Annotated in this window: 53 protein-coding genes, 1 tRNA gene and 1 riboswitch (2 of these 55 cut by a window edge); of the genes, 25 read left to right on the forward strand and 29 right to left on the reverse strand. The window is 59.8% G+C overall.

From position 1 onward, the window contains the following. The 3 genes in view from pstB to phoB are tightly spaced (at most 42 nt apart) and all read left to right on the forward strand, a layout consistent with a single transcriptional unit that may run on beyond the window. Positions 1-182 carry the end of a phosphate ABC transporter ATP-binding protein PstB gene (pstB, locus tag HGP14_RS02255; protein WP_168828218.1) on the forward strand. Its footprint begins 634 nt before the window's first position, so the window shows 182 of its 816 coding nt (coding positions 635-816); the start codon falls outside the window, past its left edge; its stop codon occupies positions 180-182. A 42-nt stretch (positions 183-224) separates the two neighbouring features. Beyond that, a complete protein-coding gene (gene phoU, locus HGP14_RS02260; RefSeq protein WP_168828219.1) occupies positions 225-938 on the forward strand; it encodes a phosphate signaling complex protein PhoU in 714 nt (237 codons plus the stop codon). 34 nt (positions 939-972) lie between these two features. Then, positions 973-1,656, forward strand: a complete 684-nt coding sequence (phoB, locus tag HGP14_RS02265) for a phosphate regulon transcriptional regulator PhoB (protein WP_022714998.1) — start codon at positions 973-975, stop codon at positions 1,654-1,656. Positions 1,657-1,723: 67 nt separating this feature from the next. Here the strand turns inward: phoB and HGP14_RS02270 are convergent, their stop codons facing one another. Beyond that, on the reverse strand, positions 1,724-2,257 hold the full coding sequence (locus HGP14_RS02270) for a GcrA family cell cycle regulator (protein ID WP_168828220.1): 534 nt from the start codon (positions 2,255-2,257) through the stop codon (positions 1,724-1,726). Positions 2,258-2,673: 416 nt separating this feature from the next. On the opposite strand from HGP14_RS02270, the gene HGP14_RS02275 reads away from it, so the two are divergent. From HGP14_RS02275 to HGP14_RS02285, 3 genes are all read left to right on the forward strand, one after another. Further along, the gene (locus HGP14_RS02275) at positions 2,674-3,873 is read left to right on the forward strand and encodes an aspartate aminotransferase family protein (RefSeq protein WP_168828221.1); all 1,200 of its coding nucleotides are present in this window, start codon (positions 2,674-2,676) and stop codon (positions 3,871-3,873) included. 41 nt (positions 3,874-3,914) lie between these two features. Continuing rightward, on the forward strand, positions 3,915-4,832 hold the full coding sequence (gene argF, locus HGP14_RS02280) for an ornithine carbamoyltransferase (RefSeq protein ID WP_168828222.1): 918 nt from the start codon (positions 3,915-3,917) through the stop codon (positions 4,830-4,832). Positions 4,833-4,926: 94 nt separating this feature from the next. Then, complete coding sequence (locus tag HGP14_RS02285) at positions 4,927-5,922, forward strand: Hsp33 family molecular chaperone (RefSeq protein WP_168828223.1); 996 nt, start codon at positions 4,927-4,929, stop codon at positions 5,920-5,922. Here HGP14_RS02285 and apaG read toward each other — a convergent pair whose 3' ends face one another. Together apaG and HGP14_RS02295 are read right to left on the reverse strand one after the other, a co-directional pair. Further along, complete coding sequence (gene apaG / locus HGP14_RS02290; protein WP_168828224.1) at positions 5,923-6,315, reverse strand: Co2+/Mg2+ efflux protein ApaG; 393 nt, start codon at positions 6,313-6,315, stop codon at positions 5,923-5,925. A 217-nt stretch (positions 6,316-6,532) separates the two neighbouring features. Then, positions 6,533-7,717 (reverse strand): O-succinylhomoserine sulfhydrylase, encoded by a 1,185-nt coding sequence (locus HGP14_RS02295; protein ID WP_168828225.1) that lies wholly within the window; start codon positions 7,715-7,717, stop codon positions 6,533-6,535. Between the two features lie 46 nt (positions 7,718-7,763). Next, positions 7,764-7,842: riboswitch (SAM riboswitch) on the reverse strand. A 73-nt stretch (positions 7,843-7,915) separates the two neighbouring features. Between HGP14_RS02295 and HGP14_RS02300 the strand changes: the two genes are divergently transcribed. Next, complete coding sequence (locus tag HGP14_RS02300; protein ID WP_168828226.1) at positions 7,916-9,010, forward strand: 2'-deoxycytidine 5'-triphosphate deaminase; 1,095 nt, start codon at positions 7,916-7,918, stop codon at positions 9,008-9,010. A gap of 31 nt (positions 9,011-9,041) precedes the next feature. On the opposite strand, the gene HGP14_RS02305 is transcribed toward HGP14_RS02300, so the two are convergent. Then, a complete protein-coding gene (locus HGP14_RS02305; protein WP_168828227.1) occupies positions 9,042-10,844 on the reverse strand; it encodes a GtrA family protein in 1,803 nt (600 codons plus the stop codon). Positions 10,845-10,896: 52 nt separating this feature from the next. Next, positions 10,897-11,892, reverse strand: coding sequence for a glycosyltransferase (locus tag HGP14_RS02310; RefSeq protein WP_246704340.1), 996 nt, complete (start codon positions 11,890-11,892; stop codon positions 10,897-10,899). 644 nt (positions 11,893-12,536) lie between these two features. On the opposite strand from HGP14_RS02310, the gene HGP14_RS02315 reads away from it, so the two are divergent. Beyond that, a tRNA-Gly gene (locus HGP14_RS02315) sits at positions 12,537-12,610 on the forward strand. Between the two features lie 9 nt (positions 12,611-12,619). Here the strand turns inward: HGP14_RS02315 and HGP14_RS02320 are convergent. The 3 genes from HGP14_RS02320 to HGP14_RS02330 all read right to left on the reverse strand — a co-directional run bounded on the left by HGP14_RS02320 (position 12,620) and on the right by HGP14_RS02330 (position 16,502). Next, complete coding sequence (locus HGP14_RS02320; RefSeq protein ID WP_168828228.1) at positions 12,620-13,714, reverse strand: site-specific integrase; 1,095 nt, start codon at positions 13,712-13,714, stop codon at positions 12,620-12,622. 186 nt (positions 13,715-13,900) lie between these two features. After that, on the reverse strand, positions 13,901-14,647 hold the full coding sequence (locus HGP14_RS02325; RefSeq protein WP_168828229.1) for a hypothetical protein: 747 nt from the start codon (positions 14,645-14,647) through the stop codon (positions 13,901-13,903). Between the two features lie 1,219 nt (positions 14,648-15,866). Further along, the gene (locus HGP14_RS02330) at positions 15,867-16,502 is read right to left on the reverse strand and encodes a recombinase family protein (protein ID WP_168828230.1); all 636 of its coding nucleotides are present in this window, start codon (positions 16,500-16,502) and stop codon (positions 15,867-15,869) included. Positions 16,503-16,886: 384 nt separating this feature from the next. On the opposite strand from HGP14_RS02330, the gene HGP14_RS02335 reads away from it, so the two are divergent. Together HGP14_RS02335 and HGP14_RS02340 are read left to right on the forward strand one after the other, a co-directional pair. Continuing rightward, on the forward strand, positions 16,887-17,621 hold the full coding sequence (locus tag HGP14_RS02335) for a hypothetical protein (RefSeq protein ID WP_168828231.1): 735 nt from the start codon (positions 16,887-16,889) through the stop codon (positions 17,619-17,621). Between the two features lie 227 nt (positions 17,622-17,848). Next, positions 17,849-20,647 carry a hypothetical protein gene (locus HGP14_RS02340; protein ID WP_168828232.1) on the forward strand — a complete coding sequence of 933 codons (2,799 nt, stop codon included), beginning with the start codon at positions 17,849-17,851 and terminating at the stop codon, positions 20,645-20,647. Between the two features lie 292 nt (positions 20,648-20,939). Here the strand turns inward: HGP14_RS02340 and HGP14_RS02345 are convergent, their stop codons facing one another. Both HGP14_RS02345 and HGP14_RS02350 read right to left on the reverse strand, forming a co-directional pair. Then, the gene (locus HGP14_RS02345) at positions 20,940-22,940 is read right to left on the reverse strand and encodes a methyl-accepting chemotaxis protein (protein ID WP_168828233.1); all 2,001 of its coding nucleotides are present in this window, start codon (positions 22,938-22,940) and stop codon (positions 20,940-20,942) included. Between the two features lie 203 nt (positions 22,941-23,143). Continuing rightward, complete coding sequence (locus HGP14_RS02350; RefSeq protein WP_168828234.1) at positions 23,144-25,054, reverse strand: glycosyltransferase family 2 protein; 1,911 nt, start codon at positions 25,052-25,054, stop codon at positions 23,144-23,146. 59 nt (positions 25,055-25,113) lie between these two features. Between HGP14_RS02350 and HGP14_RS02355 the strand changes: the two genes are divergently transcribed. Then, positions 25,114-25,986 carry a transporter substrate-binding domain-containing protein gene (locus HGP14_RS02355; RefSeq protein WP_168828235.1) on the forward strand — a complete coding sequence of 291 codons (873 nt, stop codon included), beginning with the start codon at positions 25,114-25,116 and terminating at the stop codon, positions 25,984-25,986. Here the strand turns inward: HGP14_RS02355 and HGP14_RS02360 are convergent. The 5 genes from HGP14_RS02360 to HGP14_RS02380 form a co-directional block, all read right to left on the reverse strand. After that, on the reverse strand, positions 25,983-26,396 hold the full coding sequence (locus tag HGP14_RS02360; protein WP_168828236.1) for a tellurite resistance TerB family protein: 414 nt from the start codon (positions 26,394-26,396) through the stop codon (positions 25,983-25,985). The genes HGP14_RS02355 and HGP14_RS02360 overlap by 4 nt on opposite strands. Positions 26,397-26,458: 62 nt before the next feature. Further along, entirely contained in the window at positions 26,459-27,199 is a 741-nt protein-coding gene (locus tag HGP14_RS02365; protein ID WP_168828237.1) for a thermonuclease family protein, read from the reverse strand. A gap of 11 nt (positions 27,200-27,210) precedes the next feature. Beyond that, the gene (locus HGP14_RS02370) at positions 27,211-27,873 is read right to left on the reverse strand and encodes a helix-turn-helix transcriptional regulator (protein WP_168828238.1); all 663 of its coding nucleotides are present in this window, start codon (positions 27,871-27,873) and stop codon (positions 27,211-27,213) included. Positions 27,874-27,977: 104 nt separating this feature from the next. Then, positions 27,978-28,625, reverse strand: coding sequence for a response regulator (locus tag HGP14_RS02375; protein WP_168828239.1), 648 nt, complete (start codon positions 28,623-28,625; stop codon positions 27,978-27,980). Positions 28,626-28,718: 93 nt separating this feature from the next. Then, a complete protein-coding gene (locus tag HGP14_RS02380) occupies positions 28,719-29,117 on the reverse strand; it encodes a hypothetical protein (protein WP_168828240.1) in 399 nt (132 codons plus the stop codon). Between the two features lie 118 nt (positions 29,118-29,235). On the opposite strand from HGP14_RS02380, the gene HGP14_RS02385 reads away from it, so the two are divergent. After that, on the forward strand, positions 29,236-29,589 hold the full coding sequence (locus HGP14_RS02385) for a DUF952 domain-containing protein (RefSeq protein WP_168828241.1): 354 nt from the start codon (positions 29,236-29,238) through the stop codon (positions 29,587-29,589). After that, entirely contained in the window at positions 29,586-30,674 is a 1,089-nt protein-coding gene (locus HGP14_RS02390) for a quinone-dependent dihydroorotate dehydrogenase (protein WP_168828242.1), read from the forward strand. The genes HGP14_RS02385 and HGP14_RS02390 overlap by 4 nt, the downstream gene beginning before the upstream one ends. On the opposite strand, the gene HGP14_RS02395 is transcribed toward HGP14_RS02390, so the two are convergent. From HGP14_RS02395 to HGP14_RS02405, 3 genes are read right to left on the reverse strand one after another with little or no spacing between them, the layout of a single operon-like run. Continuing rightward, positions 30,650-31,996 carry an MATE family efflux transporter gene (locus tag HGP14_RS02395; RefSeq protein ID WP_168828243.1) on the reverse strand — a complete coding sequence of 449 codons (1,347 nt, stop codon included), beginning with the start codon at positions 31,994-31,996 and terminating at the stop codon, positions 30,650-30,652. The two genes, HGP14_RS02390 and HGP14_RS02395, sit on opposite strands and share 25 nt — an antisense overlap. Before the next feature lie 30 nt (positions 31,997-32,026). Then, the gene (locus HGP14_RS02400; RefSeq protein WP_168828244.1) at positions 32,027-32,524 is read right to left on the reverse strand and encodes a CAP domain-containing protein; all 498 of its coding nucleotides are present in this window, start codon (positions 32,522-32,524) and stop codon (positions 32,027-32,029) included. Positions 32,525-32,526: 2 nt separating this feature from the next. Next, positions 32,527-32,793 (reverse strand): DUF6460 domain-containing protein, encoded by a 267-nt coding sequence (locus HGP14_RS02405; protein WP_168828245.1) that lies wholly within the window; start codon positions 32,791-32,793, stop codon positions 32,527-32,529. A gap of 142 nt (positions 32,794-32,935) precedes the next feature. Between HGP14_RS02405 and HGP14_RS02410 the strand changes: the two genes are divergently transcribed. Together HGP14_RS02410 and HGP14_RS02415 are read left to right on the forward strand one after the other, a co-directional pair. Continuing rightward, positions 32,936-33,862 (forward strand): class I SAM-dependent DNA methyltransferase, encoded by a 927-nt coding sequence (locus tag HGP14_RS02410; RefSeq protein WP_168828246.1) that lies wholly within the window; start codon positions 32,936-32,938, stop codon positions 33,860-33,862. A gap of 208 nt (positions 33,863-34,070) precedes the next feature. After that, positions 34,071-34,706, forward strand: coding sequence for a YitT family protein (locus HGP14_RS02415; RefSeq protein ID WP_168828247.1), 636 nt, complete (start codon positions 34,071-34,073; stop codon positions 34,704-34,706). Positions 34,707-35,058: 352 nt separating this feature from the next. Here the strand turns inward: HGP14_RS02415 and HGP14_RS02420 are convergent, their stop codons facing one another. Both HGP14_RS02420 and HGP14_RS02425 read right to left on the reverse strand, forming a co-directional pair. Continuing rightward, positions 35,059-35,520, reverse strand: coding sequence for a carboxymuconolactone decarboxylase family protein (locus HGP14_RS02420; RefSeq protein WP_168828248.1), 462 nt, complete (start codon positions 35,518-35,520; stop codon positions 35,059-35,061). Positions 35,521-35,544: 24 nt separating this feature from the next. After that, positions 35,545-36,048: an RrF2 family transcriptional regulator gene (locus tag HGP14_RS02425; protein ID WP_168828249.1), complete on the reverse strand. Its 504-nt coding sequence runs from the start codon at positions 36,046-36,048 to the stop codon at positions 35,545-35,547. A gap of 168 nt (positions 36,049-36,216) precedes the next feature. Here HGP14_RS02425 and HGP14_RS02430 point away from each other — a divergent pair, with 168 nt between their 5' ends. The 4 genes from HGP14_RS02430 (at position 36,217) to pdeM (ending at position 41,654) form a co-directional block, all read left to right on the forward strand. After that, positions 36,217-36,972, forward strand: a complete 756-nt coding sequence (locus tag HGP14_RS02430) for an ABC transporter substrate-binding protein (protein ID WP_168828250.1) — start codon at positions 36,217-36,219, stop codon at positions 36,970-36,972. A gap of 63 nt (positions 36,973-37,035) precedes the next feature. Next, positions 37,036-38,289, forward strand: coding sequence for an FAD-binding oxidoreductase (locus tag HGP14_RS02435; protein ID WP_168828746.1), 1,254 nt, complete (start codon positions 37,036-37,038; stop codon positions 38,287-38,289). 106 nt (positions 38,290-38,395) lie between these two features. Further along, entirely contained in the window at positions 38,396-40,906 is a 2,511-nt protein-coding gene (locus HGP14_RS02440; RefSeq protein WP_168828745.1) for a ligase-associated DNA damage response DEXH box helicase, read from the forward strand. Between the two features lie 22 nt (positions 40,907-40,928). Continuing rightward, on the forward strand, positions 40,929-41,654 hold the full coding sequence (pdeM, locus tag HGP14_RS02445) for a ligase-associated DNA damage response endonuclease PdeM (protein WP_168828251.1): 726 nt from the start codon (positions 40,929-40,931) through the stop codon (positions 41,652-41,654). Positions 41,655-41,690: 36 nt separating this feature from the next. Here the strand turns inward: pdeM and HGP14_RS02450 are convergent, their stop codons facing one another. Then, a complete protein-coding gene (locus HGP14_RS02450; RefSeq protein ID WP_168828252.1) occupies positions 41,691-41,924 on the reverse strand; it encodes a hypothetical protein in 234 nt (77 codons plus the stop codon). A gap of 396 nt (positions 41,925-42,320) precedes the next feature. On the opposite strand from HGP14_RS02450, the gene HGP14_RS02455 reads away from it, so the two are divergent. Both HGP14_RS02455 and HGP14_RS02460 read left to right on the forward strand, forming a co-directional pair. Beyond that, a complete protein-coding gene (locus tag HGP14_RS02455) occupies positions 42,321-42,566 on the forward strand; it encodes a DUF3302 domain-containing protein (RefSeq protein WP_168828253.1) in 246 nt (81 codons plus the stop codon). Further along, the gene (locus HGP14_RS02460; RefSeq protein WP_168828254.1) at positions 42,563-43,504 is read left to right on the forward strand and encodes an HlyD family secretion protein; all 942 of its coding nucleotides are present in this window, start codon (positions 42,563-42,565) and stop codon (positions 43,502-43,504) included. Before HGP14_RS02455 ends, HGP14_RS02460 begins: the two co-directional genes overlap by 4 nt. 35 nt (positions 43,505-43,539) lie before the next feature. Here the strand turns inward: HGP14_RS02460 and HGP14_RS02465 are convergent, their stop codons facing one another. Together HGP14_RS02465 and HGP14_RS02470 are read right to left on the reverse strand one after the other, a co-directional pair. Beyond that, positions 43,540-44,121, reverse strand: coding sequence for a transglycosylase SLT domain-containing protein (locus tag HGP14_RS02465; protein ID WP_168828255.1), 582 nt, complete (start codon positions 44,119-44,121; stop codon positions 43,540-43,542). Between the two features lie 56 nt (positions 44,122-44,177). Further along, positions 44,178-45,146: an alpha/beta fold hydrolase gene (locus HGP14_RS02470; protein ID WP_168828256.1), complete on the reverse strand. Its 969-nt coding sequence runs from the start codon at positions 45,144-45,146 to the stop codon at positions 44,178-44,180. 88 nt (positions 45,147-45,234) lie between these two features. On the opposite strand from HGP14_RS02470, the gene HGP14_RS02475 reads away from it, so the two are divergent. Further along, the gene (locus HGP14_RS02475; RefSeq protein WP_168828257.1) at positions 45,235-45,813 is read left to right on the forward strand and encodes a TetR/AcrR family transcriptional regulator; all 579 of its coding nucleotides are present in this window, start codon (positions 45,235-45,237) and stop codon (positions 45,811-45,813) included. A gap of 7 nt (positions 45,814-45,820) precedes the next feature. Here the strand turns inward: HGP14_RS02475 and HGP14_RS02480 are convergent, their stop codons facing one another. Further along, positions 45,821-46,384, reverse strand: a complete 564-nt coding sequence (locus tag HGP14_RS02480; RefSeq protein WP_168828258.1) for a dihydrofolate reductase family protein — start codon at positions 46,382-46,384, stop codon at positions 45,821-45,823. Between the two features lie 93 nt (positions 46,385-46,477). Here HGP14_RS02480 and HGP14_RS02485 point away from each other — a divergent pair, with 93 nt between their 5' ends. Then, positions 46,478-46,984, forward strand: coding sequence for a helix-turn-helix domain-containing protein (locus tag HGP14_RS02485; RefSeq protein ID WP_168828259.1), 507 nt, complete (start codon positions 46,478-46,480; stop codon positions 46,982-46,984). Here HGP14_RS02485 and HGP14_RS02490 read toward each other — a convergent pair whose 3' ends face one another. The 3 genes from HGP14_RS02490 to HGP14_RS02500 form a co-directional block, all read right to left on the reverse strand. After that, the gene (locus HGP14_RS02490; RefSeq protein ID WP_409527056.1) at positions 46,985-47,794 is read right to left on the reverse strand and encodes a TIGR02186 family protein; all 810 of its coding nucleotides are present in this window, start codon (positions 47,792-47,794) and stop codon (positions 46,985-46,987) included. After that, the gene (locus HGP14_RS02495) at positions 47,794-48,714 is read right to left on the reverse strand and encodes a sulfite exporter TauE/SafE family protein (protein WP_168828260.1); all 921 of its coding nucleotides are present in this window, start codon (positions 48,712-48,714) and stop codon (positions 47,794-47,796) included. Before HGP14_RS02495 ends, HGP14_RS02490 begins: the two co-directional genes overlap by 1 nt. A 319-nt stretch (positions 48,715-49,033) precedes the next feature. Then, positions 49,034-52,795, reverse strand: coding sequence for a peptidoglycan-binding protein (locus HGP14_RS02500; protein WP_168828261.1), 3,762 nt, complete (start codon positions 52,793-52,795; stop codon positions 49,034-49,036). Positions 52,796-53,277: 482 nt separating this feature from the next. Here HGP14_RS02500 and HGP14_RS02505 point away from each other — a divergent pair, with 482 nt between their 5' ends. Continuing rightward, positions 53,278-54,561: a cystathionine gamma-synthase family protein gene (locus HGP14_RS02505; RefSeq protein WP_168828262.1), complete on the forward strand. Its 1,284-nt coding sequence runs from the start codon at positions 53,278-53,280 to the stop codon at positions 54,559-54,561. Positions 54,562-54,573: 12 nt separating this feature from the next. Here HGP14_RS02505 and HGP14_RS02510 read toward each other — a convergent pair whose 3' ends face one another. After that, the gene (locus tag HGP14_RS02510) at positions 54,574-54,945 is read right to left on the reverse strand and encodes a hypothetical protein (RefSeq protein ID WP_168828263.1); all 372 of its coding nucleotides are present in this window, start codon (positions 54,943-54,945) and stop codon (positions 54,574-54,576) included. A 113-nt stretch (positions 54,946-55,058) separates the two neighbouring features. Continuing rightward, positions 55,059-56,471, reverse strand: a complete 1,413-nt coding sequence (locus tag HGP14_RS02515) for a PLP-dependent aminotransferase family protein (protein ID WP_246704341.1) — start codon at positions 56,469-56,471, stop codon at positions 55,059-55,061. Positions 56,472-56,576: 105 nt separating this feature from the next. Between HGP14_RS02515 and HGP14_RS02520 the strand changes: the two genes are divergently transcribed. Continuing rightward, on the forward strand, positions 56,577-56,623 hold the beginning of the coding sequence (locus HGP14_RS02520) for a DMT family transporter (protein WP_168828265.1). Its footprint extends 817 nt past the window's final position; the window shows 47 of its 864 coding nt (coding positions 1-47); it begins with the start codon at positions 56,577-56,579; its stop codon lies off the right edge, out of view.

Raw genomic sequence — 56,623 nt, forward strand, 5'->3', positions numbered from 1 at the left:
AGCTGCGCGAGAATTTCACGATCGTCATCGTGACGCACTCCATGCAGCAGGCTGCCCGTGTTTCGCAGCGAACCGCTATGTTTCACCTCGGCAATCTCGTCGAGGAGAATGATACCGACAAGATGTTCACCAATCCGGACGATCAGCGCACCCAGGACTACATCATGGGCCGCTTCGGCTGATCTTTGGCGTCAGAAATGTAGAGACAATCAAGGACGTTCCCCATGGCATCGACACATATTTTTTCTGCGTACGACGACGATCTCAAATTCCTGTCCCGCCGCATTTCGGAGATGGGCGGGCTTGCCGAACAGATGGTGTCGGACGCCGTCCGAGCGCTGGTGAATAGCGATACCGCCCTGGCGCAGAAGGTCATCTCGGACGACGTGATTCTCGACCATGCCGAGCGCGAGATCGGCGAAAAGGCGGTCGTCACGATTGCACGCCGGCAGCCGATGGCTTCCGATCTTCGCGAAATCATGGGTTCGATCCGCATCGCGGCTGATCTTGAGCGCGTTGGCGACCTCGGCAAGAACACTGCCAAGCGCGTCATCGCCGTTCAGAGCGCTGGCGTTCCGCGAAAGCTCGCGCGCGGTCTGGAGCACCTTTCCGAACTGGCGCTCGTCCAGCTCAAGGAAGTGCTTGACGTCTACACGAGCCGTGCGGCCGACAAGGCCAAGTCGATCCGCGAGCGCGATGAAGAAATCGATGCGATGTACACCTCGCTGTTTCGCGAGCTTTTGACATACATGATGGAGGATCCGCGCAACATCACCAGTTGCACGCATCTTCTCTTCTGCGCGAAGAACATCGAACGCATCGGTGACCACGCCACCAATATTGCCGAAACCATTTATTACATGGCGACCGGTGCCCAGCCGGAAGGCGAGCGTCCGAAGGACGATACCGCCAACACCGTCGGCGCGGTAACGGAATAACCTCCGAATCCGGCCCCCAGGAGACAGTAATCGAATGATCCCGAGAGTTGCAGTCGTTGAAGACGAAGAGGCACTCAGCGTGCTCCTTCGCTATAATCTTGAAGCCGAAGGTTTTGAAGTTGATACCATCCTGCGTGGCGACGAGGCCGAGATACGGCTTCAGGAACGTACGCCGGACATTCTGATCCTCGATTGGATGCTGCCGGGCGTGTCCGGCATAGAGCTCTGCCGCCGCTTGCGCATGCGGCCGGAGACCGAGCGTCTGCCGATCATCATGCTGACGGCCCGCGGCGAAGAGAGCGAGCGCGTGCGCGGTCTTTCGACCGGCGCCGACGACTATGTCGTCAAGCCGTTCTCGACACCGGAACTCGTTGCCCGCGTCAAGGCCATGCTGCGCCGCGCCAAGCCCGAGGTCCTCTCCACAGTCCTGAAATGCGGCGACATAGAGCTCGACCGCGAGACCCATCGTGTTCATCGCAAGAGCCGCGAAGTCCGGCTCGGCCCGACCGAATTCCGTCTATTGGAGTTCCTGATGTCGTCGCCCGGCCGCGTTTTCTCGCGCTCTCAGCTTCTGGACGGCGTCTGGGGCCACGACATCTACGTCGACGAGCGCACGGTCGATGTCCACGTCGGCCGCCTGCGCAAGGCACTGAACTTCTCCAACATGCAGGATGTCATCCGCACGGTCCGCGGCGCGGGATATTCAATGGAAGCCTGATTGCCGCTCCCATGAGGAAATAAAAAAACGGGCCGCGAGGCCCGTTATTTTTTGTCTCTTATCCGGCTTAGTTTGCGCGGGCGGCTGCCCGGCGGCGATCGTTGACCGGCTGATAAGCCAAGCGCTGATGGTAGCTGCAATAGGGAGAAGAGTCGTTGCTTTCGCAGCCGCAGAAATGGAAATCATCCTTCAGCGGATCGCCGACCGGCCACTTGCAGGTGCGTTCAGTAAGCTCGGTCAGGCCAAGACGGCGGGAAATCGGTACGACCACGTTCGCGGCCGGACGATATTCCATTTCCGCCATCAGATCGACTTCGATCTCTTCCTTGAGCATCGTCGCGCCCTGCTGGCGCGTGACCGTGCGGGTTGCAATCCGCGAGGCATAGTTCGGCGCGCGGGGAGCCGAGGTATTGCGCTTCGGCGCGCGCACGGTCGTCGCAGTGCCGCCGGCCTTGGCGCGGCCAGGAAGGCTAAGCCTGTGGACCTTGCCGATGACTGCGTTTCTGCTCACGCCGCCGAGCTGTGCGGCGATCTGGCTCGCGCTCAGCCCTTCGGACCAAAGCTTCTTGAGTTTTTCGACACGCTCGTCTGTCCAGTTCATGCCCTGTCTCCGATTAGCGTTGTGAAGGCAGAATCCCTCACCATTGCCTCGGATGTGTCCGAAGCAGGAAACGCTTGACTAATTTTGGTGACTAGTTCCGCCGCATGCAGTCTAGTAATTGAGTTTTAACCTAGTGTGAGGCTGACTCCGTGACAAGAGTCGCGGGAATCCGGATGAATCGAATTTCAAGTTTTCCCCAACTTGCTGGCCGAGCGAGTCATTTCTGCAACATTAGCTGTTAATAAAATAAGTTCCTTTGGCTTTATGTTGCAGCACGCGGTAAACTCGCAGTTTGTTGACATTGCAGTGCGAAAAGTAAATAGTGTCACTCGCCGCCGAAAGGCGGCATTTTTAATTTTTCGGACCCGGTTTTTAGCCGGAGTCCGGTTGCCCCAACCTCGACAGGAGACCGCGCCATGGCTGAAGCCGCGCCGCTATATGACACCTATTCTCGTGCCCCTCTGCGGTTCGAGCGAGGTGAGGGCGTCTGGCTGATAACCGAAAACGGCGAACGTTATCTGGATTTTGGGGCAGGCGTTGCCGTGACGTCGGTCGGCCACAGCAATCCGCACGTCGTTAAGGCTTTGAAGGCGCAGGCCGACAAGGTCTGGCATCTATCGAACATCTATGAAATTCCCGGCCAGGAGGCGCTTGCAAAGCGGCTGACGGACGTCACTTTCGCCGATAAGGTGTTCTTCACCAATTCAGGCGCAGAGGCGCTCGAATGCGCGATCAAGACGGCGCGCCGCTATCAGTATTCCAAGGGCCACCCCGAGCGCTTCCACATCATCACCTTTGAAGGTGCCTTCCATGGCCGCACGCTGGCGACGATCGCTGCTGGCGGCCAGGAGAAGTATCTGGAGGGTTTTGGCCCGAAGACGCCGGGCTTCGACCAGGTTCCCTTTGGCGATATCGAGGCGGTTCGAGCCGCCATCACGGATGCGACCGCGGGCATCCTGATCGAGCCGGTACAGGGCGAGGGCGGCATCCGCCCGGCGACCAACGAGTTCATGAGGGCGCTGCGCCAGATTTGCGACGAGAAGGGCCTGCTGTTGATCCTGGACGAGGTTCAGACCGGTGTCGGCCGCACGGGCAAGCTGTTTGCCTATGAATGGTCCGGCGTCACGCCGGACATCATGGCTGTCGCAAAGGGTATCGGCGGCGGCTTCCCGCTTGGCGCCTGCCTTGCCACGGCGGAGGCAGCCTCCGGCATGAAGGTCGGCACCCACGGTTCCACCTACGGCGGCAATCCGCTTGCGATGGCGGTCGGCAGCGCAGTGCTCGACGTCATTCTTGCCGAGGGCTTCCTTGAGCACGTGCGTGAGGTGGCGCTCGTCTTCCGCCAGGGCCTTGCCTCCCTTAAGGATCGTTATCCGGACGTCATCGAGGATGTGCGCGGCGAGGGCCTGTTGCTTGGGGTCAAGGCAGCGGTTCCATCATCCGAACTGCTGCAGGCTATTCGCGCCGCTCGTCTGCTAGGGGTTCCGGCGGGCGACAACGTTATCCGCCTGCTTCCGCCACTCGTCGTCACGGCGGAGGAGGCTCGCGACGGGCTTTCTCGCCTCGAGCGTGCTGCAGAAAGCATTCGCGCGCAGACGACCAAGAAGACGGCTTGAATGGACGGACGCTCCTTGCGGAGCAGACAGGTAAGAACGAAATGGCTTCCCCCAAACACTTTCTCGATCTCTCGGCGGTAACCGCATCCGATCTCAGGGTCATCATGAACGACGCGATCGCGCGTAAGCAGGCTTTCAAGGCCGGAACGGGCGACAGGCCGCTTGCAGGCAAGATGCTGGCGATGATCTTCGAAAAGCCTTCCACCCGCACCCGCGTATCCTTTGATGTCGGCATGCGCCAGCTTGGCGGCGAGACGCTTTTCCTCTCCGGCACCGAAATGCAGCTCGGCCGCGCCGAGACGATCGGCGATACGGCCAAAGTACTTTCGCGTTATGTCGACGCGATCATGATCCGCACGACGGAGCACAGCCGCATGCTGGAGCTCGCCGAACATGCGACGGTCCCCGTCATCAATGCGCTGACGGACGATACCCATCCCTGCCAGATCATGGCCGATGTCATGACATTCGAGGAGCATCGCGGCCCCATCAAGGGCAAGACGGTTGCTTGGACCGGCGACGGCAACAATGTCCTGCATTCCTTGGTCGAAGGTGCCGCCCGCTTCGGCTACCGGATGAACATGGCCGTGCCTCTTGGTTCCGAGCCAAAGGATCACTATCTGAACTGGGCCCGCAACGAGGGTGCCCAGATCGTGCTCGGTCATGACGCCGACCGCGCGGTCGAGGGAGCCGATTGCGTGGTGACCGATACCTGGGTTTCCATGAATCAGGAACATCGGGCCCGTGGTCACAACGTCTTCCAGCCCTATCAGGTCAATCAGGCTTTGATGGCGAAGGCCGGCAAGGATGCATTGTTCATGCATTGCCTGCCTGCCCATCGTGGCGAGGAAGTGACGAACGAGGTGATCGACGGTCCGCAATCCGTCGTCTTCGATGAAGCGGAAAACCGCCTTCATGCGCAGAAGTCGATTCTTGCATGGTGCCTGGGCGCGATCTGAACCATACTACGCGCTGTGCTTGGCCTCATGGCCTCGTGGCTGCGCGAGCGGAAAGGCTTTCTAGTCTGCCGCTCTGACGACTAGGAGTAAGACCATGTCCGATACTGCAAGCGCTCTCGGCGATTTCGACTTCGCCGGCGATGATCACGTTGTTCCGTTTCAGGTAGAGGGCCTCGACGTGCGCGGCCGCGCCGTCCAACTCGGCCCCATGCTGGATGCGATCCTTGAGCGCCACGAATATCCCGCACCCGTCGCCCGGCTTCTGGCCGAAGTCATCGCGCTGACGGTGCTCCTCGGCACGTCCCTTAAGTTCGAGGGCAAATTCACGGTGCAGACGAAGGGCGATGGCCCGGTCGATCTCCTCGTCGCCGACTTCTCGACGCCGGAGGATGTTCGCGCCTATGCACGCTTCGATCAGGCTTTGCTCGACAAGGCAGTCGCCGCAGGCGAGACCGAGCCGGAACAGTTGCTCGGTAAAGGCGTGCTCGCCTTCACGATCGATCAGGGCAAATTCACCCAGCCGTATCAGGGCATCGTGCCGCTCAACGGTACCTCGCTGGAGGATATCGCCGGCACCTATTTCCGCCAATCGGAACAGATCCCGACGCGTGTCCGTCTGGCTGCTGCCGAACTGTTCGATCGCGACGAAGCGGGCATGCCGCGCCATCGCTGGCGGGCAGGGGGGCTCGTGGCGCAGTTCCTGCCGGAAGCACCTGAGCGTATGCGTCACGCCGACCTCCACGGCGGCGACGGAGACGACGGCGCTCAGACTCACAGGGAAGACGACGCCTGGACTGAAGCCCGCTCGCTGGTCGATACTATCGACGCCGATGAACTGACCGACCCGCATGTCGGTACGGAACGGCTGCTCTATCGTCTCTTCCACGAGCGTGGCGTGCGCGTTTTCGGTGCCCGGGAAGTCTTCGACCGGTGCAGCTGTTCGCGCGACAAGATCAAGAATGTGCTGAAGGGTTTCTCGGCAGACGAGATCGATGCCAGCCAGGAAAACGGCGAGATTGCCGTCACCTGCGAATTCTGCTCCAAGACCTACCGTTTTGAGGTTGAAGAAGTCGCAACGGCTGCCGAGTGATCAGTTCAGTACCCTGAGCAGACCAGGAGAATCCAGCGAGAAGGCGGGTATTTCTACGTCGAAAAACTCGCCTGCGTCGGTTTCCATCTGGTAGTGCCCGAACATGAGGCCCGATGGCGTGTCCAGTGGACAGCCGGACGAGTATTCGTAGGTGTCGCCAGGTTCCAGCCGGGGTTGCTCACCGACGACGCCTGGCCCGGTCACCTCATCCACCACGCCGTTTTGATCGGTGATGTTCCAGTAACGGTTGATGAGTCTGACGGTCAGATCCGAATTGTTGCTGATTACGATCCGGTAACCCCACACATAGCGATTGTCGTCCGGGTCGGATTGCTCCTCCAGATAAAAGGGTTCGACGACGACTTCTATATCTCGTGTGTTGGCGCGATACATGCCTTACACCATAGCCAGGATATGTTACCGGTATCTTATACACGGGCTCGACCCGTCACGAAATGATTGGGATCATGCTCAAAGCACGATGATTGCATCTCTTTCGGGCACTAATCCTGTTGTTCAGAGTGCGCTCCCGCACCGGAGCGTGGCTTCGTGGATGTCCTAGGTAAGGCATCCGGCCGGACCGGCAAGGCCCGGCCGTCCCCACGGCAGGTCAGGATTTAACCTTGGAAAGAGCCTGAGCGAAATCTTCGATCAGGTCGTCCGTATCTTCGATGCCTGCCGACAGGCGCACGGTGCCGGCCGAAATGCCGAGCTCGGCGCGGGCCTCCTCCGAAAGGTTCTTGTGTGTGGTCGTCGCCGGGTGCGTGATCAGGCTGCGCGTATCGCCGAGATTGTTGGAGATCGTCACGACGCCGAGCGCATTCTGCAGGGCGAAAGCCGCCTCCTTGCCGCCCTTCAGCTCGAAGCACACCAGCGTCGAGCCGCCAGACATCTGCTTGGCGATGATATCGGCTTGCGGATGGTCCTTGCGGCCCGGATAGATGACGCGCGCCACCTGCTTCTGCTCCGCCAGGAAATCGGCGATCTTCGACGCATTCTTCGTCTGCTGTGCAACGCGCAGCGGCAGGGTCTCGATGCCCTTCAGCAGCGTCCAGGCGTTGAACGGCGACATTGCCGGGCCGGTGTGGCGGAAGTAGTCGTGCAGGTTCTCGTTGATCCACTCCTTATCGGAAAGGACGACGCCGCCGAGGCAACGGCCCTGACCGTCGATATGTTTGGTGGCCGAATAGACGACGATATGCGCGCCGAGCTCCAGCGGCTTCTGGAAGAGCGGCGTCGCGAAGACGTTGTCCACGACCACTTTCGCGCCGATCTGGTTTGCGAGCTTTGCAACGCCGGCGATATCGACGATTTCGAGCGTCGGGTTGGTCGGGCTTTCCAGGAAGAAGACCTTGGTCTTCTTGGTGATCGCCTTTTCCCAGTTCTCGAGATGGCGGCCATCCACCAGCGTGCATTCGATGCCGTATTTCGGCGCCAGCGTCTCAACGACCCAGCGGCAGGAGCCGAAGAGCGCACGGGCAGCTACGATATGATCGCCGGCCTTCAGCTGGCAGAGGATTGCGGCGGTGACGGCAGCCATGCCGGAGGCCGTGGCGCGGGCATCTTCCGCGCCTTCCAGCGCGCACATGCGCTTCTCGAACATGTCGTTAGTCGGGCTCCCGTAGCGGGCATAGATAAAGCCCTCGGTCTCGCCCTTGAAGCGCGCTTCTGCCGCCTCCGACGTGTCGTAGACGAAGCCCTGCGTCAGATAGATTGCCTCCGACATCTCGCCATATTGCGAGCGCAGCGTTCCGCCGTGAACGAGTTGGGTTGCCGGGCGCCAGGTCTTGCTCATGCCATCACCACTTTCAAACAACAAAAAAACCGGCCGCAAAAGCAGACCGGTTTCATACCCGGTCCTTTTAGCCACTTGTTTAACGTGGCTGCAAGCCGACCGGCCAAATCACCACGGGATAAAGCTGCAATACTGCCGTTAGCTTCTTGCGTCAATTCCCTGTATTTGGTTTTGTCGGCCACGAACTATGGATGGAGCATGATGGCTCGCGAAACTGGAATCTTGGCCGACCGCGCAATTGCCGCCCTGTTTGAGACCGGGCGCCTCACGAGTGAGCGCGAGCTCGATCTTGACCAGATTCAACCCGCCAGCTTGGATCTCCGGTTGGGCAGCAAAGCCTTCCGCGTCCGCGCAAGCTTCATGCCCGGTCCGTCCCACCTCGTTTCCGACAAGCTGGACCGGCTGAGCCTGCATGTCATCGACCTTTCCGAAGGTGCCGTTCTTGAAACCGGGTGCGTCTATATCGTGCCCCTCATGGAACGCCTTGACCTTCCGGCTGAAATGTCGGCCTCGGCGAACCCGAAGAGCTCGACCGGCCGCCTGGATATCTTCACCCGCGTCATTACCGACTACGCGCAGGAATTCGACAAGATCCCTGCCGGTTATTCGGGGCCGCTCTACCTGGAAATCAGCCCGCGTACGTTCCCTGTCGTCGTGCGCCGCGGCTCGCGCCTCTCGCAAATACGCTTCCGGGTTGGCCAGTCCGTTTTGGGAGAGCCGGAACTGCAGGCCCTGCACGATGCAGAAACGCTTGTTGCGAGCGCCAAACCCAACGTTTCCGGCGGCGGTATCGCGCTGTCGATTGACCTGGCAGGCGACAAGGACGGTCTGATCGGTTATCGCGGCAAGCATCACACGGCAGTCGTCGATGTCGACAAGAAAGGCGAGCACGATATCTTCGATTTCTGGGAGCCGCTCTATAGCCGGGGCCGCAATGAACTGATCCTCGATCCGGACGAATTTTACATCCTCGTCTCGCGCGAGGCCGTGCATGTTCCGCCCCACTATGCAGCCGAGATGACGCCCTTCGATCCGCTCGTTGGGGAATTCCGCGTGCATTATGCCGGCTTCTTCGATCCGGGCTTCGGCCATGCGCCGGCCGGCGGAAGGGGCAGCCGCGCGGTTCTCGAGGTGCGCAGCCACGAAGTGCCCTTCATCCTGGAAGACGGCCAGATCGTCGGCCGGCTGGTTTACGAGCACATGCTGGAAAAACCCGAAAGCCTCTATGGTTCCGGGCTGGGATCGAATTATCAGGCGCAGGGCCTGAAGCTCTCGAAGCACTTCCGCATCTGAGCGCTTGATAGCGCTGTTGGAAGGTTCACCTCTACCCGTTGCGGGTCTCGTCACTCCGGCTAAGCCCGTTTTCGTGACGATGAACAGGGATGCCGGGCTTCCCACGGGGCGAACGGCTCATGACCACGCCGAAGGCGAACAGCGCGAACCCCGAGCAATAAGTCCAGACGAAAATTCGGTCCATGAACCAGGCATGCTGGATGGTGTGCTGCCAGAAAACGATCAGCCACGCCAACAGCACGAGATTGGATCCGGCCAGGAGTGTCGCTTTCGTTCGAAAGGCTTCGCTCGACGAGAGCGACTGGATTTTCTGCCATCCCCAAATGCCGCCCACGACGGCCAGTAACAGGCCGAAGCCGGCCATGAAATAGTGAAGACCGCCGACCGGCGTGCTCAACCCGCCTATAACCTTTCTCAACCACTTCACTGGGTCTGGGTCTCCCGCTGTCCGGTGTCCAAGTGAGCTTGCAAAATCCGTGATCACGTCCGGGCCGAAAACCAGGGTCGCAAGCGTGAGCTTGATCACCAGACACAGCCCGGCCGCGATAACAAAAGCGGCCGCAGCCGTTGCCGCCGAAACAGCAATCTCCACGCGATTTGCCGAACTCCTCAGGACGAAGGGGGTAATCCCGACGATCATCGCAAGCCCGAGCGGCAGGCCACCTGTCAGGAACTCCGTCAGTATCGTAAAACAGCCGAAGAGCGCCGATGCCGTCACCAAGTGCACGCGGGAGAGCTGGCGATGCGACGCGACGCACAAGTACAATGCAAAGAGAACTGCGACAGCATCTGCAGGCGCGTGGCCCAAGGACTGCGAAAACGATTCAAACCCGAACCAGCGCGCGAACCCAAATCCGATCGAAACAAAGAGCAAACCGTCGAATACATCATCCCCCCGGGTCAGCCGGAACATTGCGAAAGCAGCCACGGCAATGATCAACAGCGATAGAATGCTCGAGAACACCCATCGGATCGTCGCGATCTCCGCCAGAGGCAGGATGTAGCGCATGAGCACGGTTTGCGCGTGCAAATAGCGATGATACGGTTGAACCCCGATCTCTGTCTGATTGGTTGGCGCGAATGTCTGCAACGCATCGCAGGGCTGCTGCCCGTCAGCGAACGGCGCACTCGGCGACACCGCCAGCTGCCAGCGGTTTTCGAGCCGCTGGTCGATTGCCATCAGCAGGATCAAGCAGTCGTTGTACTGATGCTCGCCGATGACCGTGTTGCCGCGATCTCTCCAACTCCCCGGCACAAGGTCTCCGGATTCGTAGGCCGCCAGAATATGCCGCCGCGCCGTCTCGACGTCGCGACCGATACTGAGGTAGGACACGAGGAAATAGGCCGAGAAAATGAGCAGCGGCAGCGTCAGAACGATGGCGCCCAAGCGGACGGCGTCCGGCCGCAAGATTGTCCAGCATGTATGGAGCAACTCGGAACCCGACCAGGCTCGAGTCTCACCCGGCGTGAACACGATTCTTCTTGCGCCGATGTAATTGACGAAAAGGGCTATGCCCGATGCAACGGCGAGCGCGACAAGGGGATGGCTCAGCGGCCAAGGTGACGAAAAAACCAATACACTATAGATCGCCATATTGACGAGGTAGCCGACGCCTTGGACGCCGACATAAGCCGGGATGGCAACCGCAAGCGAATGCCGCGAACCAGCAAAGACAAGCTGCCTGTTGAGAAAAAACGTAACCGCCAGTGCAATCGGAAAGGACACCAGGCGCGCACCAACCGGGCCCATCCCGGTGGTTGCGAGTAAGAGGTGTAGAACGCCGGCGTCAACAAGAAATCCGATGCCACCCACGACAGCGTATCCCGACAGCATCCGACACCTCCTGATTTGTTGCAGCTGGAGACGTTTGGCCCAGTCGCCTCGCTCAGTGCGACTGAAGATAGCAGAGCCGTTTCATCTCAAGTCGCGTACGCGACACCATTTCCAGGATCAGCCCGATGAGAAAGCTGAGGGTCCCGGAAAGAACCAGGCCAACGCAGAGCACCGCCGTTGGTAACCTCGGTACCGTACCGGTCTCGAGGAAGACCTCCCATATTGGGATGCTCAACCAGAGAGCGGCCAAGACGAGCAGAAAGCCCGACAGGCCGAAGAATTGAAGCGGGCGTTCATCCTTGATCAGGCGCGCGATGAGAAGCAGAATCTTGAAGCCGTCGCGATAAGTCCGCAACTTGCTTTGCGAACCTTCCGTGCGCGCATTGTAATTCGTCGCGATCTCGGCGCAGGGCACTCTCAGTTCAAGCGCGTGCACCGCAATCTCAGTCTCGATCTCGAAGCCCCTCGATGTGGCCGGAAAGGATTTCACGAAGCGACGAGACAGCACCTTATAGCCTGAAAGCATGTCCTTGAACTGACGTCCGAAAATATTGCGGACGATGGCCGTCAGCAGATAATTCCCGAACCGGTGCCCTGGGCGATAGGCCTGCTCGTCGGTCGAGAGCCGCGCCCCGTTTACGAAGTCGAGATTCTCCGAGATCAGCTTGTCAATCAGAACTGGCGCCGCTGAGGCATCATAGGTGCCATCACCGTCCACGAGAATGAATACGTCCGCGTCGACGTCTGCAAACATGCGCCTTACGACGTTACCCTTGCCCTGCTGCGGTTCCGCACGCACGATTGCACCTGCCTCTCGAGCTCGTAAGCATGTCTCGTCCGTCGAGTTGTTGTCGTAAACGTAGATCCGGGCGGTTGGGCAGGCTCTTTTGAAATCATTCACGACCTTGCTGACGGCCTTTGCCTCATTGTAGCAGGGAATAAGGATAGCGAAGTCCACGCCTGAGCGCGTCCGCGGCAGCGCGTCATGGCTTCGTCGTGCACCCCACTGGTTGGAAATATCTGGCTCGGTCGCGTCTGTTCGCATCATGGCGTGATTGCGCCCCCCAGCGCAGAAAGGATTCGTGTCTACGTCAATATAATGCACGAATTACGCCGATCAGCGTAGCTGATCACAATGTAGAAGTGCGAAAAACGTAACATGCTTACTTGAGACTGTCGACTCTAAAAACTCATGAGGTTTCTGGATATTCATCAAGTAAATCGGAAATATACTAGGGTTTTGAATGTTGAGTTCTGCAGATGTCAGATATAACCTGATATTATACTGATAAACTATATGCCTCTCGAATTGAAAGGCATTTTCAAGATTGGGAGGCCGGTAATATTCCTAAAGAGTGATTTTATTCTGCCACTAATGGCGGTCCGGAGAAGATGGGTTCTACGGACACCCGAAATATCTTGCGGCGTCATCGTTGGATGGCGGACGATTTCTAAAATTCCCGCTACTGTTTACTGCGAAATACTCGCAGCGGCTTAGGCCGGGGAGGAAAACATGATTGATTGAGGAGGGCGGCACGAGCAGGCGATTAGAAATGTACATGCTCGGACACCGAAAGGCTTTGTGGCTCCGGTTTCGGATCGAACTATCAAGCACAGGGCGTGAGCCCTAGAAGAGCTTCCACATCTGAGCGCTTGACACCGTCCTCCATCTGTTGGAAGGCTTCCGTCGTTGCGGGTGTAGCTCAATGGTAGAGCAGCAGCTTCCCAAGCTGAGAACGCGGGTTCGATTCCCGTCTCCCGCTCCATCAACCTTTTCAAGCGCTTACAGCCGGTTCGGTTTGCGGATTTTGGGGCGGTTTTACAGCAAGTTTTACACCGGCATTGATTTGGCTGATGATCGCCCGCGTTGCTGCGCCCCTGCCGACGTACCTGCGAATGATGTTTCGTACCTCATCCTCGGACCATCCCATGATCTCTGCAATGACACGTTCGGGTAGTCCGACAGTGTAGAACTTCGTGGCTGCGGTTCCACGGAAGTCATGGAAATGCAGATTGCGCTCGCTCAGTCCCGCCAGCTTCTTGGCCGTATGGAACGATGAAGCCAGCCCGTCCTGTGTCCATGACTGACCACGACTGTTCGTAAGAATGGTTTTGCCGCGCTTGGGTATGCGCGCCAGCAGTTCGCGCAGGTCATCATACAGCGGTATGACTGCCTCCCGCTTGCCGCTGCTCTTGCCTGTAGCGATGATGATTGCATCCTCGCCAGCATGCGCCCAACAAACCTGTACGAGATCGCCGACACGCAAGCCTGTGTGAATGGCTAGATCAATGGCAAACGCCAACTCAGCAGAGCATACCTGCTTGCCCTTGTCGTCTGTGGCTTCCTTGAGTGTGACGATGTCGCCCTCTGTCCATACGATGGCTGAGCGGTCATTCTTGTACAGGCTTTTGATGCCCTCGCATGGATTGGCTGCGATCTTGCCTAGCGGATCGACGCCGTGCGACAGAACGCGAGACAACACCTGCATCCCATAGTCGGCGGTGCGAGGCGTATCAGCAAACTGGCTGCGCCATTGCAGGATGGTCGGCCGTATCCGCTTGTGCCTATCGAACTGCGCGTTGCTGGTTTCGCCAAAATGAGCCTCGATCTTGTCGAGCATTCGTGACCAGTTGCGCTTCGTGCTGTCGGCCAATTTTGCGTACTCTGGGCTCTTGCGGTACGCCTGTACAATTGAACTGAATTTCGCACTGTCGGGTGCGTTGCGGCTTTCCCTTGCCTCTTGGTACGAGGCCATGAAATCGTCTGAACCGGGAGCGCCGGTTAGGCGAGGACCACCACGCCAAGCGTAATAGTAGTGCCTGCCCTTGGATGAAACCTTATGTACGCCCTTCAATTCGACCAGAACCATTACTCATCCTAATGCTTGAGCTTGTACTGAACGCTTGTTTCGCCAATCGCGCAAAGCCACCCTGTAGAAACAGACGATCAATGCTGGAAACAGATGCGCCGTTAGAAAAGGCGTTTTCAAATCATCAGGTTCGCCAGTCGTAAACTCCACTGGTTTACGGCCCTGTTTCGAACTTGCCCTTGGTCGCTAAGTGCGCGTCGTTGCTCGCTCTGGCTTTCCGGTGCGTCGGAAAGCTGGCCTGACCGCCATGGAGAAGGCGGCAAGGCTGAGCAGTGTTATGGTGATGTCTGGAATTGTAGCAACTGCTTTGGCTGTCATTTGCGCTGCCGTACCCATGCGCTGTATCCGGGCTTGTGCTGCCTTGCGTTCGTTAACATGCGCAAGAAGGGCGTAAGCTTCTGCTTGCGACCTCGTACCTCCAAACATGTAGAGGTATTTCTCTTCAATCCGGTATTTGTTGCCGTGTTCCTCAAGCCATCTCCGAGGATCGAAATCTGGATCAGCGGGATTACGGTAAGATCGCTGGTATGATGCCGCGAAGTTGAAAATGATACTGCCGCCCGCTTTGAAGCTGTCAGTCACGCCCTTGAACAGAGTTTCGGTATTGTCGTCTGTAGCGATGCCTAGTGTCTGATACCAAGATTGCCGGTCGTGCTCCTCCTGGCACTCCTGTGCCGCACGTGTGCTTGCGGCTTCTCCACCAGTGACGGGTTGCCCCATCGAATTCGTTGTACCTTCCGATAGATTGTATGGCTGGTACTGTTCGGGGATGCCCTCGAACCCGCAGGCTGCATAAAGGCTGGTAGGTGCGACCAGCAAACCAGCGGTCAATATGCAGGCCCGTAATGCTGGCAGCATGAATGAAGCCGAGTAAGTGAGATTATATGCCTGCCTTTGTGCTGCTGGCCTTGCTGCTGTTGCGTTCGATTGCAATGAGACACGCCCCGTATGGAAGGGCGGTAGGCGCGGTACGTCCCCGCGAATGCCCTTCGATCTCTGGTGATCGGGGAGTTAGTAACCGCATAGCACGGCCCTACGGCCTTTAGTTCGGAGAACCTGGACATACGCCGCAGGCTCCCCGACCATATAAGGTCGAAGAGTTGGTGCCATTTCGGCGGCACCAGCCTAGCTATGAGGGGTTACTACGCCCCTGAGCCGCACGTACGGCCTAAGGGATCTCTCTCGTATTCAGGAATCGGTGTCAATCCTGAATGGCACGCCTGATTTCCGATACTCGCAAACGATGCTCGTGTTTCCACCTCGCTTGCCTGACCTCGCAGCATGCGCTTAAATCACAATAGTATCAGATGCTTGTAGATATTTTAGGGGAGGTTGAAATTTCCAAATTTGGCCGTGAGTGCGCGCCAGTTGCTTTCATGCCCATTGGGTCATCCCTAGCCCCGCTTGGGCGCTGACGAGCCGCTATGGCCAACTGAGGGTATGCCCGAAAGCAAACCCATCTCTATAATGAAACATTATCCGACCGAGAGAATAAATATCATTGAAATCAGGTTTCGACTGTAGTCGTGTTCTGTATTTACGGTCCGTAAAGCGGCTACGCTATGCGGTTGTGCTGTAATAATAGCGCCGATCTAGCGTATGTTCGGCTGTAATCAAGGTGTTGTACTGTTGATCATATTTAAACTATGTAGATCTCGTTGTTGAAAACAACAGATACGGCTTGTGGTATTCCGGGTGGATGAAATAACATGCGGCTGTCCTGCTGTTATGGCTAGGCGCAAATCATAAACGATGCAATATATATGTCTCGTATAGGTTTGTTATGTGAAGCTGGAGGCTAAATAATAACTATTATATATTATTTATCTTTATATGTAGCTATAAAATCATAACTGTATATATAATATGTATTTAGTAATATTATTATCTAGTACATATAATAGTATATATACTGGTACATATTTCCATCTGCGATGGGAAGGGTAAACCGATATTCGGCAGAAAGTGCTAATATATAATCAGGTACAGGAGCTTAGGTTTCGCTTTCCGGTTTAAGCCGCCCGAAGGCGTTGCAAGCCGGTTTTAAACCGAACGCGTATATTCCTAAAAGGGTCCGTTAGCCTTCCTAAGGTGCGAGCCAGCCCTACAGAACGGCCCGCTACCGGAATGCTCTATCCGCAGCCGTATCCAGTCACATGCCCCACTTGGCGAGCGCCGTTTCGGCTCCGGCCTGATCATCCCTGATCCTGAGTACAGTCTGCCTCTTCAATCCGGTTGCTTTGGCGATCTCGGAAGTGCCATTGCCGATTGCTAGCATGTCCACGACCTGCCGGAACGTCTTACGGTCGTAACTGGGCTTCTTGCCACGGTATTTGTCGGTGTCGCCTTTCTTGGCGTCAATTCCGGCCCGCTGAGCGGCTTTCGTCGCTTCCGCCTGTGCTTGAGCCGTTGCCGCCATGAAGGCGATCAGTGCGTCCCTCACGGCCTGCCGTATCGGGTCTGTGGTCGCCCCATCGAAAGTCATCCCGTTGATTACCGTTTTGACGATCACGCCCTGCCGCATGAAGTGCCGAATAGCATCGGTCACGTCTTGGTAGTTGCGCCCCAACCTATCGACCCAACGGACCACCAGTACATCACCGTGGCGAAGCCTATCGTACAGTCTCCTGCCTTCTGGCCTGTCGGCAAGTCTCGTGCTTACACCTGATACGCCATCGTCTGCGATTACCTCGTCAATGACAAAGCCAGCCTGTTCGGCGTGTGTACGCTGGTGGTCAATCGTCTGGTCAATGGTCGATACACGAGCATACAGGATCGTCTTGGACACCGCTCATTCCTTTATCCGTTAGGGTGATGTCCATTAAAATGCATGTCCGTTGAGCCAAGTCAACCCTTATGGACATGCTTGTGCACCTTGCTGCAGATGTACGTTGAGGTATGCCCTTGCGGACAGGGTGCCATACCCTTCCTTATGTAGTTTGAGATGAAGTGCATTCTCGACAGTTATGAACACACCTTGCGCTGTGTCGGAATTCGAATGCACCGGACGGACAGCAGCCCGTTGGGGGAAGTGGCTGGGCGAAGGAACGTAAATACCCCCTCGGAAAAAAATCTAGTTTTGGGGATAGCGCGCTGTCGCAATGTCTAGTTCGCCTGCACTAGTGTATGCCTGACGCACGTGTTGACGTTGAAGGCCGGGGATAGCGCAGCAATGAAGTGGATTACGGCAACTGACCTACAGCACTGGGCAGCGACATTATCTGCACGTGCCGCTTTCCCGGAGCTGATAGCTGATCTGATCAGAGCTACGGCAAGAGAAATCCAGAGCTTTAGATTCCCTAGTGGCAACAAGGCACAGGTAAGGGGTTTCGACGGATGGCTTCAAGCAACCGGCGTTGCGCCTTATGTTCCCGATGGGTTGTCCGTATGGGAGTTTGGTGCAAGTGGAGCAAATGCTACCAAAGCATTGAGTGACTTCAACAAGCGCTCCAAAGAGGTGTCGGCGGACAGGCAGAAAGAGACAACCCTCGTGCTTGCCTCGCCCTACACGTGGGACGACCCCCAGAATAAGCTCCCAGACTGGATCGCTGACCGCAAAAAATCGTCGGACTGGAAGGACATCATCTTCCTTGATGGTGTGCAGATAGAGGACTGGCTCCAGCTATGCCCCGGCGTATCAGCTAGGTACGCTGTGGAGATGCAGCTTCGTCCCTTGGAGGGGGCTCAGAGTTCCGACGAATTCTGGCAAGAATTTACGTACAGGTTTAAGATACCGCTCACCGAGGAAGTTCTTCTCTGCGGGCGAGAGGCACAAGCTGACGAACTGCTACAAGGCCTTTTACATGGCCAAGGTTCCATTCAGTTTGCAGCCGACGCACCTGATGAGGTTATTGCCTTCGCTATCGCTGCTGTCGCAAAGCAGAGTGGGATACACGATTATTCTTAGAGAGCCGAATACTAGTCCTCGATACCCAGCACGCAGCACGTTCCTTTGCGCGAGATCGCGGGCGCAACCATATTTTCTTTCCCAGACTTCAAGCTAACGCCCTATCAGGACAACTGTCGAATATCGGACCTACGTTGATTGCCCTTGGCCGAGATCAGCCGAGCCGACAAGGCTTCCTCAACCGCCCGTCAACGTATGAGTTTGCGAAAGCACTACAGTCGCTAGGCATGCCCGATAATGAAGCTGACAGTCTCGCGCGTCACTCCGGCCGCAGTATAGTCGTGCTAGCAAGACAGTTTGGTTCTGGAAACATCGCTCGACCTGCCTGGGTTGAGCAAGGGCACACCCTTATCCCAGCTGTATTGGCAGGAGGATGGGACGGAGGAAGTGATGTAGATTGCGAACTGGTCAAGTCGCTGATCGCAAACCAAGACTACCCTACCTTCGAGGGGGGACTACGAAAGCTAGCGAAATCACAGGACCCGCCAATAGATAGCGAAGGACCTATCTGGAAAATCCGTGCCCCTGTCGATGCTTTTGTCCATCTGGCGCATCTCATCGGTAGGAGCGATCTAGATAGGCTGGGCGTGGCGGCGAGTAAGGTGTTTTCTGAGATCGACGCTCCTGTCGATCCGGATGCGCCGTTTATGCTACCGGGCACTGCACCACGGAAGCACAGCAGTTGGCTACGAGATGGAATTGCAAATACTCTATTGCAGATCGCTGTATTGAGCGAACAGGCTGAGCTTAATATTCCAGGCACAAACCCTCAGCAGTGGGTTGAGGAGATCGTTGCAAGTATTCCGGGGCTCGCCTCAGACTATCGGCTCATTGCCAGCATGAAAAACGAGCTTTGGATGCTGATGGAGGCAGCGCCTCGCCCTTTGCTATCCGCCCTCGGGGAACTACTCGAGGGTGATGGAGCGAAGGCCCTTGGCTTCTTTAGCACAGATGACGAACTATTCGCTCCAACAAGTTCACACACATACGTTCTGTGGGCGCTCGAAACTCTGGCATGGGACCCTCGTCACCTAGAGCAGGTGTCACCGTTACTGGCGAAATTGGCGAAGATCGACCCAGGTGGAAGGACAACAAACAGGCCCATCAACAGCCTAAGATCAATTTTGTTGTCATGGGCGCCGAACACCCATGCAACCTTGGAGCACAGGCTACGCGTCATCGACAAAACTACTGAATCCGTACCGGAGGTGGGCTGGGAGCTGCTAATGTCGCTGCTTCCTCGCACTCACGATACGAGTAGCCCCACTAGAAAGCCGAAATTCAGGGAAGCGGGGGCTTCGCAGGAGGAGGTACTTACCAACGCAAAAGTGTGGGCTGCACAGGACTACGTGGTCGAGCGTGCGCTTGAACAAGTCAGAAACAGCGGCTCTCGGTGGATCGATCTTATAGATAGGTTGGATGACTGGCCGTCTAAACAAAGAGCGAGCGCGTTTGCTGCCCTCGATAGCTGGCTGTCGTCTACAGACCAGCCTACCAAGGCGGTGTGGGCCGAATTGAACCAGCTACTTCATAAGCATTTAGCTTTTGCGGACGCCCAGTGGGCAATGTCGAGGGACGAACTTGCAACGCTACAGGACATAGTGCGACGTCATCAAGCCGATGACGTGGTAGAGCGGGTGAGTTGGCTGTTCAAAGAATGGTCGGTACAAGTAGGTACAAGCTTTGATGGCAACGATGCAGAGCTGAAGCAGCTTAGGATACAGGCACTAGTCGATATACTCGAAGCTGGCGAAGATGGAGAACTGTTTCGCCTCATCGATTTGGTCGGTCGCCCAGAGACAGTAGCGGTATCACTCTTGGACATTACGACTGATCCAGAGGAGATTAGTAGGTGGATCAAAGCATCCCTTAGCCACGGCACATTACCAGCTATTGATTGTGCGCGTGTCCTATCTGCGGGCGGACGCAACAATTCGGGAGACGAGTGGAAGCAGCGTCTCATAATAGATGCTGCCAATGAGGGTTGGAGCACGGAGTTGGTTGCAACCCTTCTACTGAATTGGCCTGATACCGAAGACACATGGGAATACGTGGCCGGACTGCAATCCGAGGTGAGGCAACTCTATTGGGCTAGAAAGTATCCATTCGGTCTTGAAAACCCCACGCCGGCTTCTGTGGATGCGATACAGAACTATCTACTAGCTTCTCGGCCAGCGGCTGCTTTGCAAGCGTCCCACAGGATCATCGCGGCAGTGCCAAGTAGTATGCTTCTGACGATGCTGAGACTGCTGCTTGAGGCAGACAATCCGCAGGAGCTTGGTCAGATGACGGGCTACTACGTTGAACATGTCTTCGAGGAACTGGACAAAAGACAAGACGTTGAGGTTAGTGACCTTGCGCAAATGGAGTACGCGTACTTTCCGATCATGGAACGTCGCCCCAGAAAACTCGTAATACATAAGCTGATGGCTCAAGACCCAGCGTTCTATATGTCTTTGATAACGTCGGTCTTTGGCCCCGCTACGAAACAAGGGGAAGCACCAGAGGGCGATGCTACCGAAAGCTCAGAGCAACAGCGAGCAAAATGGCGCAATGACTACCGCGTGTTGTCAGATTTCCATACGATCCCTGGCCAGGAGGGCGACGCAATTGATTACGACAAGCTGATGGCCTGGGTACAAGAGGTACGAAGACTCGGCGCTGAGGAGGATAGGGTCGTAATTACTGATCTGTACATAGGCCACATGCTGGCACATGCACCCGAAGATAAAGACAAAGCTTGGCCGCACGTCGCTGTCCGTAAGTTACTAGATAGCCTTACTATTGAGGACATTGAGCGTGGGATAATGACTGAGCGATACAATATGCGGGGTGTTTACAGCAAGTCATTGTACGAAGGTGGAAAGCAGGAGCTAGACATAGCGCGGCAGTACAAAGAGTGGGCGCACGCTACCTCAGCATTTCCGACAACTTCAATGATGCTAGACCGCATTGCCGAAAGCTACGAGCGCGATGCTGTTCGGGAGAATGAGAGAGCTGAACTTGATAAGTTGCGGGACACATGATGGGTGATCTGTCAGCCCCCTAAATCTGGTAGCCGCCAAACGGGATTATGCCGGTTTCCGCTTTTACAGCTGCTTCCTAAGTCATTGATTCCCAAAGGCTTGGGTGGTAGCTGTTTCTGTAAAACTTTTGGACTAACTCATTGAAAACATTGGATTGGGGTCCAGCTTCCCAAGCTGAATACGAGGGTTCGATTCCCTTCACCCGCTCCAGCTTCTGCCCGACCTACAATGCCGTTGAAAAACAAATGGGCAGCCGAAGCCGCCCATCCTGATCATCTGATTTTCGGTGTTTTCAAAACTCCGTCCAGTCTGCTTCCTTGCTGGCCGGGGACGTGCTGCCGCCCCCGAAGGCACCGGCAAGTTTTTGGCCAAGCGCGCGCGCAGGGGAGACCGTCGGCCGCGCATTGCCTTCGCTTGCAACGCGGATCGCGCGCTTGGACGCCGGTGCGGGACGGGCCGCAGGCCGCGGCGTACCATGCGAGATGGAAGGCGCTGCTACCGCGATACTGCCCGTTCCGGTCAGCTTGAACTGGCCGAGCAGATCGTTGAGCGCCGCTGCCTCGGTCGCCAGGCCGTGGCTCGCCGCGGTCGATTCCTCGACCATTGCAGCATTCTGCTGCGTGCCCTGGTCCATCGCGTTCACCGAGGTGTTGATCTCCTGCAGGCCGATGGACTGCTCGCGGGAGGCCTCGGCAATCGCATGGACATGGCTGTTGATCTCCTGCACTTCGTGAAGGATGGTTTCGAGCGCCTTGCCAGTCTCGCCGACGAGCGCGACGCCGGTCTCCACATGCGCGCCGGACGTGGTGATCAGCGCCTTGATCTCTTTCGCTGCATTGGCGGAGCGCTGGGCAAGTTCGCGCACCTCCTGGGCGACGACCGCAAAGCCCTTACCGGCTTCACCTGCGCGGGCGGCCTCGACGCCGGCATTGAGCGCCAAGAGGTTCGTCTGGAAGGCGATGTCGTCGATGACACCGATGATGTTGGAGATCTCGCCGGAGGACTTCTCGATCTCCTGCATGGCATCGACCGCCTTGCGCACCACGTCGCTTGACTTCTCGGCCCCGGCGCGGGTGCGGGTGACGAGCTGGCTCACTTCCGCCGCACGCTTTGCCGCATCCCTGACGGTGGTCGTAATCTCCTCGAGTGCTGCGGCGGTCTCCTCGACAGAAGCGGCCTGCTGTTCGGTGCGCTTGGAAAGCGCATCCGCCGAAGAGCGGATCTCGTTGGCCCCGGCATTGATCGCCGTGGCATTCGAGCCGACCGAGACCATCGTCTCGTTGAGCCTGCTCGCCGAGTTGTTGAAGTCGAGGCGCAACGAGTCGAGATGCGCCGCAAACGGCGTCTCGATACGGGAAACGAGGTCGCCTTCTGCAAGACCACGCAGGCCTTCTCCAAGCGAGTGCATGGCGCGCTCCAGTTCGCTCGCTTCCGCATTGCGCTGTGCATCCCTTTCCTGGCGCTCGCGGTCGCTGAGATTGCGGTCGGCCACAGCGCGCTCTTCCAGATTGACGCGTTCGATCTCGTTGTTGCGGAAGACCTGCACGGCCTGTGCCATGAGGCCGATTTCGTCGCGGCGGTCGAGGCCGATGATCTCGCCGCTGGTGTCGCCTTCGGCGAGCGACTTCATCCCCTCGCGGAGCCTCGTGATCGGCGCTGCGATGCCCGTCTGGGCGATGTAGATACCAAATCCGATAAGAGCCAGCGTGGCGATGCCGATGATGGCGAAGCAGAGATTGATACGCTGGTTCATCGTATCGGAGAGCGCGTCGCCGCCGTCGTTGAGCTGCTTCATCAGCGCGTCATTGTTGGCGATCAACTTCGGCGTGATGGCCGCAACCCCGGCGCTGACCTGGGCGATCGCATCCGCCGCGCCCTTCTCGTCGCCGGAATTGCGCAGGTCGAGCGCCTTCTTTGTTACTCCTTCCAGCGCTGTGACATCCGCCACGAGCTCATCCACGGCGGCCTTCCGGCTCGGCACGAGCTCGGCCACCTGCAGGAGGCGGTCCCGAGCCTGGCCGAACTTCGAAGCGGCCTTGGCTGCGGCCTCCGATTCCTTCGAGCCGGCCTGCAGGTTCAGCGAGAAGCTCGCCTGGAGGACGGAGGAGAGAACCGAGGAGTTTGCCCGCGAACCCTGCATGGCGGCGAGCGCCTCATGGTCTATGAACGTGCTGTATTGCTGATCGGCGCCCTTGAATTCGCGCACAACATAGACAAGGCCGGCAATCGAGATGAGACCGAGGAGAACGACGACCGAAAGGATCTTCGTTCGAATTTTCATATTCTTCAACATGGAGTCTTGCCCGCGCCGGGATGCCCCGGCCCTTGTGGAGATGAAATGGGAAATACCTTGGATGCGACGTGCGCGTCATGCGGCCGGCCAAAAGCCATCGTCGTCTGTCGCATAAGAATCGATATTGCTTAATGGTGGCCTAACGCGCAAAGGTTAGATCCGTGCAATTTCTAGGCATGCATTTCTAGGCGCGTTCGGTTTGGCTATGCCCGCCTTTTACTGGGCGTATGCGGGGTCTTGTCCCAGAAGAAGGGGTTTGTTCTAAGTTGCAGCACGGCTCGCCACGCCGCTGCCGAGAGCATGAGCCAGTAGAGCGGCAACCCGGTCCACCGCAGCCCCATTGCCGCCTGCTCGCTGCCATCCAATTTCATCCGCCCGAGCCCAACAAAAATGATGTAGCTGAACACGACGTTGCAGAAATCGATGCCGAACAAGATCCATTCAACGGGCTGTTTCGCCGTCGTTCCAATAATGACGTCGATTGCGGCACTCGCCAAAAAGACAAGCAGCCACGGATGGGCGAGCGAGGAAAGCAGCATTCCCGCGATAAGCAATTGAAAAACAGCAAAGCCGAACAGGCCCATCTCCCGCATCGGCTTTTGCGGCTCTCGCATCAGCACCAGCCAAGTCTGAAGCCAGCCTTTGAACCAGCGCGTTCGTTGGTGTATCCACATCTTGGGCGTAGACGGCGCATCCTCAAGCGTTCGGCAGCTCAATACCCCACAACGGTATCCGCGCCGATAAAGACGCATGCCAAGATCGGCATCCTCCGTCACGTTGTAAGGGTCCCAGCCACCGGCTTCCTTAAGGGCTTCCGTCTTGAAGTGGTTCGATGTACCGCCGAGCGGCATCGGCAGGCGAAAGCGGGCGAGCATCGGCAGCAGCATTCGAAACAGCGCGGAATATTCCAGTGCGAACGAAGTCGAAATCCAGGAATCGCCGCTATTGGCGATGGCCAGAGGTGCCTGCAGGCACACGATCTCCTCGCTGCTGGCGGCAAATGTCGCATGAGCTTCCCGCAGCTGATCGGGGTGCGGACGATCCTCGGCGTCGTACACCGCAAGAAGTTCCCCACGCGCGGCCGCAAGCGCATAATTCAACGCTTTCGGCTTGGTTCGGGGTCTTGCAGGCGGCACCTCGACGATCTCGAATTGCGGGCCGAGTTCCTGCGCCCGCAAGGCCGCGATTGTCTCATGATCGTCTGCCTCACAGACCAGCTTGATGTCGAGCCTCGATGCCGGCCATCTCAACCGTTTTAGCGAAGCGACGAGCTGGCTCGCCACCGCGGCTTCCTTATAAAGCGCGATGAGAATGGTGTAGACCGGCACCGGGCCCTCTGGAGCGGCGGGATGATCGAAACGATGCCGGCGGTTCGTGAGTGCAGCGATCCGGATCATCATCGCCGCAAGATAAAAAATGGAAACTGACGCGTGAAGTGCCAGCACCACGGCGTCGTTGAAGATCGCGCCGATCACCAAGGCGGTGATCGCTACGCCCGCGAAGAAGCCCTGCTTCCCCAGCAGGACTATCCGTGCGCTCAGTTCCGGGCTGCGCTCGAACAGGCCATTGACGCTATCGTTGATCCGTCGGCGGGCACCGGCATTCCAGACAGCCGCCCGCAGCGCTTTCGAGGTTGTTACGACGAACTGCCGCCGGAGCTCCGGCTTCGCCTCGAACCTTGCGTTGAGCGCCGCTATCTGGCGGGCCCGGGGCACCATCGCATGCATGCCCTGATGCATGTAATGTAGCCGTACCATCGTCGGCTGGTTGAGCTGGGTATCAAGTGCCTCGTTGTCGTGGATCAACCGGATGTCGAGCTCATCTAAGAACGGGAGCTGCAGCATTCGGGCGAGAGCAGCGTAATAGCTGTCGGCGTTGATCCAGCCGTTCGCCAGCAGTTCATCCTCGATGGCGGTGCCGTTGTGCCGCGCCAATTCGACCGCGCGTGCAATGGTTGGCTTGCCGATGCCGAGCTTTAGGAGAACGGCGACCTCGTCGCGAAAGTCAGCGCCGCCTCCCGCAGTTTGGCAACGCTGCTCCGAAGGTGCACGAATGGTTGATCGCGCGCTGTCGCGTACGACAGCGCCGCCGGGCGCATATTCCCCAGTACGCATGACTCTGATACACCATCGCCGAGAGGCGATGCCCCCGCCCTAACCCAGGCCGGATAATAATGACACAATCTTTCCTTGCATCCCTACTTTTTAAGGGATTTTTAATATTTTTGCTGTCACAGGTTGCAGTTCACGCGGAACCCGCCCTGGCGCAGCAGGGGCCGGCATCGCTGCCGGTGCTTTTCGATGCTCGCGAACGCCTTGCCAAGCCGGACCTTTCGTCGCTCGTTCGCCTGCGATTTCTGACCTCCATCGACTTCCCGCCGTTCAACTTTACCGATCAGAACGGTAGGCTGTCAGGATTTAATGTCGACCTGGCGCGGGCAATATGTGACGAACTGGAAGTTGCTTCGAAGTGTGAAATCCAAGCGCTCCCCTTCGCCGATCTGAAGGAAGCGCTTGCGGCTTCTCAAGGAGATGCCGTCATTGCCGGGCTCGCCGTGACCTCGGAATTGCGCAAGCAATTTACCTTCAGCCGCCCCTACCTGATGCTGCCCGCCCGTTTCGTGCGCAATGTCAAAGCCGATATCAAAGGGGATGCTGCAGCGGCTCTCTCCAGCCTGTCGGTCGGGGTCGTCAAGGGGACCGCCCATGAAGCTATGCTCGCGGCCTACTTCCCGGCAATAAAAGCCGTACCCTTCGATAGCAAGGAAGCTCTGCTTGCCGCCTTGAAAGACAAGAAGGTCGATGCCGTCTTCGCTGATGCCTTGCAACTGTCCTTCTGGGTCTCGTCGCAGGCGTCCGCCAGATGCTGCGCACTCTTTGACGGCCCCTATATGTCGGAGCAGTTTCTGGGCGAGGGGATGACGATCATGCTTCGGCAGAATGACAGCGTACTGACCGCGGCACTCGATCACGCGCTTGCAGCACTTTCCAGAAACGGCCGCCTGCAGGAAATTTACCTGCGGTATTTCCCGTACGGGCTGTACTAGCCCTTGCGGAAGCGGGCGATTGCGCTGCGCTCGATGGCGGCGCACGTAAGCTTGTCGAGCCCCAGCCGGTCGCGGAGCATGCTGAGCAGCCGCAACTCCTCGGCTTTGACCGACAGGTCGGCGGAGGCGACTTCGACCGCAAGCGCGTAGGCCGTGTCGTAAAGCCGCGCCGGCAGCGTGTCTTTCACGGTCTCCAGCACGACATCGAGACCTTCCGGTCCAGCGAGCAGCGCCGCGCAGTCGCGGGCGATCGAAATCAGCTTGCCGTCGTCGAAATCCTTGAAGACCGGGAGAAAGCCGATCAGCTGGCCCATGCGTTGCATTTCGCGGTCGTTCATCGTGCTATCGACAGCGGATGCCATCACCATCACGTAGATCAGCGCATCATGGGCGGAAAGCGGCTTGTTCATTCGGTCATTCCCTCTGCTTTGTCCGGAGATTAGGAATTTCCGGCCGCCGTTACAAGGCATGGCTAGAGGGGATCGAGCGGATCATCCGGTGGCGGTGCGGGCGGCAGGGCAAGCGATGCGTTCTTGCGAGGGTCCTCCCCATAGACGCCCTTCTTCTGCGCCTTGGCTTTTTCGCCTAAGGCGACGAGGGGCGATCCGGCGCCGGCATCGGCCCAGCCGTTTTCCGCCAGCCACTTGGAGAGGTCTTGCGTGCCGATCTTGCAAGAGGCTGTCGTGGTACCGCTCCAGTTGGCGTCCTTCAGATCGCAGGTGATCGAGCGCAACCGCAAAAAGAGCCGGAAATTCGTTCTGGCAAGCATGCCGCAAGGCCATTCGTTTCCATCGGGCTCTTTGCAGATCATGTCGGTCGGCGTTGGAACGATACCTGCTAGCTGTAGCTTCCTGTCGCCGAAGGCAATAACGCCTGCACTTTCCGCGACTGGCCTCGGCAGCGTTGCGGCTTTCTGCGGTTGCGGTTTTGGCTTCTCCGGTTTGCGCGCTGCAACCCTTTCCAGCGGCTTGCCATCCACCTCGGCCGGATAGAATTTGCTGGATTCGTCAACCCGCCGTGCTCTCATGCTGATCCTCGGGTCGGGAGCGGCAGCAGGCGGCACAACCGGTTCCGGAACTTCGGGAGTCGCGGTGTCTTCAACGCTCGCGGTCGGTTCCATATCCGGCTTGGGAAATCGTGCCCTGCCAGCCGCCAGCATTCCGGCGACAACGCCCATTCCCGCAACAGCTGTCAGAAGCGCCGCAGGCCGCATGGAACATTTTCCTATTGGCTGGCCCAGATAATGCGCGCGATCCAGTCGACGTCGGAAAGCTCGATCGTCCGGTTTGGGTGTTCGGGATTGAGAGACAACAGTTCAATCGACCGCGGGCTCTGGCGCAGCAGAACTTTGGCCATCACTTCGCCCTCGCGGGTCTTGACGACGACACGGTCGTTGCGGCGCACCTGTGCGCCGGGCTCCACGATCAGCACATCGCCGTCGCGATAAAGCGGCATCATGCTCTCGCCCTGCACTTCGAGGGCATAGACACCTGCCTTCTGCGAGGGCGCTATGGGGAATTCGACAACATCCCACCCCTGGCCGGCCGGGAAACCGCCATCATCAAAAAAGCCACCCGCACCGGCCTGCGCAAAGCCGAGCAGGGGGATCGAACTCGTCGGCGGCGGAAAGGCGCTGTCCCGTCCGGAAAAGCCGTTTGCGGGCTGCATGAAGCCCATGAACTGCTCCATCGTCGACCCGGTCGCATAGAGCACCTTGGCGATCGATTCCGTCGACGGCCAGCGTAGACGGCCATCGGAAGACAGCCGCTTGGATTTGTTGAACGAGGTGGGATCGAGACCGGCACGGCGCGCAAGACCGGATGGCGTCAGGTCATGCCGTTCGGCAAGCCTGTCGATCGCTCCCCAAATCTGCTCGTGTGACAGCATCTTGCGTGATCCTGCGCCGCGGGCGCCGCTCTCCAATCGCAAGAAAGATTAACGCCAAGCTTTCCCCGAGTAAAGAGGCAAGAGGAATAAAATCCTGTTCTGGCTTAAGCGACCATCGCGACGTTGATCTTGCCGAGCTGGATGACGGCCTGCGTGCGGCTGTCGACATTGAGCTTCAGGAGGATCGCCGATACATGCGCCTTGATTGTTGCTTCGGAAACGCCGAGTTCATAAGCGATCTGTTTGTTGAGCAGCCCTTCGGCGAGCATGGTGAGTACCCGGCTCTGCTGCGGCGTCAGCGTGTGGAGGCGGTGGATGAGGTCCGCGACGTCCGGATCCTGCTCCTGCCCATCGCGATAACCCTCCGGCGTGGCGATGTCGCCGGCCAGCACCCTCTGGATGCTGCGGCGAATATCCTCGATGCCCGAAGATTTGGAAATGAAACCCGAGGCGCCGAGTTCCAGGGCGCGGCGGATTGTGGTGGCATCATCCGTCGCAGAAATGATGACGATCGGCAGACTGACGAATTCGGAGCGTAGCGCCATGAGGCCGGAAAAACCGCTAACACCAGGCATTGCGAGATCGAGCAGCATGAGATCCGCCTCAGGGTGTTCGCCTGCTGCAGCACGCGCAGCTGCAAAATCGCCAGCTTCCTCGACTATCCACCGCCCCTCCATGCCGGCCACGGCTTGACGCAACGCATCCCGGAAAAGCGGGTGGTCATCCGCGATGATGATCGTCTGTTCCTGCATCGAAAACTCCCTCCCAAGAGTTCGATCTCGTCTTCCGCGATGTCCGCCGGAACCCCGCCGCACATGCGTTCCCCGTGATATTAGTATATCAAGTTAGGTCTTCTGCGGAAGAGGCGCGGTCTTTTCCTCCTCCTGGAATTGCTTCACCATCCCCATGAAGCTCTTCATGAACCGCTCCATGATGCTGATCGAGCGATCGACTTCGGCATCCGTCGGTAGCGCCTTGTTGACGATGCTCTTGTTTTCGAGCGCCGTTACGCGGCCGGAAAGCCGGTCGAGTTCATCTTCATAGGCGGCGCGTTCGTCCGCAGCCATGCGGCAGACCAGCGAACCATCCTTTTCCTCGCAAAGCGACATGGCGCCGGTCTGCTTATCGAGCCGGACGAAATGGTCGCCGCTCCGTTCAAGCTGGAAGCGAGCCGGGTCCGGGTCGGCTGCAAGCGCCGTCAGCGGTAGAAGAAGTGCGGCAATCCCGGTTGCGATCGTTCTCATGGTGTCATCCTCCGGATTTTTGTTGCGGCTGCCCTGTTTTTGGCGGGGGAGCCGTGGACATCGCCGTCTGTTTCCGGCAAAGCGCTCACCACAAGATCAGCCATTGCATGAGGCCATCATGACTGTGACGCCGACCCTTTACAAGATCGTGACGGAAGCGCTCTGGCAGGAAGCCAAGCAAAACGGCGTTTTTCATGGCGCCGCCATCGACCTCAAGGACGGCTTCATTCACTTCTCGACGGCAGCGCAGGTGCGGCAGACGGCGGCGCTGCATTTCGCCGGACAATCGGGGCTGCTGCTCGTCGCCATCGACGGCGGCAAACTTGGCGATAAGCTGGTTTTCGAACCCTCCCGCGGCGGCGATCTCTTCCCGCATCTTTATGCCGACCTGCCGCTTTCGGCGGTCGCATGGGAAAGGCCGCTGCCGCTTGATGATACCGGACAGCATATTTTCCCGGAGCTCCTGTCGTGATCGGGACGTTCAAGCACGCCGCCCGCAAGGGTCTCTTTCTCTTCGACCCGGAAACCGCGCATGGGATGTCGATTGCGGCACTGAAATCCGGCCTGGTTCCGGCCTGCCGCATCGCGCCTGATCCGCGGCTGGCGCAAACCGTTGCGGGCCTGACCTTCGAAAATCCGCTCGGCATGGCGGCCGGCTACGACAAGAATGCCGAAGTCCCGGAAGCCCTGCTGAAGCTTGGTTTCGGCTTCACTGAGATCGGCACGGTCACGCCAAAACCGCAATCCGGCAATCCGCGCCCGCGCATCTTCCGCCTGGTGGAAGACGAGGCCGTCATCAACCGCCTCGGCTTCAACAACGAGGGCCACGACGCAGCCTTCCAGCGTCTGTCGGCGATCCGGGGCAAGGGCATCATCGGCGTCAACATCGGGGCCAACAAGGACAGCGAAGACCGCATCGGCGATTATGTGACGGGGATCCGCAGCTTCTATTCCGTCGCGCGCTACTTCACGGCCAATATCTCCTCGCCGAATACACCGGGCCTGCGCGATCTGCAGGCGCGCGAGAGCCTCGCCGCGCTTCTGTCCGCCGTGCTTGCCGCCCGCGACGAGGAGGCCGCCAGATCAGATCGGAAAATTCCGGTCTTCCTGAAGATCGCCCCCGACCTGACCGAAGAGGCGATGGATGACATTGCGGCCGAAGTGCTTTCCCATTCGCTGGACGGCCTGATCGTCTCTAACACGACCCTCGCGCGCGATGGCCTCAAGGATCTGCGTCAGGCGAAGGAAGCCGGCGGTCTTTCCGGTAAGCCGCTTTTCGAAATGTCGACCACGGTTCTTGCGAAAATGCGCAAGCGGGTCGGGCCGGCACTCCCGATCATCGGCGTCGGCGGTGTCTCCTCGGCGGAAACCGCGCTGGAAAAGATCAGGGCAGGGGCCGACCTCGTGCAGCTTTACTCCTGCATGGTCTACGAAGGTCCCGGCCTGCCAGGCGAGATCGTCCGCGGCCTCTCAAAGCTGCTCGATCGCGAGAAGGTTTCGTCGATCCGCGACCTGCGCGACATCCGCACCGATCATTGGGCGGCCCGGAACGTCTGATTGGCGCGCGGCTTCACGAGCATCGCCAGGAAGACGCCGCGGAAAAGCAGGAAGGCATTCATCGAAAGCCAGAGGCCGTGATTGCCGAAGAGCGGCACAAAGACGGCAAGTGCAGCAAGGTAGCCGGCAAACGACATCAGCATGCGGTCGCGCATGTCGGCCGACCACGTCGCGCCGATGAAAACACCGTCCATGAGGAAGGCGAGAGCGCCGGTCAGCCCGGTGATCGCCGCCCAGGGCAGGTAGGTCTCGGCGGCCGCCCGCACCTCCGGTGAGGTCGTCAGCAGCGAAATCAGCCACGGACCGGCGGCGAGGAAGAAGGTGGAGGCCGCCAATGCCAGCCCGAAGGACCAGATAGCGGTCAGTTTCAGTCCGCGGTCGAAGGCCGGCCGGTGGGCCGCACCGATCGCCCGCCCGGTGATCTGTTCCGCGGCATTGGCAAGCCCGTCGAGATAGTAGCTGGAAAGCAGGAAGAAGTTCATCAGCACGGCATTGGCGGCAAGCGTGATCGCCCCGAAGCTCGTGCCGATCCGCGTCATGATTGTAAAGGAACCGATCAGCACGAAGGTGCGGATCAGGATGTCGCGATTGAGTGCAAAGAGTTCCGCCAGCCGGTGCCGCGAGAAGATCTCCGCACGCTTTGGTCGGTCGGCAGCCGCGAAACTCCTGAGAACGAGAAAGATGCCGGTGAGTGCGCCCGCCGTCTCGCCCGCCATGCTGCCCCACGCAACGCCGGCTACGCCCCGGTTCAGCCAGAGGCCGAGATAGATCGAAAGCACGATATTGATGCTGTTGATCAGCGCCTGCAGGAAGAGGCCGGTGCCGCCTTGCCCGCGACCGAGGACAAAGCCGAGGATCGCATAATTCGCGAGGGCCGCAGGGGCGGCAAGAATTCGGATGGAGAAATAGGTGCTCGTCGCTTGCGCGATCGCCGCGTCTGGACCCATCAATGCGAGTCCTGCCGGCAGCAGCAGCGGCGAAAGACAGAGAAGCGCAAGCCCGCAGCCGAGCGCCGAAACCATTGCCCGCCAGAAGACGCCCTGCTGCTCATGTGCATCGCCCCGTCCGAGCGCCTGCGCCGTCAGACCGGTCGTCGAGGCCCGCAGGAAGTTGAAGCTGCCAAGGATGAGGTCGAAGAGCATGGCTCCGATCGCCAGTCCTGCCAGCGCGTCCGGTTGCCCCATGTGGCCCACGACGCCGGTACCAACGAGGCCGAGCAGCGGCGTCGTCATGAAGCCGAGCGTCATCGGAATGGCGATGGACAGCACCAGCCGATGCGTCACATCGAATGTCAGTCGGTTTTCGCGCGCGCGATGATCCATTTCCGCCTCGGGCTTTAGAGGCAGAACGCCTCAGCTGGAAAGAACCATTGCCCAATACGGCACGTTTCTGGAAGCGGAATTGTGAGCGACCGCGACGCCGAGACCGCTATAGCGGCCGAGCATGTTCTCCAGATGGTGCGGTGAGTTGATCCAGGCCGTCACGACAGCCGGAACCGACTGCTGGCCGGCGGCAATGTTTTCCGCTGCCGGCAGCTGAACGCCGCTCGCCTTGACGCGGGGTCCAAAGCCGTCGGCAATGCCCATGACGTGCTTCATCTTGCCAGCCGATGCCATGCGCTTCGCCTGGAACAAGGCGGCGGCCGTTGCCGCCGGATCGGCGCGGAGCGATGTCAGACCGTTTTTGCCGCGAAGTTGGTTGACGAGCGGCAGCGCCGCCGCTGTCTCGTCCTCTCCGTCCGAAGGCGTGGAGGACATTTGTGGTGTGGTCGTGCAGCTCGCGACGCCCACCAAGAGGAAGAGACCTGAAACGCGCAGGAGGTGACGTCTGGAAAGATCGATCGTAGTCATGGTTACCGCCGAAAGTTGAAAAGACGGATGATGATGAAAATCGGAATCACGACTGTTGCCCCAAGGAGCAGGTAGTCGCCGATCCGGCCGAGAGCCGCAAAGCCCCGGTGCCAGATTTCGCGAATGAAATCCCGGATGCCGTAGACGAGGTCCAGCGGCGCCCAGCCGAAAATGGTCATCACGAAGCCGACGATCAGTGAAACGACGACGAGCTTCACCAGTGTGCGGGCGAGCGAGTCGCCCAGAAACTTGTTTACCTGATCGGACATGCCCCATCTCCTGTTTACCGTGCAATACGATTGCAGATCGTTGCCTGCAAGCGCTTTCCGGTACTGGCCGTTTCGCCTGTGAAATAGGACTTGAGTTTTTTTGTGGCCGCCGCCAAATGCGCCTCGTTCAACGGGTCACACCATGCAGCAGAGCCAGCTTTCCTCCGGCGACGTTATCGCCGACCGCCGTGCCGATTATGCGAAGATGCTCGCCGAAGGTGGCGAGCCGGACGCTGCCGCCGAGCTGATGGAGCAGGCTCTCGAGCTGACGCCGGACTGGGCCGCCGGCTGGTACCGTCTTGCAACCTACCGGGAGAAGGCCGGCAACATGGAAGCGGCGGTCGAAGCCTATCGCAAGACCGTGTCGCTTGATCCTGAGGACATCTTTGGCGCCGGCCTCAAGCTCGCGCTTCTCGGGGCCACCGCAATGCCGGACCAGCCTCCAAGCCGCTACGTCGAAAGGCTGTTCGACGACTATGCCGCCCGCTTCGAAACCTCGCTTGTCGAGAAGCTGGACTACACGGTTCCCCGAAAGCTCGCCGCTCTTGTCGTTGCCACCGGCCGCAAATATCCGCTCGCTGTCGATCTCGGTTGCGGCACGGGTCTGCTGGGGCCGGAGATCCGCACCCATGTCGGCCAGCTGGAAGGCTATGACCTTTCGCAGAACATGCTCGCCAAGGCCCATGAAAAGGGAATCTATGATCGCCTCGCGCAAGCCGACCTTTCGCTTGCGCCCGAAGCCTCCGGCATTTTTGCCGATGGGGCGGAGCATCGCGCCGACCTGATCACCGCCGCCGACGTGCTGATGTATCTCGGCAATCTCGAAAGCGCTTTCGCGATCGTCGATCGGCTCGCGGCCGCTGGCGCCGATTTCGCTTTCTCGGTCGAGGACGCGGGCGACGGCGATGGCTTTCACCTTGCGCCATCGCTGCGTTACGCCCACGCAGAAACCTATGTTCGAGGCCTTTGCAGACGCTACGGTTTCGAGATCATCGAGTCGGTCAAAACCGCTATTCGCAAAGATGGCGGCAGACCCGTTTCCGGTATCCTCTTCCTTGCGCGCCGGTAGCGTTTCGCGCATAAATCTTGCGATTTCAAAATAGGTCAGTATTGCTTACGTATTTTGCTTGCGCGCAACTGCGGAAGCCTACTAGTCCGGGCATTAGCTGAGGCGCCGCAGAGAAAAGAGCCAAGGCGTCGACCTCTTTCATCATCACATTTGCCGCGCGGGATTTTTCCGGCGCTCTTGAACTCGTCTGCCGTTGGAGATTGACGACATGGCCCAGCTCATCGGTGCCCTTGGATTCTGGAATTCACGTGCGACCCGTCACACACCGCTCGAGGATGTGCAGGGGATATTCTCCGGCAGCCTTGTTTCCGCACTTGGGCTTTATGTGCTTGCCAGTGCCGGGCTTCTCACCGGCAGCACCGCCGGCATCGCCTTCCTGCTGCACTATGCCTTCGGCGTGAATTTCAGTTTGGCCTTCTTCCTGCTCAACCTGCCATTCTTCTATCTTTCGTGGAAACGCCTCGGCGTCGCCTTCACGGTAAAGACCTTTGTCGCGATCGGTGTCACCTCGGCGCTTGCCGATGTGCAGTCGCGCTTCTTCCAGATTTCCAGCATCCACCCGGCTTGGGCAGCACTCCTCGGCGGCCTGCTGCTCGGCTTCGGCCTGCTCGCGCTTTACCGCCACCGGGCGAGCCTCGGCGGCGTCGGCATTCTCGGTATCTACATGCAGGAGCGTTTCGGCGTCCGTGCCGGCCTCGTACAACTTATAGTCGATATGTGCGTGCTCGCGGCTGCCTTCTTTGTGACCACGCCGCCGGTCGTCTTCTATTCGGTGCTGGGCGCCGTCGTTCTGAACCTCTTCGTCGCGATCAATCACCGCGCGGATCGCTATATCGCCCTGTAGGTATTTAACCGCCAGTCAACCATGAACTATTCGTGTTCGACCATGAACTATTCGTAACTTGTCTGTTGTCCGGTCCGGAGCGACTGTGCCTTTGCCGGGCAGATGAGGTGACGATATGTCAGAGTTAGAAGAGCTTGTCAGACGCCGTATGAGCGAAGAATACGCCAAGGGCGCCTCCGCAGACGAAATCGTAAAAGTTGTTCGCGAAATATTTAATAGCGTTGATCTCTTCGCCGAGCGGCAGGCGTCGTTGCGGCGCCGATAAGCCCGAACCGGCCCGAGATTGTTCGGGCCGGTTGTTTGCAGTCTTCGCCACGCCCGAGATACCGGAACCTAGCGCAGATGAAATCCCTCAGGCGGCTTTTGCCAGGGCATCGAGCGGATGCTGGCTGCGGAAGCCGACTGCGAGGCGATTCCAGATGTTGATTGTGCCGATTGCTACGGTGATGTTGGTCATCTCCTCTTCGGAGAAATGCGCCTTCAGCGTTTCGTAATCGGCATCCGGCGCGCCAGTGGCGGCGATGTTGGTGACGGCATCGACCCAGCCGAGCAGCGCGCGCTCCTTGGCGTCGTAGACCGGCGATTCACGCCAGACGCACATCAGATTGATCCATTGCTCGCTAAGTCCGTCATGACGGGCCTCCTTCACATGCATATCGACGCAATAGGCGCAGCCGTTGATCTGCGATGCGCGCAGCTTGATCAGATGGATAAAGCGGCGTTCGAGTCCGGAACCCTGGACATATTGCTCAAGGGCGGTAACCGCCTTGTAGGCGTCCGGCGAGGCTTTTGCGAAGTTGAAACGTGCTTGCATGGTGGTCTCCTGTTGGGTTGTGGCTCAGCGAGCCGTCTTGCGTTCATGAATTTCGAGAAAGGCGCAGCCGCGCGCTGCAATCCCGCCGTCGTCGTCGTCGGCTGCAAGCTCCGTCAGGATGTCGGCGATGCTCGTCTTCGCGAGTTCGGCGCGGTAAGCGCGCTCGGCTCTCAACATCGCCGCACTGACCTGACAGGGCTTGGTGAAGTATCGCGCAGGCAATGGGTTCGGGCCGCGCTGGCGGATTTCGCTGCAGCGGAATGCAGGCTCCGGACCTTCGACCGCAAGCACGATGTCGAGCAGTGAAATATCCTTCGTTGCCTTCGCCAGCCGGTATCCGCCTTTGGGACCCGGCACCGTGTGCAGAATGTCAGCACCGGAAAGCGCCTGCAGATGCTTCAGCAGATAGCTCGGCGAGACACCGTGGAATTCCGCAATAGCCGCGGCCGAAAGCACGCCTCCATCGGAGAGCCCGGCAAGCACAGCTACGCTGTGGATTGCCTGTTCGACGCCGTCACCCAGCTTCATGCGGAAACCCCTCTTTTATTCATGGATAAAAAATATCTACGATTGTGCGATTGTCAAGCTGATATCTGCGCGGACCGAATACGAGCTGCGTCGTGCCGGGTTGTGAAGTGGCAAGGATTCGCTAAAGTCGGCCCTGTTGGGCAAAACAATTCCAATGGGGGAACAGCAATGAGAAAAACGATTTTCCTGGCGGCCGCCGCCTTGCTTGCAGCGACGCACCTCGTATCTGCCGAGGATACGATCCGCATCGCAACGGAGGGCGCCTATCCTCCCTTCAACTACGTCGAATCCGACGGCAGCCTGAAGGGTCTCGACGTCGACATGGCCAATGCCCTTTGCGAGGAGATGAAGGCCAAGTGCACGATCGTCGCGCAGGATTGGGACGGCATCATTCCCGGCCTTCTCGCCAAGAAGTATGATGCCATCGTCGCGTCGATGAGCATCACCGAGGAGCGCAAGAAGCAGATCGACTTCACCAACAAATACTACACGACGCCACTCGCCGTCGCCGTTCCCAAGGACAGCGCGCTGAAGGGCGTCAGTGTCGAGGACATGAAAGGCATGGTTGTCGGCGCGCAGGCTTCGACCACGCAGGCGGACTACCTCAACGACGTCTACGCGAAGGGCGGCGCTGAAGCGAAGATGTATCCGACGCAGGACGAGGCCGTGACCGACCTGCACAACGGTCGCATGGACGCGCTGATCTCCGACAAGTTCGTGGTGGTCGACTGGCTGAACAAGGCCGGCAAGGATTGCTGCAAGCTGCTCGGCGACGTTCCCGGCACCGAAACGCAAGCCGGCATCGGCATCCGCCAGGGAGAGACCGAACTGAAGGAGCGGTTCAACAAGGCGATCGACGCGCTCGTCGCCAACGGGAAGTATCAGGAAATCACCAAGAAGTATTTCCCTTTCGACATCTACTGATCGCTTGCCGATCCAATCGCACGGAGGCTCGGAGCCTCCGTGCCCTTTAGCCAAGTCTATCCGATGAAAACAGATATCCTCGTTCTCGGTGCCGGCATCGTCGGCGTCAGTGCGGCCATTCATTTGCAGGGTCGCGGCCGGTCCGTCGTGCTTGCCGATCGCGGCGAGCCCGGCGGCGGCACCAGCTATGGCAATGCCGGGCTGATCGAGCGTTCCTCTGTCATTCCCTACGCTTTCCCGCGGCAGCTCGGCGCTATTGTCAAATATGCGCTGAACAACTCATCGGATGTCCGCTACGATCCAGCTTACCTGCCCCGCATTGCCTCGTGGCTTGCGCGCTACTGGTGGCATTCCTCGCCAAGCAATCTGGAGAAGGCGACGCGGGCGCTGTTGCCGCTGATCGAGGCGAGCGTCTCCGAGCACGACAAGCTGATCGGACGGGCGGGCGCTGCCGATCTCATCCGCGAACGCGGCTGGATGTCGTTCTACAAGGATCCGCGCCGTTTCGAGGCCGCCCGCGCCGAGGCCGAGAGCCTGTCCGCCTATGGTCTGGCGACACGCGTCCTCGAAGGCCGCGAGTTTCTGGCGCTGGAGCCAGCCTTTGCCGCGACCGGCAGCCGCATTGTCGGCGGCGTTCACTGGCTCGACCCGAAGACCGTGACCGACCCGCAGGCGCTGACAGTTGCCTATGCCAACCTCTTTACGACCGCCGGCGGCAAGATCGTCCGCGCCGACGCTTCCACCCTGCGCGAGGAGAAGAACGGCTGGTCGATCACGACAGCCGAAGGCGAGGTCATCGAAGCCGCAGAGGTTGTCGTCGCTCTTGGGCCTCAATCTGGCCTGATCTTCCGCAAGCTCGGCTACCCCTTGCCGATGGCCATCAAGCGCGGCTACCACCGCCATTATGCGCAGCGCGAAGGTCAGCCTCTCGGCCACCCTGTCGTCGACGAGGAAGCCGGCTACGTGTTGGCTCCGATGGCGCGCGGCATCCGGCTGACGACGGGCATCGAATTCGCTTCGCCCGATGCTCCGCCGAATACCATCCAGATCAGCCGCGCCGAGGATCACGCCCGCGCGCTCTTCCCGCTCGGCGAGCCGGTGGAGGCGACGCCATGGCTTGGCCTGCGGCCCTGCCTGCCCGACATGCGGCCGGTGATCGGCCCTGCGCCGCGCCATCGCAGCCTTTGGTTCAACTTCGGGCATGCCCATCACGGTCTGACGCTAGGTCCCGTAAGCGGCCGGCTGCTGGCCGAGCAAATGGCGGGCAACGACACCTTCGCCGATCCCAGGCCATTCCATCCGCATCGCTTTCTCTAGATCAAAGAGATAGAGCGGGATTTCGGCCGAAAACCGCTCACACTTTTCGGCATCCCGCTCTGGATCCGCCATTCTATTCCGGCGGTCGGTGCATTACCTTAGCGCCGTGGACCAGATCGATTCCGAAGCCCGCGCTGTCCTGCCCGCTCCCTTCATCCGCTGGTTCGCGGAAAAGGGCTGGCAGCCTCGCGTCCATCAGCTGGAGCTGCTGGCCCGCGCGGAAGCCGGCGAAAGCACGCTGCTGATCGCACCGACCGGCGCCGGCAAGACGCTCGCTGGCTTTCTCCCGGCGCTGACCGATCTCACCCGCCGCGGCAGGATTCCGCCGGGCTCGGCCTTTACGGGTATCCACACGCTCTATGTCTCGCCGCTGAAGGCGCTTGCCGTCGACATCGAGCGGAACCTGATGAAGCCGGTCGCGGAGATGGGCCTCGCCGTCACCGTCGAGAACCGTACGGGCGACACACCGCATGCCAAGCGCCAGCGTCAGAAGCTGAACCCGCCCGATATTCTGCTGACGACGCCGGAGCAGGTGGCGCTTTTGCTCGCCAACAATGAAGCGGAACGCTTCTTCAAGGACTTGAAATACGTCGTCCTTGACGAGTTGCATTCGCTGGTCACCTCGAAGCGTGGGCACATGTTGTCCCTCGGCCTTGCCCGCCTGCGCAAGCTCGCGCCCGGCGTGAGGACAATCGGTCTGTCCGCCACCGTCGCCGAACCCATGGACCTGCAGAAATGGCTGGTGGCGCAGGAGGAGGGCAGGGAACGTCACGCCGGTCTCGTCATGGTCGACGGTGGTGCCAAGCCGGAAATCTCGATCCTCTCGACAGACGAGCACATCCCTTGGGCCGGTCATACCGCCAAATACGCCATTCCGGATATCTACAAGCAGCTGACCGAACACCAGACGACGCTGCTTTTCGTCAATACGCGCTGGCAGGCCGAAATGCTGTTCCAGGAACTCTGGACGGTGAACGAGGAAAATCTGCCGATCGCATTGCATCACGGCTCTCTTGACGTCGCCCAGCGCCGCAAGGTGGAAGCTGCCATGGCCGCCAACAAACTGCGGGCCGTTGTCGCCACCTCGACGCTCGACCTCGGTATCGACTGGGGCGATGTCGATCTCGTCATCCACGTCGGGGCACCGAAGGGTGCCTCGCGTCTTGCGCAACGCATCGGCCGCGCCAACCACCGCATGGACGAGCCCTCGAAGGCAATCCTGGTTCCCTCTAACCGTTTCGAAGTGATGGAGTGCCAGGCAGCACTTGATGCGAATTACCTTGGCGCGCAGGACACGCCGCCTGTTGGCCGCGGCGCGCTGGACGCGCTCGCGCAGCATGTGCTCGGGATGGCCTGCGCCGCACCGTTCGACATACTGGAGCTCTACGATGAGATCGTCAGCGCCTCGCCCTATGCCGATCTCAGCTGGGAGACTTTCGAACAGATCGTCGATTTCGTCGCGACCGGCGGTTATGCGCTGCGCACTTACGAACGCTATGCCCGCATCCGCAAGACGAAGGAAGGCCGCTGGCGCGTCTCCAATCCGCAGGTCGCGCAGCAATATCGCTTGAATCTCGGCACGATCGTTGAAAGCCCGATGCTGAATATCCGCATGGTCAAGCGAGGTCAGGCGGGCAAGATCGGCCGCGGCGGCGCGACGCTCGGGAAGGTCGAGGAGTATTTTCTCGAGCAGCTTGCGCCCGGCGACACCTTCATCTTTTCGGGCAAGGTGCTGCGCTTCGAGGGCATCCGCGAAAACGAGGCGCTCGTATCGCAAGCTTTCTCCTTAGATCCCAAAATCCCTTCCTATGCCGGAGGCAAGTTCCCGCTGTCGACCTATCTCGCGGATCAGGTGCGCGCCATGATCGCCGATCCTGACCGGTGGCATCGCCTGCCGGATCAGGTGCGCGACTGGCTGGCGCTTCAGAACGACAAGTCGATGCTGCCGAAGCGCGACGAATTGCTGATCGAGACCTTCCCGCGCGGCAGCCGCTGCTACATGGTCGCCTATCCCTTCGAAGGGCGTCTCGCGCACCAGACGCTCGGCATGCTGCTTACGCGGCGCCTGGATCGTGCCGGCGCCAAGCCTCTCGGTTTCGTGGCCACTGATTATTCGCTCGCCATCTGGGGTCTGGAGGACATGGGCCTCATGATCCAGAGCGGCCGCCTCAGCCTTTCCGATCTCTTCGACGAGGATATGCTCGGCGACGATCTGGAAGCCTGGCTCAACGAATCTTTTCTCTTGAAGCGCACGTTCCGCAATTGCGCCGTGATTGCGGGCTTGATCGAGCGCCGCCATCCGGGCAAGGAGAAGACAGGGCGGCAGGTCACCGTCTCGGCCGACCTGATCTACGATGTGCTCCGCAACCACGAGCCGGATCACATCCTGCTTCAGGCGACACGGCAGGATGCGGCGGCCGGCCTTTTGGATATTTCCCGGCTTGGCGATATGCTGAAACGAATCAAGGGCCATATAACGCATCGCCCGCTGGACCACATTTCGCCGCTTGCGGTGCCCGTCATGCTGGAAATAGGCAAGGAAGCGGTGCCCGGTGAAGCCCACGATGCTCTGCTCGCGGAAGCCGCCGACGACCTGATCGCGGAAGCGTTGAGTTGAAGACTTAGGATAGACGAGATCGATGAACCGCCTGGCGCTTGCGCGTGAACTGAATGGATTGGCTGCGATGCCCGGCGTCGAGACGGCCGTTCATGGCGTTGCGGCAGTCTGCGATCCGTTCGGCGCGCTCTATCTTCCGGACGCCGGGATCCTCGTCGTCTCCGACTTGCACCTCGAAAAGGGCGCGGCTTTCGCCCGCCGCGGCATGATGCTTCCGCCCTACGATACGCTGGCGACCCTGACCGTGCTTTCCGCCGTGATCGCCCGATACGATCCCAAACTCGTCATTTCTCTCGGCGACAATTTCCACGACCGCATCGGCTCCGCGCATCTGCCCGAGGCTTTCCGGACCCTTATCGTCAATATGGCTCGGGGCCGCGAATGGATATGGATCAACGGCAATCACGACCCTGATGGCACCGTCGATCTGCCCGGCACCTGCGCCGACGAGATACACCACAGCGGCCTGACTTTCCGCCACGAGCCGAAGGCCGGTCTGCAAAGCGGAGAGATCGCCGGGCACCTGCATCCGGCCGCCACCGTCCGCCGCCGCGAAAAAGCCGTCCGCCGCCCCTGCTTCGCCACCGACGGCGCGCGCCTCTTGATGCCCGCTTTCGGCGTCATGAGCGGCGGCCTCGACCTGGGCCACAAGGCCATGAAAGGCTTGTTTGACCAGGCCTCTCTGGTCGCCCATCTGCTCGGCAGGGACAGGATCTATTCCGTCAGGTTCGGCAACCTCGCGGGATGAGCCCAATCGACGGCAACTGGTCCAGCCGTTTTCGCTTTAGTCACCGAAATAGTAGAGAGGCTGGCGCGTCAGCTCGCCGCGGCCGAGATGGCCGTACACGTCTTTTCCCAGGATCCAGAACGAAATTGCCTGGGTTTTCATACAGAAAATATAGTCGCCGGAGATCCAATGCTCTGCCTTCTTTCCGTAGAGCGGATAAAGATAGTCGCCAATCTCATACATGACAGCCCGGTGTGAGCTGTAATCGTATAAGTATCGCTCCGTGCCCATCTATTCTCCTGATTCTATTTCAAGAAGAATCCCATGGTGCAGAATGTATTGTCAAACAATACTGTATCTATGTGGCAATCAGCCCAATTTTGTTTCGTTTCCTGACGTTGTATATGGTTTTTACTAGATTTTCTTCGTTTCTTGCGCCGCCACGAGCGGCGGCCTCGACATCGGCCGCAAGGCCATGAAAGGCTTGTTCGACACGACGGCGATGATCGCGCACCTGCTGAGGCGGACGGACTTATTGCTCGGATGGCTGGTAAGCGCAGTTGCCGCTCGGCAGGCTTTTTCGCGGCAGCGCATCGGTCTCAGGAACCAGTAAGTCCTTTCGGAATATTTGTTTTTCGCCTGAGTGCGGACTATCATCCTTCCCGCCGCAGGGAGGAAATGATCGCCATGAGTGTCATCGACATCTTTGCCTGGATCGTGCTGATCGTGCTCGTGCTGAGCACCGTCGCCGTCATCGTCTTTCTCGCTATGCTGCCGGGCATGATCGCCAAGAGGAGAAACCATCCCTGGGCGCAAGCGGTGACCGTCGGCGGCTGGGTGACCCTGCTCCTCGGCTTTGCCCTCTGGCCGATCGTGCTGATCTGGGCCTACGTTGATGTCCCGCGTCCATCGAAGACGGAGGGTGTGTCGTGATCGTCGTTCTCCTGAATGTCTATCTCGTCATTCTCTTCTGCCTGGTGAAGCTCCGCATCGTTCCCTTCAACCTGTTCTGGAAGGTCTCGCCGGTCCTCGTGCTGCTGCTTTTGCTCGTCGGCCTTTTCATCCCTATGAACTGGGGCGCGCCGCAGGGGCCGGCGCTCGTGGTCCGGAACTCGGTCGCGATCGTCCCCAATGTTGCTGGCGAGGTCATCGATGTACCGGTTCAGGCGAACACGGGGCTGAAGGCGGGCGACGTCCTCTTCCGGATCGACCCGGTGCCGTTCCAGGCGAAACTCGATGCGCTGGAGGCGCAACTGCAGCTTGCCAAACTGCGTCTCGACGAGACCACGCGGCTACAAAGGACCGGCGCTGGCCGCGCCTTCGATATGGAGCAGGCGCAGGCCGAAGTGGACCAGCTGCAGGCTGAGATCGTTAGTGCAAAATGGGATCTCGACAAGACCGTCGTGCGCGCGCCTGCCGGCGGATATGTCACCAATCTTGCCTTGCGGTCGGGAGCCCGCGTCTCGAGCCTACCGCTATCGCCGGTCATGGCCTTCATCGATACTGCCGATACGATCATCGGCGTCGAGGTGCCGCAGATCGACGCGCGCTACGTCGAGCCGGGCCAGCCGGTCGAGGCGACGTTCAAGTTCATGCCTGGCAAGGTCTATACCGGAAAGGTCGAGAGTATTCTCCAGGCGATTGCGAGCGGCCAGGTGCAGATTTCCGGGGCCGCCGTCTCTCCGACGGCAATCAAGACGGCGCCGCTTGTTGTCAGGATCCGGCTGGATGATGCGGATTTTGCCGCGCGCATGCCGGCCGGCACCACGGGCGACGCGGCGATCTTTACCGATCATGTCAAGGCGGCACATGTCATCCGCAGGGTGCTGCTGCGACAGGTCGCCATCATGAACTACGTCATTCCGTTCTGAAGGCCTTCCGATGCGCGAGGCCCCTCACGCGCTCGTCAGTCGCACTGCTGCAGCTGCTGCTGATAGGTCGTCGCCATGCTAGCGAAACGCTGCGCCGTCTTCTGCAGCTGGGCGTTCGAGCGCCAGTCGCCGCGTTTGTATCCCGTCGGACCGGAGTAATAGGCTAGATAGAGGCTGTAAGCGTCGTTCAGCGGGATGCCGGTCGCCTGGCTGTTGCTATAGTGATACCAGCCTATGAAATCCACGGCGTCGGAGAAGTTGGCGCGGCTCGCCGCCCAGTTGCCGGTTTCGGATTGGTAGTGGCCCCAGGTGCCGTTGAGCGCTTGCGAATAGCCGTAAGCAGTCGATGGGCGCGTCCAGGGAATGAAGCCGAAGAGTTTCGTGCGCGGCGGGCGAGCGTTCGGTTGAAAACCGGATTCGACATACATTGTCGCCATGAGGATCGGCACGGGCACGCCGTATTTTCGTTCGGCTTGCGCCGCCGCGCGCTGCCAATTGGTGAAGAGGCCGTCGCGCTGGTCGAAGACGGCGCAAATGTTTCTCGTCTGGCGGGGTGCCGTCGCGCAACTAGCGACTAGCGCCAGCAGCACCACGGCGAGAAGGCTACGGGTACGCAAAACAGAACCTCTCGTTTTCGAGAGATTACTAACTCGTAAATCTTAAGAAGCGGTTTTTATTCAAAGGCGAAGTTATGTCCGTCACGATGCAGGACGTGTGCATCCGGATAGCCATGCTTCGGCCAGGGATTGACCGCGTCCCGCAGCCACACCACCGTATCGAGCCAAAAACCTTCTGCATGCTGCGAGTGGAAAAGACTGAAGTGCCCGATGGCGTCGAATCCCAGATCGTAGGGCTTCAGCATTACCTGCTCCGCCGCGGCATTCCGGTAATAACCAAGCGCACGGCGAACGGCGGAAAAGGTCGCGATTGGGTCGTCGGTGACGCCGATTGCTAGAATGGACGCACGAACCGCATCGAAGCGGGCGATGACATCTTGCCGTTCCGGAGCCGGATGGCTGTGCTCCATCCGCGCGCCGCGAAAGCTCCACTCATTGGCGACGCCAGCCGGCAGGTCTTCCAGCCAGCCGAGCAGTCTGCCTGGAAAATAGCCGAATGCCGCCGTCATGGCGGGCATGACGACGTGCCACTTCCAAAACAGGCGCCATCGATGCGCATGCGCGTAGTCCCGCCAATAGCCGTATTGCGCGCCGATCGTCAGCATCCGGTCGATACGCCCGGCATTCCTCGCAAGTGCCGGCAGGAACCCGCCGATACTGTGGCCCACGACCAGGAGCGGCTGCATCGGTTCGCGATCGTACATGAACGTCAACGCTGCTTCGAAGTCGAACTCGCCCCAGTCCCGCCAGCGATAACCACAGCCGCGGAGGCGAGCGGGGCGAGACAGGCCGATCCCGCGATAATCGTAGGTCAGGACATCGAAGCCGTGCCCTGCAAGAAACCGGGCATAGCGATGATAATAGCCGGCGAGTACGCCGGTGGCTGCATTGACGACGACGCTGCCTGAACTTTTCCCCCCGGTTGCGCGCCATAGATGGCCGCCGAGAAGCACGCCGTCGCGGCAGCAGATCTCGACGCGTTCGCCCTCCTGCGCAGATAAATATGCCGCCTCACTCGCGTCCATCGTGCCAAGTCCATTCCGCTGCAATGACTGGACCGTTCTACACTACGGGCGTGCTTGGCAACACTCACTAGTCGGTATACTTTGGGTCATGGGACAGCCGACCCCAACGACCCGAGATCGCATCGTCAACGCTGCCGCCAGGCTTTTTTACGGGCAGGGCATCCGCGCCGTCAGCGTCGATGCTGTCGCGGAAAAGGCGGGCGTCACAAAACGCACGCTGTACTACCATTTCGACAGCAAGGACGACCTGATTGCCGCCTATCTCGAAGGTCGTGATCAGCCCAATCTGGCCGTATTCCAGCGATGGTATGCCGAGGCCGAAGGCAGCGTGGACGCGAAGGTCAAGGCGATCTTCGACCAATTGGCGAAGTCTGCGCGTCATCCGAAATGGAAGGGTTGCGGTTTCCTGCGAACTGCAGCCGAGCTCGCCGGCATGCCGGGCCATCCAGCGATAAAAGCAGGCGTTGCTCACAAGCAGCGGGTCGAGGACTGGCTGACGCATGTTCTGGAGGCGGACGGCATTCCGGACGCCCGCACACTCGGCCGCCAGATCATGCTCCTGCTTGATGGAGGCTTTGCCGTCGTGCTCTTGCGTCGCGATCCGTCTTACATGGAAACGGCGGGCGAAGCGGCCGCGGCCCTGATTGCCGCCGCCGCGCGGTCTTGATGGGACATCAGGCCGGGGTTGTTGCCGGCTCGTACCGCAGGATCACGGCGCCCGTCGTGAGTGGTGTCGCCTCGAGCAATTTCATCGGCATGGATGCGGCTGCCGGTTTGAAATGCGGGTTGCCGCCGCCGAGGATCACAGGGACCAGGCAGATGCGGATTTCGTCTACCAGCCCGGCCTTCAGCATGGCATCCGAAAGCTCGGCGCTTCCGAAGATGAAGATCGTCTTGCCGTCCTGCTGCTTGAGCTTCCTCAGCTCGCTGACTGGGTCGCTGACGACGCGGGCATTGTTCCAGCCCGGCTCCTTCATCGTGCGCGACACGGCGATCTTCGCGATATTATTCATGTAGTCTTTGATCTTCCCTTCGCCTTCGGCCGATGGCCAATAGTCGGCCATGCCTTTGTAGGTCTTGCGGCCGAAGACGAGCAGGTCGCCTTCTTCACCGAATGCCTCGGCATATTTCTGAAGCTCCGGTCCCCAGACCAGGTTGTGAAAGTCGATGTCCCACGGCTTCGTGCCTTCGAAGTAGCCGTCGAGCGTCATCAGATTCCAGACAACAAGCTTTCTCATGTTTCATCCTCCTCAAAACTGATTGCAAATAGCAACTGGTTGAAAGTTAGGTCGACTGATGGCAAAATGCAAGCGGTTTTTTGGAAAATGAAAATGGACGACCTTCACCGCTCCGGCTGCCCGATCAATCTGACGCTAGAAATACTCGGCGACCGCTGGAGCCTGATTATCATCCGCGACATCATGTTTGGCAACCGGCGCCACTTCCGCGAGCTTCTGCAGAACTCAGAGGAAGGCATCGCTTCGAACATCCTCGCCGATCGCCTGCGCCGCCTGGTGGACAAGGGCTTGCTGACCAGGGAAGACGATCCCACGCACAAGCAGAAAGCCATCTACAGCCTCACTGAAATGGCGATCGATCTCGTGCCGCTCTTCGCCCACATGGGCGCCTGGGGCCGCAGGCATTTGCCGGTGTCCGAAGAGCTCTCTATTCGAGCCGAGCTCCTGAAAGACGGTGGTCCTCAGCTTTGGGAGGATTTCATGGAGGAATTGCGGGCCAAGCATCTCGGCAAGCAACTTCCGCCCGGAACGCCGTCGGTGCTCGGCCGTCTGACCGAGGCCTATCTCGACGTCGTCGCGAAAAAGCAGAAGTCTGCCTGATCAGTCCTTGCGGAACACGATACTCGCGCCCCAGCCGGTCACCACGGCCAGGAGCACTGCGAAAAGGCCGTAGGGAACCGGCCGTTCATGGGCCGCGTCGGTGATCGTCTGCTCGATGCCGGTCTTGATGACGCGCAACGGCACGGACCTCTGCGTCACGAACACGCCGCTCTTGAAGAGATAGGCGCGCACCGTATGCACGCCATTCGGAATGTTGGCGGGCAGACGAAGAGTTGCCTTGAAGAGATTGGAGCTGACGAAGCGCACACCCGTCGGGTCGCGCTCGTAAAGCCCGCCGGCCTGCTGCAGCCGGCGGAACGCCGTGCGGAATTCGCCAAGGGTGCTCCCGTCTCCGACGAAACCGACGGGCGTCAGCGGGATATGATCGATGCCGATCCCTTGATCGTCGAGGGCGAGCGGCGTCACCACGTCGTCAAGCGAGCGTGAGCTCGACATCGAATAGGAATGCGGGACGCCTTCAAAGGTCATCGACTCCGTGTTGATCCAGATACCGAAGACGCGCTCCTTCCGGCGTACTGTCGCACTCTCGCGCGGACCCTCCAGAACGACGACGACATCATACTGGCCGACGGCGAGCAGCAGGTTGTCGGTATTCGTCAGCGCCCCGAAGATCGTCAGATCCGCGCCCCGAAAATCGGAGGAGATGGCGATCTCGCTGGTGGACGTGCCGATTTCCAGGCCTTCGCGCTCTTCTTCCGAACTCTGCCCCGGCAGCAGCATCTGCGCGGCGGCAAGCCCCGGCAGCAGCAGGCAGAACAGGAGGAAGAGGCAGAGGCGCAACCGTGTCATCAATACGCTCCCATCACCACGGAATAGACGTCTGCCGGCGTCACGACGAGGGCGATCGCCAGCCTGATGCCGACGGCGAGAACGAGCAGCCCGAGCAATGCGCGCAGCTGCTCGCCGCGCAGCTTCTGGCCGACGCGCACGCCATATTGCGCGCCGACGACGCCGGCCACCATCAGGATGAAGGCCAGCACGATATCGACGGAAAAGTTGGTCGCGGCCTGGACGACGGTCGTGTAGGCCGTCACGAAGATGATCTGGAAGAGCGACGTCCCGACGACGACATTGGTCGGAATACGCAGCAGGTAGATCATCGCCGGCACCATGATGAAGCCGCCGCCGACGCCCATGATGGAGGTCAGGATACCGATCGCAAAACCGAGCGCTATGATCGGGATGACGCTGAGGAAAATCTTCGATTTCTTGAACCGCACCTTCAGCGGCAGCCGGTGGACCCAGTGATGATGGCCGGGCCGGCGCGGCGTCGGCGGGATGTTCTTGGCCGCTCGCCGCATGGCATTGATGCTTTCGAGCAGCATGAGCCCGCCGACGGCGCCAAGGAAGATGACGTAGAGCAGCGAGATGATCAGATCGAGCTGGCCGATCCGTCTCAAGAGCGAGAAGATCCAGATGCCGACCGTCGCGCCTGAAAGACCGCCGATCAGCAGCACCGTCCCGAGCTTCACGTCCAGCGTCCCACGCCTGAAATGGGTGATCGCGCCGGAGATCGAGGAGGCGACCACCTGGTTCGCGCCGGTCGCAACGGCGACGACGGGCGGGATGTTGTAGAAAATGAGAAGCGGCGTGATCAGAAAGCCGCCGCCGACGCCGAACATGCCGGAGAGGAAGCCGACGGCCGCACCCATTCCCAGGATGATGAAGATGTTCACCGACAATTCTGCGATGGGCAGGTAGATTGTCACAGCCGACCTCGAATTATGAACTGCCCTCCTGGGCAGGCCTTCTCACGTCCCGTTCGAATGGCGCATCATACGGTGAAATCGTTGCCAGAGGCTTTCGATAAGCGACATGCGATCCGCGCATTATGCGAGCGATAAGTCCCGATTAATCTGGCTTTTTTCAGATTTTGTGACAGCGGTGCACAACCGTTGACGGTCTGCCATATCGGCATGCACAAGGACAGCGCTGAGCGCAATATGCACGCCGAAATGGGATTTTAGGACATAAGACGGGAAAGCCCTCACTGCCCGTGCGGTGAGGGCTTATCCAGACAGGGAGTTCTCAAGCCTTCGTCGTAGGCTTGGTGTTGCGTTCGAGCAGCGCCCTCACCGTGTCGTCATTGATCTTGCCAGTGGGGTCCTTGCCGATCGATTGCTGAAAGCTCTTGATCGCAGCGATCGTCTTGGCGCCCATCTCGCCGTCAGGTGTGCCTGCGTCGAAGCCGTTGTTGTTCAGGATCGCCTGGATGTTGCGGATCGCCTTTTTCATGTCGACGGTCGAGGTTTTGGTGCCGTTACCTGTCCAGGCGTCCGGGATTTCAATGCCGTTCGCCTTGTTGTCGAGCGGCTGCGGCTTCCAGGCGCTCGTCGTAGCGCGGGCCTTCTCAAGATCGGCCGACTTCATGGCTTTCGCCACCTCGTCGCGCTTGGCTGCTGCGTCCTTGTCGCCGCCCTGGGCAGCGATCGCGAACCACTTGTAGCTTTCGCCGAGGTCCTGTGTGACGCCGTTGCCCCGGGCGAAAAGGATCGCCAGGTTGAACTGGCTGTCGGTGATGCCGAGATCGGCGGCCTTGGTGAACCAGCTTGCCGCCGCCGCGTAGTCCTGCTGCCCGAGCGCGCCGGAGGCGTAGAGAACCGCCAGATTGTGCATGGCGCTGGCGTTGCCCTGGCTGGCGGCCTGCTCGTAGAAGGCCCTGGCCTTGCCGATATCGCGCGCGACGCCGGTGCCCTTCTCGTACATGCTGCCGAGCCGGTACTGTGCCGGCGCAAAGCCCCTGTCGGCTGCAAGCTGATACCAGTTTGCGGCTTGAGCTTGGTCGGCTGGCAGGCCATTGCGGCCTTCGGTGTAACGAGCGCCGATCTCGAAGAGCGCGAGCGGGTCGCCGCCGCGGGCGGCATCGGCAAGCGACTGCGGCTGGACGGCGTCCGGCACGGAAATCGAAGGCGCTGCAGGCGCGGCGTCGAGCGACGTCGGAACATTCTTGGGCGCGAACGCGGCCGCATCCTGCGGTGGCGCTCCCGGCGTCAGCGTCGAAGCGCCTTCGCCGCCAAGCGGCGCAGCGTCGGTCAGGTGCTCGGAGGGTGCAGCCTGCCGGTTTTCGGACGCGCCCGCCTGTGTCATGTCGGCAGCTGGTGGGGCGGCTGTCTCGGGCTCTGTCGATTCTGCCGGGCTGCCTGCTACCGGTCCCTCGGCGTCGTCCACCGGCATGGCGGAGCTATCGGCGGCAACGGGGTTCTGCGCGGCATCTGAAAGCACCGCGACTTCCGCCGGCGGAGCCTGCTCGCCGCTCGTCAGCGTGCGAGCGAGCGGGAAGGCCATGATCGCCAGGAGCACGGCGCCGACAGCAAGCAGAATCGGCCTGCGGAAGCGGGCAAAAGCGCTGGAGCCGGCAGGTTTCTGCGTCTTCTTCTCGGCCTTTGTCAGCGTTGCCTTGGGGTCGGATTCCATCGCGGCCGCTTGAGCCGCGCGGCGGGCGGCGGCGATGTAGTCGGCGCGCTCATTTTCGGCGGCAGGCTTGGGGTTGTTCCGGGCCGCAGCCTGGCTGGCGCGCACGCGCTCCAGAATCTTCTTGACGTCCGGCGCGCCCGAGCCGGGTTCCAGCAATTCGTTCGATGCTTCGTCGCTGGGCATCAGATCGACAGGATCTATCGAGGGCGCGGGATCGATGACCGCCCGCTCCAAGGCATTGGCTTGGACCGCCTTCTTGCCTGGAATCAGTCGCTTGCCGAGTGCCGAAAGCAGGCTGCCCTTCGACGGCACTGCCGCCGGCACCGGTTTGGTCGCGGCTTCGATCGCAATCGCGCTTGTCTCGGCGGAAGGCGCAAGATGCGCGGAAGCCACAGGGGCACTTGCGGTTTCCACCGCATGCAGGGCCGGAGAAGCCCCCATCTTTCCGAGCGAAGCATGCTTTTGCGTTTCCTCGGTGCCGGCCGGCACGAGTGCATACGGATCGATCTCGAAATCGGCCTCGGCAAGCGGCATGCGTCGCGCCGGCTTGTTCCGGGTTTCCATATCGTCCAGGCGCTCGGCGATCTGGACCAGCGTCTCGTGCAGCGCCTGGAATGTCTTGTGCGTGCGTTCTTCGCTGCTGCGGCTCAGGTCTTCCAGATGGCGCAGGTCCTCGGCCAGCGCGTTCAAGGCGGCCATATCAGCGGCTGGCGCAGCCTGGATGCCGCCATTGCGCGAATAAGCCTCGACAACGGCTTCTGCCGCCTGGCGTGCAGCCTCGATGATGTATTCGTCGCTGGTCGCCATGTAGTCTTCGATTGCGCCCATGCGGCGGTCGAACTCCAGCGGAATGCTGTCGCCGCCTGCGCGGGGCGAGCTCATCAGCGCAGAGAGGTTGGCGATCTGGTCTTCGAGGTTTCTGAGAGCCAGCGGATCGGTGGGCGGTGCAGCCGTACTTTCCTCCAGGCGCGCAGCAATGTCGCTGAGGCGGCCCTCGATGCGGCGGAACGCACTGTCATCGGCAATTACGGCCGGCGCGGGCTGTACTTCCATCTCGTCGATGCGGCGCGCGAGATAGTCCAGCCGCTCCGCCAGCGCGTCATTGACCGAACCGCTTTCCAGCGCCTCGATCTTGCGGGAAATATCCGCAAGCGTGCGGTTGAGGTCTGCCTGGGGAGCCGTCTTCTGGGCGCGCTCGAGCATGAAGGATAGCTGCTCGAGGCGTTCGTCGAGCCGCGCCGTCGCTTTGGTATTGGCCAGTTCTTCGACGCGCCGGGTCAGCATTTCCAGCCGGTCGGCAAGCCCATCGGCCGGCTGGCTGCGGCTTTCCGCCTGGCGGCCCACCATGTCGATCTGCTCTGCCAGCGCGTTCAGCCGGCCTTCGAGGCGATGCATCAGCGCCGGATCGCCGCTTGCGGCGGTGCGGCCGCTTGCCGCAATCGCCCGGCTGATTTCGTCAAGCCGCCCATCCATGGCGGCAAACTGCTCGGACATGGCGCGGTCGTACGGCTGAATCATGTTGCCGAACTGTTCCATCGCGGTCGCGATCGAGAGCAGCTTGTCTTCGAGCGCGCGCACCGCCGGGCTCTCGCCCATGCCGCCGAGATGACGCTTGATGTCGTCGAGCCGGTAGGCGAGCGACACGAGTTCTTCCTGCAGGCTTGCCGTATCCAGCGCATGTAGCTGGTTCTCAAAACCGTCCCAGCGGCTTTCCATGTGCCGCACGGACTCTTCGCGGGCAAGCCCGTCCATCAGGGAACGCAGTTCTTCGAATTCGTTGCGAAGCCCTGTGGCCTCCGGGCCGGTCGAGCGGCTGGAAAGCTGGTCGATGCTCTGCGCCAGCCGGCCCATGTCCTCGCGGATGTCGTCGGCAAAATGCCGGTCGTGCGCGCTCGTCTTGATTTCGCGCAGTTCTGCGCGCAGCGCATTCATCTCGCGCGCCACGCCGTCGGAAATGTCGCGCTTCAGGTCCTGGCGCAGGTTCACCAGCGCCTGGGCGATCTCGGTCATGGTATCGGGCGAGGGGGCATGTGCCTGCGCGACTTGCGGGGCTGGCGTACGCGCTGCCGGTGCCGGGTCTCGGTAGGTTGGGCGTTCGGCGATTGCGCGTTCACGACCGGCGTTGAGTGCGCGCTGGCGCTCGCGGATTTCTGCAAGCGGATCGGGCCGGGTTTCTGCCCGCGGATATGCCGGTCGCGGCTCATAGGATCTGGTGTGGCTTTCGCGCTCAGGTGCAACTACCCGCTGCCTTGGCTCGTGGGTGCCGTTGCCCATCAGCCCTTCGATGCGTGCCTCAAGCCCTTCGATCGTGCGGTTCAGCGCATCGAGCGACGCCCTGTCGGAATGCCGGGGAGTGTTTGGTCGCGATCCGTTCATTTTCCTGCTCGCTTCGTCTGCTCGAGCCCTCGTCAGGGCCAAGGCCATTGGCTTGAGAGACCGTTCATTAGAGGATAGTTTATGAGGCTTTCCTCAACCTGAACGGCGTAGCGGCACTCCGAGTAAACGCGAGACTGGAAAAAGGAATGCGGATCACCACTGCTCACTGCGCACTTTTTACGATACGTGGTAAATATCCCGTTAACTTCAGTGGGAATTTTTTAACGTTTGGGTAAGCCGCGATGCACTTTGGGCCGGATGCGCCGCTGTTGAACGCGATGGTTCTGATGACACGCTCGTGTCGCTCACCGGGAGGGCTCATCATCACAGCTCCGTCTCCGGTCAATTTTCTGTGCCCGAGTCTCGCACTGTGGAGGAAGTCGCTTCCAAAGATATCCTGCTGCGCCAAATATCAGGAATGAACTTCCGCATTTGCTATGATCTGCTGCTTTAGCTCCATTCCATCGGCCGAGGAGACCGTCATGACCGCGCCGCATCCTTCGAGAACCCATATCGGCAATCACGCGCTGCACCCCGAAACGCAAATGCTGAACTACGGCTATGATCCGGAGCTTTCAGAAGGAGCGGTCAAGCCGCCGGTGTTCCTCACCTCTACTTTCGTCTTCAATACCGCCGAAGATGGCCGTGATTTCTTCGACTACGTCTCGGGCCGTAAGGAGCCGCCGGCAGGCAAGGGCGCCGGTCTCGTCTATTCGCGGTTCAACCATCCCAACAGCGAGATCGTCGAAGACAGGCTCGCGGTTTATGAGCGGACCGAAAGCGGCGCGCTGTTCTCCTCCGGCATGTCGGCGATCTCAACCACGTTGCTCGCCTTCGTCCGGCCCGGCGATACGATTCTCCATTCGCAGCCGCTCTATGGCGGCACCGAGACGCTGCTGGCGAAGACCTTCTTGAACTTCGGGGTTGCCGCCGTCGGTTTTCATGACGGCGTCAGCGAGGCGTCGGTCCAGGCAGCGGCCGAGGAGGCTATGCAGAGAGGTCGAGTCTCGGTCATCCTCATCGAAACGCCCGCCAACCCCACGAACAGTCTCGTTGACGTTGCCTTGATACGGCGTGTTGCCAATGCGATTGGCGAAAGACAGGGCCACACCCCGATCATCGTCTGCGACAACACGCTGCTCGGTCCGGTCTTCCAGCGTCCGATCGAACACGGCGCGGATATTTCGCTGTATTCACTGACCAAATATGTCGGGGGCCATTCGGACTTGATCGCCGGCGCCGTCCTGGGTCCGAAAGCGGTTATCAAACAAGTGAAGGCACTCCGCGGCTCTATCGGCACGCAGCTCGACCCTCATTCCTGCTGGATGCTCGGACGTTCGCTGGAGACGCTGCAACTGCGCATGGAGCGGGCAAACAGCAATGCGCGCGCCGTCGCCGATTTTCTCCGCGATCACCCCAAGGTCGAAACCATCCACTATCTGCCCTACCACGATCCGGATTCGCCGGTCGGGCGGACCTTCGCCGCGCAGTGCACGGGTGCTGGTTCCACGTTCTCTTTCGATATCAAGGGCGGCCAGCCGGCTTCGTTCAGGTTCCTGAACGCGCTGAAGATCTTCAAGCTGGCGGTCAGCCTCGGCGGAACGGAATCACTTGCGAGCCATCCGGCCGCGATGACCCATTCAGGTGTTCCGGCTGATGTGCGTGAGCGCATCGGCGTTCTGGAGTCGACCATCCGCTTGTCGATCGGCATCGAACATCCGGACGATCTGATCGCCGACCTTGCGCTCGCTCTGGACGAAGCGTAAACGGCAGCGCCGTCAGGCCGCCGCGGTTTCCCGCACATCATCAAGCAGGAAATGCACGACGATGTAGTTCGTCGTGTAGTGCCTGCCGCTATCCGAGGTGTTCTCGATATTGCCGCCATCTGCAGGATGCCAGGCATGATAGTGCGGATTGGTGGTGATCAGCGTGATCGCGTTGCCCGCGAATTTGCCGCCGAGCCGGTAGCGGGCTTCCGCCAATGGCCAGATGCGCTCATAGTCTTCCATCGGAATACGGACTTTCAGAGCCCGCCTGCTGACCGGTTCGCTCCGCGAGCCGTCCTCGTGCACGGCCGCCGGTAGTTCCAGCGTCACTTCCTCCGCGCCGCTCAGAATGGAATTGAACTCCTCGGGCCACATCCGTCTCATGAAATCGCTCCTCCCAGGGCTCGCTCTTCGGTTAGCCAGCGAAATGTAGCGTGTTTGCCCGAAGAAGCAAACGCTGCCTTGCGGTTCACCACCGATTGCCTTTGTACCGCGCGCTAAGCTCTCGCGGCGTGGTTCAGCGCTCGCTCCAGCGCTCGGAATATCCGCGGATCATCCGACTGGGCGACGTTGAACCGCAGGAAACCACTGGCGGTCTGCGACACGCTGAAGGCGTTGCCGGGCGCAAGAACGATGTTATCGGCGAGGCAGGCCCGCGCAACATCTGCGGCATCGATTCCGCCGGGCAACCGGCACCAGAGAAACATGCCCGCCTGTGGCCGTATCCAAGGCATGATGCCGAGCGAACCCAATCGCTGAGCCGTCTCGTCCATGGCTTGCGAAAGCCGGACGCGCAGCGCATCCAAATGCTTGCGATAGCTGCCGTCCTTCAACAGCAGCAGGATCAATTCGGACGAGAGCCGCCCGGCGGCGATGCTTGTCGCAATCTTGAGATCGGAGAGCGCCTCGATCCAGTCCGGCCTCGCCGCGATGAAGCCGCAACGCACCGAGGCAGAGAGCGTTTTCGAGAAGCTGCCGATATGGACGACCCGCTCCAGCCCGTCGAATGCGGCGAGGCGAGGGGCCGGCTCATGCTCGAGATCGGCGAAGATATCGTCCTCGATGATTGTCATATTTGCGCGCTCTGCAAGTTTCAGCAGCCGGTGTGCCACGACGGGCGAACACGTCGCGCCTGTCGGGTTATGAATCGCGGAATTGGTGATGTAGAGCCGCGGCCGGTGCTCGTCGATCGCCCTCCCGAATGCCTCGATATCTGGTCCGACCGGTGTCATCGGAACGGCGATGGCATTGGCCCTGTGAGCGCGCAGCAGCGCATGGAAGTTGAAATAGCAAGGGTCGTCCACCAGAACGGCGTCGCCGGGCTCGATCAGGAAGCGGCACAAAAGGTCGATTGCCTGCGTGCCGGATTCCGTCAGTATGATCTGGTCCGGTGCTGCGGATATGCCGCGCTCGCCCATGCGGCGGGAGAGAAGCTGCCTGAGCGGCGGCAGGCCGAGCGGCGTACCGTAGTCCGAGAGCACGCGGTCATCGGCGCGTGAAACCGTGCGAAGGGCCTTGCGTATGCCCGCTTCCGGCATCCAGCTTGGCGGCAGCCAGCCGCATCCGGGCTTCAGCAATTCAGGGCCGTCTTCCAATGATTGACGATAGACCCATAAGGGATCGATCGCCCGGTCGAGCTTCGGCCCGATTTCGGAGAGCGCCAGCGGTGCGAGCGGGCTCGAAACGTAGAAGCCGGAACCCGGCCGCGAGCGGATGAGGCCCTCGGCGGCCAACCGCTCATAGGCCTCCACGACGGTCGAGGCGGAAACATGCATGGTCTTGGCGAAGGCGCGCACCGAAGGCAGCCGTGATCCGGGCACCAGCCCGCGGCTGGAAATGCGGCCGCGGATCTCTGCCATTACCAGGGTGATACGCTTGCCGCCCGCGGGATTCGTCGCCGTCTGCTCCATCTGTATTGCTTCCGTATCCATAACAGTTTGTCGAAACTGTACAGCATTGTCGCTGGCGACGCCACGCTCCTTGCTTCATAGCAGCCTCAGACAAGGAGCATTATGATGGACAGGGTAGCAGGTGGCTGGATCAACGGTTTTCTCGGAGTGCT

It is taken from the genome of Rhizobium sp. P32RR-XVIII (assembly GCF_012641395.1).
GTDB lineage: Bacteria > Pseudomonadota > Alphaproteobacteria > Rhizobiales > Rhizobiaceae > Rhizobium.

Coding starts and splice junctions, on each gene's coding strand:
- phoU (WP_168828219.1), top strand. CDS start 225: ATGGCATCGACACATATTTTTTCTGCGTACGACGACGATCTCAAATTC.
- phoB (WP_022714998.1), top strand. CDS start 973: ATGATCCCGAGAGTTGCAGTCGTTGAAGACGAAGAGGCACTCAGCGTG.
- HGP14_RS02270 (WP_168828220.1), bottom strand. CDS start 2,257: ATGAACTGGACAGACGAGCGTGTCGAAAAACTCAAGAAGCTTTGGTCC.
- HGP14_RS02275 (WP_168828221.1), top strand. CDS start 2,674: ATGGCTGAAGCCGCGCCGCTATATGACACCTATTCTCGTGCCCCTCTG.
- argF (WP_168828222.1), top strand. CDS start 3,915: ATGGCTTCCCCCAAACACTTTCTCGATCTCTCGGCGGTAACCGCATCC.
- HGP14_RS02285 (WP_168828223.1), top strand. CDS start 4,927: ATGTCCGATACTGCAAGCGCTCTCGGCGATTTCGACTTCGCCGGCGAT.
- apaG (WP_168828224.1), bottom strand. CDS start 6,315: ATGTATCGCGCCAACACACGAGATATAGAAGTCGTCGTCGAACCCTTT.
- HGP14_RS02295 (WP_168828225.1), bottom strand. CDS start 7,717: ATGAGCAAGACCTGGCGCCCGGCAACCCAACTCGTTCACGGCGGAACG.
- HGP14_RS02300 (WP_168828226.1), top strand. CDS start 7,916: ATGATGGCTCGCGAAACTGGAATCTTGGCCGACCGCGCAATTGCCGCC.
- HGP14_RS02305 (WP_168828227.1), bottom strand. CDS start 10,844: ATGCTGTCGGGATACGCTGTCGTGGGTGGCATCGGATTTCTTGTTGAC.
- HGP14_RS02310 (WP_246704340.1), bottom strand. CDS start 11,892: ATGATGCGAACAGACGCGACCGAGCCAGATATTTCCAACCAGTGGGGT.
- HGP14_RS02320 (WP_168828228.1), bottom strand. CDS start 13,714: ATGGTTCTGGTCGAATTGAAGGGCGTACATAAGGTTTCATCCAAGGGC.
- HGP14_RS02335 (WP_168828231.1), top strand. CDS start 16,887: ATGAAGTGGATTACGGCAACTGACCTACAGCACTGGGCAGCGACATTA.
- HGP14_RS02340 (WP_168828232.1), top strand. CDS start 17,849: ATGCCCGATAATGAAGCTGACAGTCTCGCGCGTCACTCCGGCCGCAGT.
- HGP14_RS02345 (WP_168828233.1), bottom strand. CDS start 22,940: ATGTTGAAGAATATGAAAATTCGAACGAAGATCCTTTCGGTCGTCGTT.
- HGP14_RS02350 (WP_168828234.1), bottom strand. CDS start 25,054: ATGCGTACTGGGGAATATGCGCCCGGCGGCGCTGTCGTACGCGACAGC.
- HGP14_RS02355 (WP_168828235.1), top strand. CDS start 25,114: ATGACACAATCTTTCCTTGCATCCCTACTTTTTAAGGGATTTTTAATA.
- HGP14_RS02360 (WP_168828236.1), bottom strand. CDS start 26,396: ATGAACAAGCCGCTTTCCGCCCATGATGCGCTGATCTACGTGATGGTG.
- HGP14_RS02365 (WP_168828237.1), bottom strand. CDS start 27,199: ATGCGGCCTGCGGCGCTTCTGACAGCTGTTGCGGGAATGGGCGTTGTC.
- HGP14_RS02370 (WP_168828238.1), bottom strand. CDS start 27,873: ATGCTGTCACACGAGCAGATTTGGGGAGCGATCGACAGGCTTGCCGAA.
- HGP14_RS02375 (WP_168828239.1), bottom strand. CDS start 28,625: ATGCAGGAACAGACGATCATCATCGCGGATGACCACCCGCTTTTCCGG.
- HGP14_RS02380 (WP_168828240.1), bottom strand. CDS start 29,117: ATGAGAACGATCGCAACCGGGATTGCCGCACTTCTTCTACCGCTGACG.
- HGP14_RS02385 (WP_168828241.1), top strand. CDS start 29,236: ATGACTGTGACGCCGACCCTTTACAAGATCGTGACGGAAGCGCTCTGG.
- HGP14_RS02395 (WP_168828243.1), bottom strand. CDS start 31,996: ATGGATCATCGCGCGCGCGAAAACCGACTGACATTCGATGTGACGCAT.
- HGP14_RS02400 (WP_168828244.1), bottom strand. CDS start 32,524: ATGACTACGATCGATCTTTCCAGACGTCACCTCCTGCGCGTTTCAGGT.
- HGP14_RS02405 (WP_168828245.1), bottom strand. CDS start 32,793: ATGTCCGATCAGGTAAACAAGTTTCTGGGCGACTCGCTCGCCCGCACA.
- HGP14_RS02410 (WP_168828246.1), top strand. CDS start 32,936: ATGCAGCAGAGCCAGCTTTCCTCCGGCGACGTTATCGCCGACCGCCGT.
- HGP14_RS02415 (WP_168828247.1), top strand. CDS start 34,071: ATGGCCCAGCTCATCGGTGCCCTTGGATTCTGGAATTCACGTGCGACC.
- HGP14_RS02420 (WP_168828248.1), bottom strand. CDS start 35,520: ATGCAAGCACGTTTCAACTTCGCAAAAGCCTCGCCGGACGCCTACAAG.
- HGP14_RS02425 (WP_168828249.1), bottom strand. CDS start 36,048: ATGAAGCTGGGTGACGGCGTCGAACAGGCAATCCACAGCGTAGCTGTG.
- HGP14_RS02430 (WP_168828250.1), top strand. CDS start 36,217: ATGAGAAAAACGATTTTCCTGGCGGCCGCCGCCTTGCTTGCAGCGACG.
- HGP14_RS02435 (WP_168828746.1), top strand. CDS start 37,036: ATGAAAACAGATATCCTCGTTCTCGGTGCCGGCATCGTCGGCGTCAGT.
- pdeM (WP_168828251.1), top strand. CDS start 40,929: ATGAACCGCCTGGCGCTTGCGCGTGAACTGAATGGATTGGCTGCGATG.
- HGP14_RS02450 (WP_168828252.1), bottom strand. CDS start 41,924: ATGGGCACGGAGCGATACTTATACGATTACAGCTCACACCGGGCTGTC.
- HGP14_RS02455 (WP_168828253.1), top strand. CDS start 42,321: ATGAGTGTCATCGACATCTTTGCCTGGATCGTGCTGATCGTGCTCGTG.
- HGP14_RS02470 (WP_168828256.1), bottom strand. CDS start 45,146: ATGGACGCGAGTGAGGCGGCATATTTATCTGCGCAGGAGGGCGAACGC.
- HGP14_RS02475 (WP_168828257.1), top strand. CDS start 45,235: ATGGGACAGCCGACCCCAACGACCCGAGATCGCATCGTCAACGCTGCC.
- HGP14_RS02480 (WP_168828258.1), bottom strand. CDS start 46,384: ATGAGAAAGCTTGTTGTCTGGAATCTGATGACGCTCGACGGCTACTTC.
- HGP14_RS02485 (WP_168828259.1), top strand. CDS start 46,478: ATGGACGACCTTCACCGCTCCGGCTGCCCGATCAATCTGACGCTAGAA.
- HGP14_RS02490 (WP_409527056.1), bottom strand. CDS start 47,794: ATGACACGGTTGCGCCTCTGCCTCTTCCTCCTGTTCTGCCTGCTGCTG.
- HGP14_RS02500 (WP_168828261.1), bottom strand. CDS start 52,795: ATGAACGGATCGCGACCAAACACTCCCCGGCATTCCGACAGGGCGTCG.
- HGP14_RS02505 (WP_168828262.1), top strand. CDS start 53,278: ATGACCGCGCCGCATCCTTCGAGAACCCATATCGGCAATCACGCGCTG.
- HGP14_RS02510 (WP_168828263.1), bottom strand. CDS start 54,945: ATGAGACGGATGTGGCCCGAGGAGTTCAATTCCATTCTGAGCGGCGCG.
- HGP14_RS02515 (WP_246704341.1), bottom strand. CDS start 56,471: ATGGAGCAGACGGCGACGAATCCCGCGGGCGGCAAGCGTATCACCCTG.